This window comes from Pedobacter sp. R-06, assembly GCF_049913135.1.
GTDB lineage: Bacteria > Bacteroidota > Bacteroidia > Sphingobacteriales > Sphingobacteriaceae > Pedobacter.
This window is the reverse complement of record NZ_CP183977.1, coordinates 1,960,825-2,018,303: the sequence shown is the minus strand read 5'-3', so window position 1 is coordinate 2,018,303 and position 57,479 is coordinate 1,960,825. Positions and strand designations below refer to the sequence as shown.

General features: G+C 40.7%; 57 protein-coding genes (2 of these 57 only partly in view). 15 read left to right on the top strand and 42 right to left on the bottom strand.

The features are described from left to right. Nucleotides 1–249 carry the start of a PLP-dependent aminotransferase family protein gene (locus tag ACN9MR_RS08250; RefSeq protein ID WP_426329130.1) on the bottom strand. It extends 1,164 nt beyond the left edge of the window, so only the first 249 of its 1,413 coding nucleotides appear in the window; its start codon is at nt 247–249; its stop codon lies off the left edge, out of view. 91 nt (nt 250–340) lie between these two features. Between ACN9MR_RS08250 and ACN9MR_RS08245 the strand changes: the two genes are divergently transcribed. Genes ACN9MR_RS08245 through ACN9MR_RS08235 form a run of 3 tightly spaced genes read left to right on the top strand, consistent with a single transcriptional unit; the run spans nt 341 to nt 2,382 of the window. Beyond that, entirely contained in the window at nt 341–1,231 is an 891-nt protein-coding gene (locus tag ACN9MR_RS08245) for a DMT family transporter (RefSeq protein ID WP_426329129.1), read from the top strand. Nucleotides 1,232–1,261: 30 nt separating this feature from the next. Next, nucleotides 1,262–1,873 (top strand): FMN-binding negative transcriptional regulator, encoded by a 612-nt coding sequence (locus tag ACN9MR_RS08240; RefSeq protein ID WP_426329128.1) that lies wholly within the window; start codon nt 1,262–1,264, stop codon nt 1,871–1,873. A 2-nt stretch (nt 1,874–1,875) separates the two neighbouring features. Next, entirely contained in the window at nt 1,876–2,382 is a 507-nt protein-coding gene (locus tag ACN9MR_RS08235) for a GNAT family N-acetyltransferase (RefSeq protein WP_426329127.1), read from the top strand. Between the two features lie 143 nt (nt 2,383–2,525). Here the strand turns inward: ACN9MR_RS08235 and ACN9MR_RS08230 are convergent, their stop codons facing one another. From ACN9MR_RS08230 to ACN9MR_RS08190, 9 genes are all read right to left on the bottom strand, one after another. Then, on the bottom strand, nt 2,526–3,758 hold the full coding sequence (locus tag ACN9MR_RS08230; RefSeq protein ID WP_426329126.1) for an MFS transporter: 1,233 nt from the start codon (nt 3,756–3,758) through the stop codon (nt 2,526–2,528). 29 nt (nt 3,759–3,787) lie between these two features. After that, on the bottom strand, nt 3,788–4,912 hold the full coding sequence (locus tag ACN9MR_RS08225) for a galactose oxidase (protein ID WP_426329125.1): 1,125 nt from the start codon (nt 4,910–4,912) through the stop codon (nt 3,788–3,790). A gap of 34 nt (nt 4,913–4,946) precedes the next feature. Further along, nucleotides 4,947–5,858, bottom strand: coding sequence for a dihydrodipicolinate synthase family protein (locus tag ACN9MR_RS08220; RefSeq protein ID WP_426329124.1), 912 nt, complete (start codon nt 5,856–5,858; stop codon nt 4,947–4,949). 17 nt (nt 5,859–5,875) lie between these two features. Continuing rightward, the gene (locus tag ACN9MR_RS08215) at nt 5,876–6,805 is read right to left on the bottom strand and encodes a dihydrodipicolinate synthase family protein (RefSeq protein WP_426329123.1); all 930 of its coding nucleotides are present in this window, start codon (nt 6,803–6,805) and stop codon (nt 5,876–5,878) included. A 9-nt stretch (nt 6,806–6,814) separates the two neighbouring features. Further along, the gene (locus ACN9MR_RS08210; RefSeq protein ID WP_426329122.1) at nt 6,815–7,594 is read right to left on the bottom strand and encodes a phytanoyl-CoA dioxygenase family protein; all 780 of its coding nucleotides are present in this window, start codon (nt 7,592–7,594) and stop codon (nt 6,815–6,817) included. Between the two features lie 11 nt (nt 7,595–7,605). Beyond that, entirely contained in the window at nt 7,606–9,057 is a 1,452-nt protein-coding gene (locus ACN9MR_RS08205) for a RagB/SusD family nutrient uptake outer membrane protein (protein WP_426329121.1), read from the bottom strand. Between the two features lie 11 nt (nt 9,058–9,068). Continuing rightward, on the bottom strand, nt 9,069–12,416 hold the full coding sequence (locus ACN9MR_RS08200; RefSeq protein ID WP_426329120.1) for a SusC/RagA family TonB-linked outer membrane protein: 3,348 nt from the start codon (nt 12,414–12,416) through the stop codon (nt 9,069–9,071). Nucleotides 12,417–12,498: 82 nt separating this feature from the next. Further along, nucleotides 12,499–13,668, bottom strand: coding sequence for a sialidase family protein (locus tag ACN9MR_RS08195; protein ID WP_426329119.1), 1,170 nt, complete (start codon nt 13,666–13,668; stop codon nt 12,499–12,501). 91 nt (nt 13,669–13,759) lie between these two features. Continuing rightward, nucleotides 13,760–14,470 carry a FadR/GntR family transcriptional regulator gene (locus ACN9MR_RS08190; protein WP_057934299.1) on the bottom strand — a complete coding sequence of 237 codons (711 nt, stop codon included), beginning with the start codon at nt 14,468–14,470 and terminating at the stop codon, nt 13,760–13,762. Between the two features lie 155 nt (nt 14,471–14,625). Between ACN9MR_RS08190 and ACN9MR_RS08185 the strand changes: the two genes are divergently transcribed. Next, nucleotides 14,626–15,546 (top strand): alpha/beta hydrolase, encoded by a 921-nt coding sequence (locus ACN9MR_RS08185; RefSeq protein WP_426329118.1) that lies wholly within the window; start codon nt 14,626–14,628, stop codon nt 15,544–15,546. Nucleotides 15,547–15,591: 45 nt separating this feature from the next. On the opposite strand, the gene ACN9MR_RS08180 is transcribed toward ACN9MR_RS08185, so the two are convergent. Beyond that, a complete protein-coding gene (locus ACN9MR_RS08180) occupies nt 15,592–17,472 on the bottom strand; it encodes a gamma-glutamyltransferase family protein (RefSeq protein WP_426329117.1) in 1,881 nt (626 codons plus the stop codon). A gap of 176 nt (nt 17,473–17,648) precedes the next feature. After that, the gene (locus tag ACN9MR_RS08175; RefSeq protein WP_426329116.1) at nt 17,649–17,972 is read right to left on the bottom strand and encodes a TfoX/Sxy family protein; all 324 of its coding nucleotides are present in this window, start codon (nt 17,970–17,972) and stop codon (nt 17,649–17,651) included. A gap of 271 nt (nt 17,973–18,243) precedes the next feature. Here ACN9MR_RS08175 and ACN9MR_RS08170 point away from each other — a divergent pair, with 271 nt between their 5' ends. Next, entirely contained in the window at nt 18,244–18,525 is a 282-nt protein-coding gene (locus tag ACN9MR_RS08170) for a hypothetical protein (RefSeq protein WP_426329115.1), read from the top strand. Nucleotides 18,526–18,653: 128 nt separating this feature from the next. Here ACN9MR_RS08170 and ACN9MR_RS08165 read toward each other — a convergent pair whose 3' ends face one another. The 4 genes from ACN9MR_RS08165 to ACN9MR_RS08150 form a co-directional block, all read right to left on the bottom strand. Further along, complete coding sequence (locus ACN9MR_RS08165; protein ID WP_426329114.1) at nt 18,654–20,072, bottom strand: glycoside hydrolase family 28 protein; 1,419 nt, start codon at nt 20,070–20,072, stop codon at nt 18,654–18,656. Nucleotides 20,073–20,122: 50 nt separating this feature from the next. Then, on the bottom strand, nt 20,123–21,751 hold the full coding sequence (locus tag ACN9MR_RS08160; protein ID WP_426329113.1) for a sodium/sugar symporter: 1,629 nt from the start codon (nt 21,749–21,751) through the stop codon (nt 20,123–20,125). A gap of 125 nt (nt 21,752–21,876) precedes the next feature. Beyond that, on the bottom strand, nt 21,877–22,884 hold the full coding sequence (locus ACN9MR_RS08155) for a LacI family DNA-binding transcriptional regulator (protein WP_426329112.1): 1,008 nt from the start codon (nt 22,882–22,884) through the stop codon (nt 21,877–21,879). A 60-nt stretch (nt 22,885–22,944) separates the two neighbouring features. Further along, nucleotides 22,945–23,100: a hypothetical protein gene (locus ACN9MR_RS08150; RefSeq protein ID WP_426329111.1), complete on the bottom strand. Its 156-nt coding sequence runs from the start codon at nt 23,098–23,100 to the stop codon at nt 22,945–22,947. 286 nt (nt 23,101–23,386) lie between these two features. Between ACN9MR_RS08150 and ACN9MR_RS08145 the strand changes: the two genes are divergently transcribed. The 9 genes from ACN9MR_RS08145 (at nt 23,387) to ACN9MR_RS08105 (ending at nt 36,269) form a co-directional block, all read left to right on the top strand. Continuing rightward, the gene (locus tag ACN9MR_RS08145; protein WP_426329110.1) at nt 23,387–24,274 is read left to right on the top strand and encodes an inositol oxygenase family protein; all 888 of its coding nucleotides are present in this window, start codon (nt 23,387–23,389) and stop codon (nt 24,272–24,274) included. A gap of 64 nt (nt 24,275–24,338) precedes the next feature. Further along, complete coding sequence (locus ACN9MR_RS08140; RefSeq protein ID WP_426329109.1) at nt 24,339–27,383, top strand: SusC/RagA family TonB-linked outer membrane protein; 3,045 nt, start codon at nt 24,339–24,341, stop codon at nt 27,381–27,383. An 11-nt stretch (nt 27,384–27,394) separates the two neighbouring features. Next, on the top strand, nt 27,395–28,996 hold the full coding sequence (locus ACN9MR_RS08135) for a RagB/SusD family nutrient uptake outer membrane protein (RefSeq protein ID WP_426329108.1): 1,602 nt from the start codon (nt 27,395–27,397) through the stop codon (nt 28,994–28,996). Nucleotides 28,997–29,114: 118 nt separating this feature from the next. After that, the gene (locus ACN9MR_RS08130; protein WP_426329107.1) at nt 29,115–30,095 is read left to right on the top strand and encodes a purple acid phosphatase family protein; all 981 of its coding nucleotides are present in this window, start codon (nt 29,115–29,117) and stop codon (nt 30,093–30,095) included. Nucleotides 30,096–30,166: 71 nt separating this feature from the next. Beyond that, complete coding sequence (locus ACN9MR_RS08125) at nt 30,167–31,396, top strand: acyltransferase family protein (protein ID WP_426329106.1); 1,230 nt, start codon at nt 30,167–30,169, stop codon at nt 31,394–31,396. Nucleotides 31,397–31,567: 171 nt separating this feature from the next. Beyond that, a complete protein-coding gene (locus ACN9MR_RS08120) occupies nt 31,568–33,859 on the top strand; it encodes a GH92 family glycosyl hydrolase (protein WP_426329105.1) in 2,292 nt (763 codons plus the stop codon). A 609-nt stretch (nt 33,860–34,468) separates the two neighbouring features. Next, the gene (locus ACN9MR_RS08115; protein ID WP_426329104.1) at nt 34,469–34,747 is read left to right on the top strand and encodes a hypothetical protein; all 279 of its coding nucleotides are present in this window, start codon (nt 34,469–34,471) and stop codon (nt 34,745–34,747) included. A gap of 216 nt (nt 34,748–34,963) precedes the next feature. Further along, nucleotides 34,964–35,584, top strand: coding sequence for a Crp/Fnr family transcriptional regulator (locus ACN9MR_RS08110; protein WP_426329103.1), 621 nt, complete (start codon nt 34,964–34,966; stop codon nt 35,582–35,584). A 52-nt stretch (nt 35,585–35,636) separates the two neighbouring features. Then, the gene (locus tag ACN9MR_RS08105; protein WP_426329102.1) at nt 35,637–36,269 is read left to right on the top strand and encodes a class I SAM-dependent DNA methyltransferase; all 633 of its coding nucleotides are present in this window, start codon (nt 35,637–35,639) and stop codon (nt 36,267–36,269) included. Between the two features lie 503 nt (nt 36,270–36,772). Here the strand turns inward: ACN9MR_RS08105 and ACN9MR_RS08100 are convergent. The 5 genes from ACN9MR_RS08100 to ACN9MR_RS08080 all read right to left on the bottom strand — a co-directional run bounded on the left by ACN9MR_RS08100 (nt 36,773) and on the right by ACN9MR_RS08080 (nt 40,174). After that, nucleotides 36,773–37,768, bottom strand: a complete 996-nt coding sequence (locus ACN9MR_RS08100) for a type II toxin-antitoxin system HipA family toxin (protein ID WP_184471045.1) — start codon at nt 37,766–37,768, stop codon at nt 36,773–36,775. Continuing rightward, a complete protein-coding gene (locus ACN9MR_RS08095) occupies nt 37,765–38,091 on the bottom strand; it encodes a HipA N-terminal domain-containing protein (protein WP_184471043.1) in 327 nt (108 codons plus the stop codon). Before ACN9MR_RS08095 ends, ACN9MR_RS08100 begins: the two co-directional genes overlap by 4 nt. Further along, entirely contained in the window at nt 38,088–38,306 is a 219-nt protein-coding gene (locus ACN9MR_RS08090; protein ID WP_426329101.1) for a helix-turn-helix transcriptional regulator, read from the bottom strand. Before ACN9MR_RS08090 ends, ACN9MR_RS08095 begins: the two co-directional genes overlap by 4 nt. Nucleotides 38,307–38,566: 260 nt before the next feature. After that, complete coding sequence (locus ACN9MR_RS08085) at nt 38,567–38,833, bottom strand: helix-turn-helix domain-containing protein (protein ID WP_184471039.1); 267 nt, start codon at nt 38,831–38,833, stop codon at nt 38,567–38,569. Between the two features lie 771 nt (nt 38,834–39,604). Further along, nucleotides 39,605–40,174, bottom strand: coding sequence for a UPF0758 domain-containing protein (locus tag ACN9MR_RS08080; protein ID WP_184471037.1), 570 nt, complete (start codon nt 40,172–40,174; stop codon nt 39,605–39,607). Between the two features lie 120 nt (nt 40,175–40,294). Between ACN9MR_RS08080 and ACN9MR_RS08075 the strand changes: the two genes are divergently transcribed. Further along, nucleotides 40,295–40,696 (top strand): hypothetical protein, encoded by a 402-nt coding sequence (locus tag ACN9MR_RS08075; RefSeq protein WP_184471035.1) that lies wholly within the window; start codon nt 40,295–40,297, stop codon nt 40,694–40,696. A 296-nt stretch (nt 40,697–40,992) separates the two neighbouring features. Here the strand turns inward: ACN9MR_RS08075 and ACN9MR_RS08070 are convergent, their stop codons facing one another. The 21 genes from ACN9MR_RS08070 to ACN9MR_RS07970 form a co-directional block, all read right to left on the bottom strand. Beyond that, entirely contained in the window at nt 40,993–41,790 is a 798-nt protein-coding gene (locus ACN9MR_RS08070; RefSeq protein ID WP_426329100.1) for a hypothetical protein, read from the bottom strand. A 57-nt stretch (nt 41,791–41,847) separates the two neighbouring features. After that, entirely contained in the window at nt 41,848–42,657 is an 810-nt protein-coding gene (locus ACN9MR_RS08065) for a DUF4099 domain-containing protein (protein ID WP_426329099.1), read from the bottom strand. A 57-nt stretch (nt 42,658–42,714) separates the two neighbouring features. Next, nucleotides 42,715–43,218, bottom strand: a complete 504-nt coding sequence (locus ACN9MR_RS08060) for a M23 family metallopeptidase (RefSeq protein WP_426329098.1) — start codon at nt 43,216–43,218, stop codon at nt 42,715–42,717. Then, nucleotides 43,211–45,169, bottom strand: a complete 1,959-nt coding sequence (locus ACN9MR_RS08055) for a type IV secretion system DNA-binding domain-containing protein (RefSeq protein ID WP_426329097.1) — start codon at nt 45,167–45,169, stop codon at nt 43,211–43,213. Before ACN9MR_RS08055 ends, ACN9MR_RS08060 begins: the two co-directional genes overlap by 8 nt. Nucleotides 45,170–45,180: 11 nt before the next feature. Then, complete coding sequence (gene traN / locus ACN9MR_RS08050) at nt 45,181–46,020, bottom strand: conjugative transposon protein TraN (protein ID WP_426329096.1); 840 nt, start codon at nt 46,018–46,020, stop codon at nt 45,181–45,183. Nucleotides 46,021–46,027: 7 nt separating this feature from the next. Next, nucleotides 46,028–47,218: a conjugative transposon protein TraM gene (gene traM / locus ACN9MR_RS08045; protein ID WP_426329095.1), complete on the bottom strand. Its 1,191-nt coding sequence runs from the start codon at nt 47,216–47,218 to the stop codon at nt 46,028–46,030. Between the two features lie 10 nt (nt 47,219–47,228). Then, on the bottom strand, nt 47,229–47,657 hold the full coding sequence (locus ACN9MR_RS08040; protein WP_426329094.1) for a hypothetical protein: 429 nt from the start codon (nt 47,655–47,657) through the stop codon (nt 47,229–47,231). Next, entirely contained in the window at nt 47,635–48,249 is a 615-nt protein-coding gene (gene traK, locus ACN9MR_RS08035) for a conjugative transposon protein TraK (RefSeq protein WP_426329093.1), read from the bottom strand. The genes ACN9MR_RS08040 and traK overlap by 23 nt, the downstream gene beginning before the upstream one ends. A gap of 17 nt (nt 48,250–48,266) precedes the next feature. Next, a complete protein-coding gene (locus tag ACN9MR_RS08030) occupies nt 48,267–49,412 on the bottom strand; it encodes a plasmid transfer protein (protein WP_426329092.1) in 1,146 nt (381 codons plus the stop codon). 12 nt (nt 49,413–49,424) lie between these two features. Next, nucleotides 49,425–50,204: a hypothetical protein gene (locus ACN9MR_RS08025; RefSeq protein WP_426329091.1), complete on the bottom strand. Its 780-nt coding sequence runs from the start codon at nt 50,202–50,204 to the stop codon at nt 49,425–49,427. A 5-nt stretch (nt 50,205–50,209) separates the two neighbouring features. Further along, entirely contained in the window at nt 50,210–50,881 is a 672-nt protein-coding gene (locus ACN9MR_RS08020; RefSeq protein WP_426329090.1) for a hypothetical protein, read from the bottom strand. Then, the gene (locus ACN9MR_RS08015) at nt 50,878–51,543 is read right to left on the bottom strand and encodes a hypothetical protein (protein WP_426329089.1); all 666 of its coding nucleotides are present in this window, start codon (nt 51,541–51,543) and stop codon (nt 50,878–50,880) included. Before ACN9MR_RS08015 ends, ACN9MR_RS08020 begins: the two co-directional genes overlap by 4 nt. Further along, entirely contained in the window at nt 51,540–52,202 is a 663-nt protein-coding gene (locus ACN9MR_RS08010; protein ID WP_426329088.1) for a hypothetical protein, read from the bottom strand. Before ACN9MR_RS08010 ends, ACN9MR_RS08015 begins: the two co-directional genes overlap by 4 nt. 29 nt (nt 52,203–52,231) lie before the next feature. Further along, nucleotides 52,232–54,685 carry a TraG family conjugative transposon ATPase gene (locus ACN9MR_RS08005; protein ID WP_426329087.1) on the bottom strand — a complete coding sequence of 818 codons (2,454 nt, stop codon included), beginning with the start codon at nt 54,683–54,685 and terminating at the stop codon, nt 52,232–52,234. Then, nucleotides 54,663–54,971: a plasmid transfer protein gene (locus ACN9MR_RS08000; RefSeq protein ID WP_426329086.1), complete on the bottom strand. Its 309-nt coding sequence runs from the start codon at nt 54,969–54,971 to the stop codon at nt 54,663–54,665. The genes ACN9MR_RS08005 and ACN9MR_RS08000 overlap by 23 nt, the downstream gene beginning before the upstream one ends. A gap of 2 nt (nt 54,972–54,973) precedes the next feature. After that, the gene (locus ACN9MR_RS07995; protein WP_116250748.1) at nt 54,974–55,282 is read right to left on the bottom strand and encodes a DUF4134 domain-containing protein; all 309 of its coding nucleotides are present in this window, start codon (nt 55,280–55,282) and stop codon (nt 54,974–54,976) included. A 68-nt stretch (nt 55,283–55,350) separates the two neighbouring features. Then, nucleotides 55,351–55,647: a DUF4134 family protein gene (locus tag ACN9MR_RS07990; protein ID WP_426329085.1), complete on the bottom strand. Its 297-nt coding sequence runs from the start codon at nt 55,645–55,647 to the stop codon at nt 55,351–55,353. Between the two features lie 2 nt (nt 55,648–55,649). After that, nucleotides 55,650–55,967, bottom strand: a complete 318-nt coding sequence (locus ACN9MR_RS07985) for a hypothetical protein (RefSeq protein WP_426329084.1) — start codon at nt 55,965–55,967, stop codon at nt 55,650–55,652. Further along, nucleotides 55,964–56,320: a hypothetical protein gene (locus ACN9MR_RS07980; RefSeq protein ID WP_426329083.1), complete on the bottom strand. Its 357-nt coding sequence runs from the start codon at nt 56,318–56,320 to the stop codon at nt 55,964–55,966. Before ACN9MR_RS07980 ends, ACN9MR_RS07985 begins: the two co-directional genes overlap by 4 nt. A gap of 9 nt (nt 56,321–56,329) precedes the next feature. Then, nucleotides 56,330–56,968, bottom strand: coding sequence for a ParA family protein (locus ACN9MR_RS07975; RefSeq protein WP_426329081.1), 639 nt, complete (start codon nt 56,966–56,968; stop codon nt 56,330–56,332). A gap of 19 nt (nt 56,969–56,987) precedes the next feature. Beyond that, a protein-coding gene (locus ACN9MR_RS07970) for a relaxase/mobilization nuclease domain-containing protein (RefSeq protein WP_426329080.1) crosses the window boundary here: on the bottom strand, nt 56,988–57,479 show its 3' portion. Its footprint extends 636 nt past the window's final position; the window shows 492 of its 1,128 coding nt (coding positions 637–1,128); its start codon lies beyond the right edge, outside the window — the gene reads right to left on this strand; its stop codon occupies nt 56,988–56,990.

The following is a 57,479-nucleotide window of genomic DNA, read 5'->3' as shown; positions in this document are numbered from 1 at the left end:
ACTAACCGCAGGTAATGGAAGTCGTTCTACCCTACGGTTGCTTACAAAGAAACCCGATTGTGGCTTGGCCTCGACCAACGATTGTGCTTCCAGTTCCAAAAACACACGTTTTGCCGTATTCATGCCTACTGCATATTCCTTGCAGAGCATCCGAACGGAAGGAAGTTTATCTCCCGATCGCAGAATACCGTCTCTAATCTGTGCGGCAATTCCGCTTGCTATTTCATTGTACCTGTAAACCTTTTCCATAATCAACAAACTGTATCCATACAAACATACAAAACTGATACTGTATTTATCGCTTTTAGCTTTGCACCTTTGATTTAAGAAAAAATCAGACATGAAAGAAACAGGAACTGAACTGAACAAAGCGCATATTTCGAGTGGTTGGCTTAACGGATTTATCGCGGTACTTATCTTTAGTGGCTCTATGCCAGCCACAAGATTGGCTGTGATGGATATGAGCCCTATTTTTGTAACCGTTGCCCGTGCCACTATAGCTGCATTGCTCGCTCTTGGGGTATTAATTGCATTTAGAGAGAAACGACCGTCAAGCAAACATTTAATCTCGCTGGTAATTGTAGCGCTGGGTGTGGTAATCGGCTTTCCTTTATTAAGTGCCCTTGCTTTGCAACACATTACCTCGGCGCATTCTTTGGTATTTTTAGGCCTTTTGCCCATGGTTACAGCCGCTTTCGCAGTTTTACGGGGAGGCGAACGTCCTAAACCCATATTCTGGCTTTTCTCAATCGTAGGCAGCTTTCTGGTAATTGGATACGCCATTTATCAGGGAATTAACGCTGCACCAATAGGTGATATTTTAATGTTACTGGCAATTGTTCTTTGCGGACTTGGCTATGCTGAAGGTGCAAAGTTATCTAAAAAGTTGGGCGGCTGGCAGGTAATTTCATGGGCACTTGTGCTTTCACTCCCATTAATGTTACCCTTAATGTTCATTTATCAACCAGTTTCATTTGCTGAAGTAAGTACCGCTGCCTGGATGAGCCTTGCCTATATTTCGCTCTTTAGCATGTTCATCGGGTTTATTTTCTGGTATAGAGGGCTTGCACAAGGTGGAACTGCAGCAGTTGGACAGCTTCAGCTCCTACAGCCTTTTTTTGGATTGGCCCTTGCCACTACCCTGCTCCATGAAAAAGTAAGTATGGGTATGCTAGTCATTACCATGGGCGTAATCCTTTGCGTTGCGGGCTCAAAAAAGTTTGCTAAATAACCATAATCTATCCTTCAAAATCTAATAAAAATGCTGATATCCAATAGCTTTAAGTTTGATGATCAAAGTGAGCAAATTGCCTTTATGAAGAGATACAGCTTTGCCACGATCATTACCAGTTATGATAATTTACCCATAGCCACTCAATTACCTTTTGTTGTAAACGAGGTAAATGGAAAGGTCTTAATTAGTGGTCACTTTGCGCAAGCCAATGAGCAGGTAAAATATATTGAGCAGTACACGTCACTTATCATATTTACTGAGCCACATGCCTATATCTCTCCTAGCCATTACGAAAAACACGAAAGCGTACCCACATGGGATTATATTAGTGTGCATGCATATGGAAAAGCCAATATTATTAGCGATGAAAAAGCTAAAGAACAGGCATTGAAAGAAATGATTCTATATTATGAAAAAGAATATCTCGTGCAATGGGATAGTCTTTCAGAAAAGTTTAAACAGGGTATGATGCGGGGAATTGTAGCTTTCGAACTGGAAGTAAACGATCTTCAGGGAAAGAAAAAATTAAGCCAGAATAAATCGGAACAGGAGCGAAAAAACATTGTATCGCACCTCGAAAACAGCAAGAACGCTGTAGAAAGAGAACTCGCTCCATTCATTAAAAACCTAAAGCCATAACCATGCAGATAGAAAATAGTACGGCACATGATATACCAGAAATCTTCCGTTTATATGAAATCGCGACCGATTTCCAGAAAACGAAATATAGCGTTCATTGGCCCAAGTTTGAACTTTCTTTGATCGAAACAGAGATTAAGGAAAACAGGCAATGGAAAATAATTATTAATGGACATATAGCCTGTATTTGGGCAACTACTTTTAGCGATCCTCAGATATGGGAAGAAAAGAACCTCGACCCAGCTATTTACATTCACCGCATTGCTACAAATCCTGATTTCAGGGGGCAGAACCTGGTTGGCACAATTATAAACTGGGCAAAAGAATATGCCAAAGTAAATGGTAAACGCTTTGTTAGATTAGATACTGTTGGTGAAAATGAGGGACTGATTCAACATTATCAAAAATTTGGATTTAATTTTTTGGGATTATACGAACTGAGCAACACCGATCAGCTTCCGGAGCATTATCATCATAAGCCAGTTAGTTTATTCGAAATGAAAATTTAATACTGAATAGCACCAAGCCCAAAAACCTCCAAAATCGAGGTTTTTTGGGCTTCTTTGTTTCAATCATTCTAAGGGTATTTTTTAGCACTTGCTTTAGGCTTCAATTATAATGAAAATTATGCGCCCAATGATGTTATCCATTGTTAAGCGTCTTTTTTAATTTTTATTGCGAATAGCGACCATGTTGCCAATAACATCAGCACCGCCGAAACCTGATAAATAATAGATAAATCTACTTTGGCATCTTTTAATGCGCCACCAACATAAACCATTAAACCACCTATAATTGTACTCAGGAAATTAAGGAAACCATATCCGGTAGCTATATACCTGCTATCGGCAATCTGCCTGAGTACAGGCATTAAATTAGCGTCGTTTATTCCTCTGGCTATCCCAAAAAAGAACATAGCAATAATGGCTATTGCGAATACCGTGGTTGACGACATGAGGAATAAAAATGGTGCACCAACAGTAAAACCGATAATGATCATAAAAACCCTGCTTCTCTTATTCTTAAGAAACCATTTATCGGCAAAATAACCGCCCAAAATTACCCCAACAAAAGATCCGATCTGGATATAGCCTGTTGCCGAAATTCCTGCCTCGCCCAAGTTAAGGTGAAAATGTTCTTTTAAAAAGGTGGGTAACCAACCATACACCAACCAGTTTGCAGTACCCAAAACACTAAAATAAAATAATAACACCAGAAAAGACCGCTCTTTAAATAGTACCTTAATTGAACCTAATAAACTTATGGTTTCTTTTTCTGCTTCTTTTACCTCATTTTCTGTCGTTTCGTATTTAATATCTTTTAAATAATACAACAGTACTATCGAATAGAGAATTCCAAAGATTCCGAACACATGAAAACCATATCTCCAGCCCCATATTTCGGCAATATAACCACCTAAGCCGCCCAATGCTAAACCTGCATAAAGTCCGCTCATGTGCAAGCCTGTAGCAAGCGATCTTGTTTTTCCTTTATGGTAATCTGTAATCAGCGCCAATGCCGCAGGAATGTAACAAGCTTCGCTCAGACCCATAAAAAAACGCGAAACAAGCATTTCCTCAAATGAGGAGGTAAAGCCCGTCCACAAGGTTACTGCAGACCATACTGAAACACTGAATATAATTACTTTTTTTCTGCTGTATTTATCGGCCAAAAAACCTCCAAAAGGACTTAATATCCCATAAGACCAAAGAAAAACTGAAGTTAAAAGCCCAAACTGGGCGTCAGAAAGGGTAAACTCCTTCACAATAGGATCGCGCATAGAGGTAATCATGATCCTATCGAAATAATTTAAAAAGGCCACTATCCAAAGGAGTGCAACCAGGCCCCAGGCATAATATGATTGATTTGATTTTGTACCAGTCATTTCCAGATTTTCCTCTTATTAAAATAATTTTACTGTTTTGGTCTTGCCATGATCACTTTGGGTGTTCTTACTGCTGGCCTTACTTCTCCACCCGGAAAAACAAGGTTTCCCTGCCATACTACCATTGTGTTTGTTACCGCAGGCCAAGTACTGTTATTGGGATTTGATTGTGCATCTGCTTTGATATTCTTTAGCACCTTTCCTTCTACCGACCATTTGTTTTTCTCTACATCGTAAGCTAATATTTCATCTGAGAAACCAGGGTGTTTTTCTTTTAGCACAGCTGCTTTTGGAGCAAGCACGCCGTCATCACCGCCGAATATGAACAACGATTTATGATGAGCGTTATAGGCTGGATATGGGGCAGCTACAACGGCTTTTGGTAGAGAAGCTATTTTTTTCCACCCACCAGCAATGCTGTAACAAAAGGCGTCCGTTAGGTATTGTCTATCTACGCCTCCTTTATTATTTTTGATCAGATCGGTTCCGCTGAATAGGTAAAAAGTTTGATCGGCAACACCAGCCACGGCCAACATTCTAGGAGGACCAGGCCAGGTCTCTAATTTATGCCAAACCTGTTGTTTTCCTTTTGAAGATAGATCGAAAGACCAAAAAACATTGGCAGCATGATCGGCTTCAGGTGTAAAGAGTCCGCCTGCGAGGTAAATAACATTACCTATAACAGCTCCCGTGGTGTTTGCTATGGCTTGCGGCAGATCAGGCAACGTAGAGATGCTGATACTTTTATCCTTATAAAGAATAGCATAAACCTTTGCCGAATGGCCTTTCTCGTTACTTCCTCCGATGCAAATGAATTGTTTGCCCCAGGAAATGGAGAGCCCATAACCTAAAGATTCAGGAAGTTTGCCTGCTACTTTCCATTTTCCACTGGGTTTATCCAGGACAAATATTTTATCGCTCCACACTTTTTTGGAGCCTGACCATGGTGCACCACCATCTGGAAAATTTGCTCCTCCAGCAACAATTAATGCACCGCCAGATACTCCACTAAAAGAACCGGCAAAGCCGAAGTTATCCGGTATGGCTGGCAATTGTCCCCATGCAAATTGATTTGTTTTTTTGGTAATCTGCGCAGAACCTGCTGTTGATATCAACATAAAACTTAGAAAAAGTAAGGTATTAAAGTGTTTCATATGTGCCTATAGAAAATCTGCATGCTTTTAAGCATTACCTATATTTTTCGAGGAGCTCAAAAAAGCCAGCTTTAGTTAAATCGGCTTTAAGTTCGATAAATTTATCAGAAGAAAGTGGCACCAATGGTAAACGGGCATCTCCTAAATCATAACCCATCATTTTCATAATTGCCCTTTGTGCCGCAATTGACGGATGTTTGATAATACAGCGGATAAAATTGACCACTTTTAACTGTAATGCACCTGCCGCAGCTAAATCATTATTCCTGAAAAGTTTAATTATTTCGAGATATACCGGCGCGGCAAAGGTATAAGTACTACCGATGGCACCAACAGCACCTACTGCCAAAGCACTTAACAGCATCTCATCATAGCCTGATAATACTTCAAATTTCCCATCTTTGTAGTTTAAACAGGCCTGAAACTCGTGAAGTGTTGATGCAGTATATTTTATGCCGGCAAGATTTGGAATTTTTTGTTCTCCGAGTGCTAAAAACTCAACCATATCCATTCCAACGCCAGTTAAAGTTGGCATATGGTAATAATAAAATGGAAGTTCAGGAGCAGCAGAAGCGATTTCGGCCATACAATCGACCAGGTTTTGTACCGAGGTGGGTTTGAAATAAAATGCAGCTACTGAAGAAAATGCATCGGCACCAATCTGCGCAGCATGAGCTGCAAGCTTTTTACATTCTTGTATGGAAGTATGCCCTACATGCACCAATACTAAAATTCTTTTATTTGCAGCTTTCACGTACGCTTCGGCAATGGCCATCCGCTCTTCAACAGTCATGTTCGGTCCTTCTCCGTTGGTTCCGCAAATGTAAACCCCTGCCACACCATCAGCTACTAATTTATTTACTAGTTGCGGTATTATGGCGAGGTTTAAGGAGCCATCTGCCTGGTAAGCCGCAAATGTTGCAGCAACTATGCCGTTAATTTTCATATGTATTTTGTATTTGTCTAATTAAAAAATTCTGGTATTAATAATTTGGCCTGTTTGCGCACAGATGTAACATCGGATTCTGAAATCCATTTATAGGGCCATCTTAATCGTGTTGGAATCTGAATACAGCCACCAACTGCTGCTAAAAATTTATCTAATGCCGGATTGCTGTACTGTTGCTTTTGATAAGGAGAAATGCACATTTTAAAGAATTCGAGAATATTTTTTTCTATCCTCAAAGTCTCATCCAGATCTGTTTGCATCAGTTCCCATAAGTGCTGAGCTACCGATGGATTGATACAGGCAATATTTGAATAAGCCCCAGCTGCAATCCCCGCCCTTACACCACTCGCCAAAAAATGGCCTGGAACGAATATTGATAAATGACTTGCGTACATCTTCATTTCTTCAGTCCAACCCGCATCTTTACTTAAAACTTTAAGACCAATAAGTGATGGCACAGTTGTTTTAAATTTGAGGTAATCTTTTGGTTTTAACTCCAGCTTTGCATGTGGTGGATTATACAATACCAAAGGAATTCCGTTTGCGTAGTTTGCGATTCCCTGTAAAAAATCTATCTGTTCAGCATCGCAAGGAACTACCCAATCAGGCAAAATCACCTGAAAAGCACTTGGTTTTAGGCCTACTGATCGCTTAATCCTTTCTAATGAAATAACCGGCGAAGGATGACTGCAGCCTATCTGAAAAGGCATTGATGCTTTCTGGCATTTTTCTGCAAACAGCAGATTAATCTGATCAAACTCCGCTTCGGTCTGATTATGAAATTCGCCTGCTGTTCCGTTCGAATAAATACCATCTACTTTCGCATCAATCAAATAATCTATTTCATCAGCCAATAATCCGAAATCGATCGTTTGGTCAGTTTGGATGGGCAACAACAACGTTGCCCAATTTCCCTTTAATGTTTTTGCAGTTAACGTATTCATCAGTATTTTTTAGAGATTGGCTTCAAACTCTTCAACCTCCTTAAACTTCGTTTTGCCTTTTACCAATCTACCTAAGCGAGGTTTACCTCCGTTGTAAACTTCTATTGCATCGGCATCGGCATATCTCAAAAACAGGATTCTACGGTCTCTGCTATCAGAAATATTACCATCTGATTTATGGAGCATCCAACAGTTAAAAATCAAAACATCTCCTGCCTTCATTTCCATTGGTACAGCTAAACTATCGTCGGCTTCTACAATAATTTCAGCGCCACTTTTCTTTTGAGCTTCGCTCTGTTCTACCCTGATCTGGCCGCTCTTATGACTGCCTGGAATTAACCACAAACAGCCATTGCCCTGATCAGTATCATCAAGCGCAGTTAAAGTGGTTAAAGCGTTATAAGGCTCCAATTCGCCATAACCATTATCCTGATGCCAGCCAAAGGGTTTTGTATTGCCTTTCATTTTAAATGTTAGCTGTGAGGTAGCTCCTTTTATATTCGGACCGATAATTTCTGAGGCCATCTCAACCAGCGGACCGTTAAAATAGTATTCCTTTACTGTTGTAGCCTGATGGTGAATATTAATCAACAAGGAATTTTGCAGCCAGCTTTTATTCGGATCGAAGGTCTCTTTTTCTTTATCCCAGGCTTCCATACACTCTTTTTGCATCTGAGCCAAACCTTCGGGTTTTAATATAGATTTGATGATGAGATAGCCGTTTTCGCTAAAAAACATCAATTCTTCCCGGCTGAGCGTTTTATAATTAAATAACGATTCGTTTTTCATAAATGATCGCATTAATATCCTTGTGTTTGTACCAGGTTCGGATTTGCGGCTAAAACAGTTGTAGATAAAGGCCAGAATAAAGGCACCGTTTTATTTTTTAGATTAGGTACGTAAGTATAGGCGTTTATTGTACCTCCAAAATGAAAGCGTACAATATCGTACCAGCGCTTGTTTTCGAAGAAAAACTCTCGGCCACGTTCGTCAAAGATGGCGCGCTCTACAGTGGCTTTATCAGTTGCGCCCGTATAAACCCCGTTTCCGGCTCTATTTCTAACCTTATTTAAATATATAATGGCCTGTGCGGTATTATCAAGTGCGGCATAAGCCTCAGCTTCTATCATATAAATATCGGCCAGTCTGAACATGATAACATCGTTATCAGAAACCCGGTCATCAGCGTATTTGGTGCCTGGCATTTTGGTAATCCATGCGCTCTTTTGTACAGTCCCCTGCCTTTCGATTATAAAGGTATTTGGCACACGTTTATCAGCGGTTAGGCCGCTAAAAAGTGCCCTACTTTCTTTACTGATCTGGTAACCGCCCTGTCCGTTAACAGAAGTAAGCGCATAAGCAATACTATCAAGGTTGGATGCATTTGAAATCGCCGTTAAAAATGGTAAAGCATTTAAACCATAGTTTGCGCCATTCTCGTCACGGTTATAATAGGCAGACATGATTACTTCGGCATTTGCCCTCGTTGTGGTTACATCTTTAAAGTTGGTCAATAATGAAACGCCTGTGGCTTCTACTGCAGCAGCAGCTGTGATCGCATCATTAAAATCTGCTGTACCACCAGCCAATACTTTGGCACTCCATAATTTGGCTTCAGCTTTTAAGGCCAATGCAGCGCCATACGAAAACCTGTATTTGGATACGTAGGTTTTTTCAGGAAAAAGTGCTATTGCCTGATCTAAATCGGCAAAAACCTGTTTCATCACCTCAGTGGCTTTCGCTCTTGGCAAAAGAGGAACATTATCATCGGTAATGGTTTCGAGCATCAATGGCGTATCGCCAATAATTCTAACCAGATAAAAATAGGTATAAGCACGCTGGCAAAGTGTTTCGGCCTTTAACCTGTTCTTCGTAGCCGCATTAGAAAAAGGAAAAGGCTCTATTTTGCTGAGCAGGAGATTACAGTTGCCAATGGCTTTGTATTGCCCATTGTAGTTTAAAGCACCTACTGTTGGGCTTAATATCTGTGACCATACCGTTGTTAAACGGCTGTTAGTTCCATTTATGAGCTCCTCGCTCCGTTCGGTACCGTAAGTAATAGAATTGGCAAAGGCCCTGATGGAAGTATATGTTCCGGTAACATAGGGAAGAAAATCGCCTTCACTTTTAAAGTAAACCTGATCGGTAATCTGCGATTGCGGTTTAACTTCGAGTAATTTTTTGCAAGATGAAAAGGCCGCTGCTATTACAACAATAACAGAAAGCAGGGTGTATTTCTTGGTCATTTTCATGTTTTTAAATATTAAAATCTTAATGATGCGCCTAAGGTAAACTGCCTTGGACGAGGGTAACCTCCCGGATCGAATCCGGTATAAGTTTCAGGATTTAACCCTTTGTATTTAGTGAGGTAACCAATGTTAGTAACGCTCGCAAAAACACTCATTCCCGTTGAACCGATTTTCGACATAATGTTTTTAGGCAGATCGTAACTCAGGTAAATTTCGCGCAAGGCTAAAAAGTCTCCTTTCGAAATCATGGTAGAAACATCCGATGCATAACCGCTTCCGGTACCTACCGTACTGGCGCCCTGTCTAATAAAGTTTTTCTGTCCGAAATCAGCGTCCCCGAAGGAGAAACGGGCATATAATTTATCTACATCACCAGATTTCTGCCAGATATCATTCCCTAATGCTTGTGCCGGAGCACCTTCATTATAGGCCCTGCCCTGTCCTAAAGATCTGGCCAAAGCGCCATCAGAGATCACAAAGCCTAAAGCATAATCCATATTAACCCTAAGCGTAAAACTTTTATAGGTAAATGTATTTTGAAAACCTCCTATTTTATTTGGCGTTTTATAACCCATAAATACCATATCGCGGTTATCGATGATGTTATCATTGTTTAAATCTGCAAACTTGTAATCTCCCGCATGTTTACCTACTGTTATACCGGCGGCCGTAGCAATCTGATCTACTTTACCCCATGCAGCAGCTTCAGCTTCTGTAGAAAAAACCTTCTCTACCTGCCAGGCATAGTAACCAAACGGGCGTTCGCCTTCTGCATATCCGCCCACTTCAATTTCTTTACCGGTATTTGGATCGATGACAACGCCTCCATTCTGTCTATTTTTTAACCTGCCATTATTAGGTAAACTGATTACTTTTTGCGCGTTGTAGGCAAAAGAGAAATTGGCATTCCAGGCGAAGTCTTTCATTTTCAGCACAGTTGCCTGAAGTTCTATTTCTACCCCTTTGTTCTGGATTGTTCCGTTATTGAATGTAATGGTAGAAAATGGTGCCTCTGCTGGCAATGGTTTAGAATCGATACGGTTTTTGGTTAGTTTATCATATAAATCGACGGTCAGATTCACCCTATTCTTGAAAAAACCTGCCTCTACTGCAACATCAGTTGTTTGCGTAGTTTCCCAAACCAGGTTCGGATTGGATAAGTTTGCACGTTGGATACCTGAATTCTGCGCATATACTGCCGATGTATAACTTCCATAAGTATCGGTTAAATCTAAGTCGCTCGAACCTGCCTGTCCCCAGCTTCCCCTTAGTTTTAAGGTACTCACGATGTTCGATTTCCAGAAATCTTCTTTATGGATATTCCATCCCGCAGAAACCGACGGAAATAATGCCCACTTATTTTCGGGTGCGAAATTTGAAAAACCATCGTTCCGCAATACACCGCTTAATAAGTACTTACTTTTATAATCGTAACTCAACTGACCAAAAAAACTGGCAGATTTAGTTTGACTGATCCGTGTTCCGAAATTGGTAACATTGGTTACTGTTACACCGTTAATGGTGGTTACAGTTGGTTCATTTATCGTGGTAATGTAATCGTTGGTTCCACGTTGTGAACCTATATCGATACTGTTCCCATCATTTTTGGTATAATTAAAACCAGCCAATGCGGTAAAATGATGATTTTCTTTTAAGGTGTAATCGTATTGGAGGATCTGATCGATCATCAATTGCCGGGTGTTGTTGGTATTCTCCGTTTTTAACCGGGTGGTTGCAAACTGGATCGGATCAGGAAATGCTTTTCTCGAAAAAATAGTCTTATCGTCGCTAATTAAGTAAGATAAGGCTGGCCTGTAATGTAAGCCTTTAACAATAGTCCAGTCGGCATCTACCCTCGAAACCAATCGTTCAGTTGATGCTTTGGTATTATCGTAGGCCAACGTATGAAAGCGGTTTCTTGTCGTTAGGTTTTCGCCTGTAGTTGGTGTACCATCATCTTTAAAAATCCTGATCAAAGGCGTAATGCGTGTAGCGCGTACCAGGTCGTTGGTATAAGCATCTACGTAATTTGGCAGTACATTCTGGTAGTTAAGCATGGCATTAATCTGTAGCTTTTCGCTTGCTTTAAACCCAAAATTTCCAAGCGCGCTGTATCTTTTATAGCTTGTGCCCACAAAAGTACCTGCCTGATCAACATAGTTCATTGATATATTGTAAGTAGCAATCTGGCTACCTCCATCAATCCCAAAATTGTAGTTATTGCTTATGCCGGTATTCCAAAGCAGGTCCTGGTAATTATTGTCGGCAAATAACAGTTTAGTCCCCGGATTAATCGGATCATCCATCGTTTGCCAGCCATTGGCCAATAAATTATCTACATATCCCTGGCCTTCAACCGCTACAATGTTATCATATAAAGCGGTTAAATTTGTTCCAACACCATACTGGCCTTTGGCAGTGTACACCTTTGTTCCTGCAGAAAAACCACCATTATTTAAAAGTGTATTCTTATCAATTAAATCGAAAGTGCTTTTTGCTGTTGTTCTGGCAAGTGTGAGATAATCTTTGGCACTTAGATAATCATACATCCTTGATGGGGTTTCCCAGTTTGTACGGTAATTAAAAGTGATATTGGGTTTACCTGAGCCAAATTTTCCACTTTTGGTTTTGATCACAATTACACCATTTGCACCACGGGCACCATAAATTGCTGTTGAAGCCGCATCCTTCATTACCTGCAATGATTCGATATCATCCGGATTTAAATCTTTCATAGTCCTGAAAACACCGTCTACAATAACCAGCGGACTAGATGCATCAGAAGATAATACAGGATCTCCGCCACTATTACCCGTGCCTGTTCCGTAAACATTAAGTTTTGAACCACCACGGATAATGATATTGGTACCTGCCGAACCTGGTTGCCCGTTTGATAAGGGTACCGAAACCCCAGCAATTTTACCCTGTATGGCTGCTATTGGCCCTGCGTTGGCGGTATTAACCAGTTGTTTCGTATCCAGTTTAGATACGGCAGCTGTATTTTTCTCCCTCGATTGCTTAACATATCCCACTACCACCACATCGGTTAAAGACTGTGCATTTGGATTTAATTGTACATTTTTTGTACCGCCTATTCCAACCTTTACTTCTTGTTCGTTATAACCTACAGAACTAAAAATAAGGATTGAATTTTGGGGTGCCCGTAGAGCGTACTTTCCATTTGCATCTGTAACAGTCGCGGTCTGGCTGCCTTTTACTTTTACGCTTACTCCTGGCAATGTTTCATTTTTTGTCGCATCAGAAACAGTACCCGATACCTGTACATCGGTTGTTTGTGCAGCTCCTGTTAAACCACAGAGGTTAATTGAGGCCAACAGGAAAATAAATAGAATTTTTCTCATAATTATTATTTGTATTTATGTACTACATATTTGGTTGACATAGAAATGTGCTGCTAATCACCGTGTGACTAATCGGTATTAATTATTTTGTTAAATCTGAATAGTTTACAGTCTTAAATACAATGCCTTCATACGGCTTTGCATATCCTGCTTCGAAAAAGCAGCCGATTATTTGTTTGTCTATTACTGCAATATCTGAATAGGCCGATGGGCCAGGGTGTAAAACCATATTATATTTCCAGGTTTTACCGTCGTTTTCGCTTAAACGTAAAGTTAAATTTGCCCGTGATTTTGTATTTGCCGGATTACTGAAAAGCAATGTTGGTTTATTGTTACGGTAAAAATGACTCAGCAAACTTCCCTGGCAGATAGGCTCTATCAAGGTTGTATCTACCTGAACATTTGCCCAGTTTTGACCGCCATCTTTGCTTACAGCGGTATGCCTTGTTTTAATTGCCCGGTCACTATTCCGCATGTTCAACATCAATCGACCTTTCGAAATTTCGGCCAATGTAGTTTCGTTCATTTTATCCTGAGGCGTATTATTGCCTAAATTCCAGCTCTTACCATGGTCATCTGAATAAATAGTATGTGCAAAATTCTGATTAGTACCTATTTCTACATGGTTTATCGGCACAACCAATCGGCCGGCATATTTCCCCTTAAGTATCTGTAAGCCATGGCATGGACCGGTTGCGTACCAGGTCCAACCTGTTTTTTTCACTTGAGCAGTAATCTCTGTTGCAGACGACCAGGTCTTCCCATCATCACCGGAGGATAACATATATACATGCCTTCCGTCTTTCGATGAGCCATCTATAATCTGTTTTTCATGATCGGTACCCAAATTCCACGTAGAAATTAAAATAATATTGCCAGTAGCTTGATCCTGGATGGGAACAGGGTTACCACAGGTATTGGTAGAATCGCTCCACACCAATTGTAAGCCGGTCCAGGTTTTACCCTTATCCAATGAGCGTTTAACCACCAGGTCAATATCTCCAGAATCGCCGCAATTGTGTTTTCGCGCTTCGGCAAAAGCAAGCAAGCTTCCGTTTTGAGTATGAATTAAGGCCGGAATACGAAAACAGGAATAACCGTTTTCGCCAGCTTTAAAAATGAAATTCAGACTGTCTACCCTACTCGTCGCAATATTGGTTGCCGCATAAGTGACATTTATGCAGCACAAAATCAGTGCAGAAAAGCAACATAACCTGCCAATCCTTTTCAGATTTTTGATGGTGTAAAACATAGCTTAAAGAAATTAATTTGGTTAGCACAAGCCTAATCAGACTTGCATAAAACAAATGTAATTAATAAAATAATATGTAGTACATAAAAACTTAATTTATTTTCTTTAATGCCTCCAGTCGATCGAAATGAGGCTTTAGATGCTCGTACATTCCATTTCTGAAATCATTTTTATTTCCGGATTTAAGAATTTCTACTAAATCCTGATGGCTAACACTGCCGGAAAGAAACTCGTTTTCTACCTGGAGCACAAAACCAAAAACCGGTAAAAGCATATGCTGGAAACGTTTTAAGGTATCGTTACCCGCCATTTCGTATAATTTACCGTGAAACGCAATTTCATTGGCAATGCGGAATGCTTCTTTGTTCTTTTTCTTTTCGCTATTGGCAATTATTTCAAGCTCACGGATACTTTTATCATTTAAATTCAAAAAAAGCACATCAGCGAGACCCATTTCCAAAATCAACCTCAGCTCAAAAAGATCCTGTAGTGCATCTGGACTGATTATTAACGGATCGAGTACACGCTGAAAACCGCCCAATACATCAGGGCTTGATAAAATCATACCCCTCTTTTTCTTAGTCTCAATCATGCCAAGCATCCTCAAACGACTTAAAGCTTCCCTCAGAACGTTTCGGCTCACCCCCAGCGCTTCAGCCAGTTCCTGTTCTTTCGGTAGTGCATCACCAGGTTTAAATGATTTCTTTTTAAAATAATCTCTTAACCTCATTTCAACCACATCAGCCATTGTATCAGATGAGATTTTATCGATATCCAAACTTAAATCACTTTTTAATGCCATAGAAATACATATTTAGAAGCTTCAAATATACTGTTTTTATGTAGTACAAAAGCATTTGAAAAATAGGTCGTGCTATTGATTTAAAAACAATTTTTTAAAAAAATATGTAGTACATATTTACAAAATAATTTTATAATTTTGTTTGAACCAAGTATATGAAAAAAACAATTTTAGCATTTACATTAATGCTTAACATGAGCCAAACAGGGTTATTTGCACAAAATTCTGTGCCGCTTTACAAAAATGTACCGAACGCCATTAAGGCCGATTTAATAGAAAAAACAGATACTGCCAAAAATGGCAGAATATTGACGAGGTACGTTACAGAGCCGACCTTAACTGTTTTTCTTCCCGAAAAAAACAATGGTAAAAGTGCTGCTGTAATTATATGTCCCGGCGGGGGTTATTCTTATCTGGTGATGAATAATGAAGGCACTGATGTTGCAAAAGAATTAAATAAACAAGGTATAGCCGCCTTTGTTTTAAAATATAGGTTACCCAATGATCTGATCATGAAAGACCGTTCAATTGGACCATTACAGGATGCTGAGCAAGCCATAAAAACAGTGCGGGAACGGGCTAAAGAATGGAACATTGACACGACAAAAGTTGGGGTAATGGGTTTCTCGGCAGGAGGCCATGTTGCCTCTACGCTATCTACTCATTATAAAAATGTAGTAGTACCAAATAAGGAAAAAACAAATCTTCGACCAGATTTTTCAATACTCATTTATCCTGTGATTACCTTTCAGGATAGTATTTTGCACAAAGGATCTAAAAAAGCTTTAATCGGAGAAAATGCATCTACCGAAAAAATAGCTGAATATTCGAATGAGCTACAGGTAAATAAAGATACTCCTCCTGCTTTTTTGATTCATTGCAGTGATGATAAAGTAGTACCTGTTGCTAATACTATAAACTATTATCAGGCACTTAAAAACAACGGGGTAAAGACCGAAATGCACATTTACGCAACAGGCGGACATGGTTTTGGTTTAAAAAATGCTACGAGAGCCGATAAATGGCTTGAACAGTGTATGGCATGGATGACTGAAATAAAAATCAAAACGCCATAAGGTTTCTTTTTTTGTTCACAGATAATTTTTAAATGAGGATTGATACTACCACGCAATACCATAATCTTCACCATGATTACTCGAGCCACCTTGCAAACTATTGTGTTTCCAATCAAAATAAATGGCATTAATTGGCCCACTGGTCCGTTCTGAAAAACTGAGTGTATACCCCATTTTTTTCAGTTCATTACGCACCTCCTCTTTCGTATTGGTATTTAATAAGATCTGACCAGATTTTGGTTCTCTGTCGCTCGTTTTAGTACCACCAAGAGAAAGCCAAAGCTGATTCGTATTAAAGTTAGCCGCTTCGGTTGCCTTTTGCACATTCATACCAAACTCAGCCATGTTTAAAAAGAACTGCAACAAGTTCTGATCCTGGGTATCTCCACCCTGAACTGCGGCAGATACAAAAGGTTTACCGTCTTTGAGAAACAATGAGGGCGAAAGTGTTACCCTTGGCCGTTTGCCCGGTGCAACAACATTGAAGGGATTTAAGGTAGAATCGAGCACAAAACTTTGCATCCTTTGACTCATCCCAATACCTGTATTACCGGCAATACAGGCCGGAAGCCAGCCTCCGCTTGGGGTAACTGATACCACCCAGCCTTCTTTATCTGCAGCTTCTATCGATGTTGTTCCCCTCCACAAACGATCTTCATAAATTTCTTTTGGGGTATTATTACCTAAGTCGTGCTTTGGTGCAAAGTTACGCTTGGTTGTATCAGGGTTAAAGCCTCTACTTTTTAACAGATTTAGATAAGGGTTTTTCTTGCCTTCGTATGGGTAAGGATCACCAGGACCGGTGTTCGCATCATTTTTATCGGGCTGAATCAGTGAGGCCCGTTGTTTAGCATAATCTTTACTTAGCAAGCCTTTCATCGGTTCAGCAGGACTTTGGTTTGGGTCGCCATAATAAAAATCGCGATCTGCAAAAGAAAGGTTCATTGCCTGATAAACAGTATGGATATATTTTGAGCTATTGTAGCCCATTGCTTTTAGGTCGAAATTCTCTAATATATTCAAAGCTTGCAATAAAACGGGGCCTTGTGTCCACTGTTTTAATTTGTATACTTTAATGCCTTTATAATCGGTGCTTAGCGCTTCTTCTTCAACTGGTTTCCATTTAGCAAGATCATCCATTGTAATCAGTCCGCCTTGTTCCTTACTCCCACGTACAAATTCCTTGGCGATGTCTCCTTTATAGAAACGATCGTAAGCGGCCATCAATGCCTCTTGTCTGGAGCTGCCTTTCTTCAGTGCAGCTTGCTCTGCTTCAACCATTTTGGTTAGGGTAGCCAATAGATCTTTTTGAACAAAAACTTCGCCCGCTTCTGGCGCCTCACGTTTTTCGCTCAAATGTGGCAGCAGTACTTTTTTACTATAAGGCCAGGTTTTGATCAATTCCTTATCGCGCTCCATACTGTTTGCTGCCTGTGCTTCTATGGCGTAACCCGCGGCCATGTGTATGGCAGGTGCTAGAACCTGCCCCAGGCTCATGCTGCCATATTTACTCAACATATAAATCAGTCCGCCAGGTGTACCTGGCGTTGTTGCGGCCAAAGGGCCATACTCTGGCGGGAAACTATAACCTTTAGCTTTAAAAAAGGCTACGGTTGCTCCGGTTGGGGCTACTCCCATCGCATTAATCGCTATCACCTTTTTTGTATTTGGGTTATAGATTAGCGCCTGTGTTTCTCCTCCCCAGCTTAATGTATCCCACATGGTGCAGGTGGCAGCCAACATGGCACATGCTGCATCAACCGCATTTCCCCCTTGCTGAAAGATCATCGACCCTGCGGTTGCTGCCATCGGCTTTCCGGTAATGGCCATCCAGCTGTTGCCATAAAGCATTGGCTTTTGCGTTTGCTGTGCAAATAAAGAATTAAGAGATAATGAGAATAACAGAAACAAGGCTAAATTTTTCATAGTTCCAATATAGCTAAAATATGTACTGCGGCAGTCCAGCATCCGCACAACAACCCTTAATTCGGGGGAATAAAACAAGCTTGTTACAAATTTAACCGCCATAGAACAACTTTCCGTACTGCACATAGTTAGCTTCTTCTAAATTCATCCAACCAGAAGAATGTAAGGTTCTATTCTCACTTCTTTTTCTTGGGTTTGGGTTCAGGTAGTTCAGCTACAGTTATGTTTACCAGTTTTTTTAGCCAATCGCGATCTTCCATCTGCTCTTCGATTAGAAACTGATTTTTTGCGCCCGGGTAAGGCGGTGCTTCAAAAATATCTTTTATATATGCTCTTCCAGATAAAGTTGGCTTAACAAACAGCTTGTTATCACACACCAGCGCAAACAACTTATCATCAAAATACAACCCATATTCACCAAACATTTTTTTATAGGTAACATGTCCTGAATAATCAATCTGATCTATTATAAAGTCTACGAATTTCTGTTCTGATGCCATTGTAAATTGATCTAATTTGAACGTTGTAACATGAGTAGGGCTAAAAAATTAATCAAAAAGTTTTAACTGTATTTAAGATCATGATCGCCTACAGCGCTAAGATAAGCACAATCATCCGTTAAACTAAACCTACACTAGAGCTGATTATCGATTTATTGCGCTTGTTTTGATTGTGCTTTGCAATAATGCACTTAATCATTAAATTTGCCGCCCAAATGAACAATTGATGGTTAAAGCACACTGTTGTTCTAAACGGTAAAAAAAGAATAAAATGGAAGAAAACGATTTTGTTTCTATCTGGCTGGAAGAAACAGGAAATCCTGCAATTGAGAAATTAGCACAGCTAAATCTTGAAGTTGCCAATAAAATTACAAAAGTACTTGCAGAAAAGGGCGCAACAGAAAACGATCTTGCTTCCATACTGGATATTAATCCTGATGAAATTAAAAGGTGGTTAACTGGCAGGCATGTCTTCAGCATCAAAACCATTAACGAAATTGTTATTGCAATGGCTGAAATTACACAGAGAAAACAACAACCTGAATTTCAATAATTTATTCACTTGTACTTTTAGTTTTGATTAAGCGCTAATTTAAATCCATACGATTTTCCTTTAGAGGGATAAAACGGGTCATTAATTGGATTTGGGCGTAATCATTTAAATATTAGGGTAACTCTAAATTATTTATCTACTGTAGTTTTGTTAAAGTTAACCGTTTTGAGCTTACTTACATTCTTTTTTTCAATGGCTTTTCCTGCATAACCAGGTTTATTTACACCCCATACCACATTGCTGTTAAGTAGGCTGATGTATCCAGTATTTTCAAAATAAAACCCTGCAATTGCGCTTTTAACAAGACCTTCTACATTACTCGGCCTACGGTCGTATACACCTCCTTCTTCCTTGGTCGTTTTATCAAGATAAACACTAACCTGATCAAAATAGATCTCTGAAATTTTATCGGGACTTTCGCCACTGATGTAAACACCACTTTCTCCCGTGCAGCGGATATTATTGAAATAAATATGCTTAACCGCCCCTACCTTTCCCTTGGTTTGTCCTTTTGGTAAACGCCAACCAGCATCTTTATTATTGCTGGTTGCTCTTGGGTAAGCAGTAATATAAATCGGCTCTGCCTTGCCCCACCATACATCCGAAAAAAGTTTCGACTCGATAAACAGGTTAGAAAAAATCACGTTGTTTACCGTACCCTCATCACGGTTTTGGATGCCAATGCCGCGGTTGCTTTTCCTGATATTACAATTATTGATGAGCACATTACTGATCCGATCCATATTTTCAGAACCTATTTTAATGGCGCATGAGCTAGAGGTCATGGTACAATTACTAATCACAATATTTTCGCAGGCACCATATTCTTCAAATTCACGTCTGTTTTTTAAGCAGATACAATCATCACCTGATTCGATAAAACAATTGGTAATCCTCACATTTTTGCTGTGATCCAGATCAATCCCATCGCTGTTGCGGATTTTAATACTGTTCAACAGCGTAATATTTGATATCGATACATCATTACACCCTACTAAATGAACTGTCCAATAGGCTGAATTTTGAAAAGTTACTCCATCTATGTTCACTTTATTACAGCCGATCAAAGTAAGCAAATGCGGCCTTGGGTCTACAACATTGAAGGGTTTTAATACATACGAGTCGCTAAGTTCCTCGCCCATAAACGAAATCCCATTTCCATCAATTACACCTGTTCCGCTGATGCTTACCTGTTCGAGTTTTTCGCCTCCAATCCAGATGGTGCCCTCACCTTTATTTTCTCTAAAGGCACTTTGTGTGTAGAGTTTTTCATCTGGACTAGCCAAAAGCTTAGCTCCACCTTCCACTCTTAAATCAACGAAAGATTTTAAATTAAAAGGACCAGTTAAAAACACATTACCAGCGGGTACAACCACCTGTCCCCCGCCTGCTGCTGCACAGGCGTCGATGGTTTTCTGGATAGCTGCTGCATTGTTGGTTTTTCCATCGCCTACCGCTCCGTAGCTTTTAATATTGTATAATTTATTTTGAGCCATTGCGCCGAAAGAAATCAGCAGGGCAAAAAAGAGTAAGGTTTTAATCTTCATTTTTAACATGTTAGAAATAAATACATTAGCTATTTTACATAAAGCTTCGCTTACCAAAAAACAGTATAAAGTGCTGCAAGGATACCACAGATAATAACCGAGGCAATGGTAAAGGCCGGAGTAACCTTAAACATACTGCGATCTATTTCAAGACCCTGTGGATTATCTTTACTTTTCGGATCGGTTAGTGTTACCACAATCATTAATCCTATTATAATCATAAACACCCACGACATTCTGTTTAAGAAAGGAATCGGTGCGATAGCGCCATTGGTAACTGTAGGCAAGAATTTAAATAAAGTAGATAAGGGGATGGTTAATAAAGCAGCAGTAAGCGCTGCACGCGACGTAGTTTTCTTCCAAAAAAAGCCCAGTAAAAAGATGGCAAAAACACCGGGCGAAATAAAGCCGACATATTCTTGAATGAACTGATAAACCTGATCAAAACTACGTAACGCCGGAGCAATAACGATAGCGATTAATGATGCGACAACCACAGACCAGCGACCAACCGAAACCAAGCGCGTTTCGGAAGCTTCGGGTTTGATAAACTTTTTGTAAATATCCAGCGTAAAAATGGTGGCTATGCTGTTACATTTCCCAGCAAGGGAAGCTACGATAGCAGCAGTGAGCGCGGCGAAAGCCAAACCTTTTATCCCTGCAGGCAGTAAATTCATGAGCACCGGGTAGGCATGATCGGGTTTAACCGTTCCGGCAGCATCGAGCATTTCGGAATGAAAATAACCACGTTGATAAAGCACATAGGCTGCAATACCAGGAATAACAACAATAACTGGGATTAGTAATTTTAAAAATGCAGCAAATATTAGTCCGTTGCGTCCAGTCTTTAAATCGGCTCCCAATGCCCTTTGAACGATATACTGGTTACAACCCCAGTAATTTAAATTATTGATCCACAAACCACCTACCAGTACTGCAATACCCGGCAGTTCGTTGTAGAATTTATCGCCTTTCGAAAATATCATATGAAAATGATCAGATGCCTCACTGCGTAATAATGGAAGCGAGGCTAAAACACTTGGTGCATCTAATTTTTCGGATACGAGTTTAAGTGCCATATAACAAGTAATCAATCCGCCTGCAACTAGAACAAAAACCTGTATTACATCGGTATAACCAATTACCTTCATCCCTCCTAACGTAATGATAGCAGAAAAAATGGCCAGAAAAATGATGCATATATTAAAAGGAACGCCTGTAATGGTTTCAATAGCAATAGCACCAAGAAAGAAAATAGACGTTAAGTTTACAAATACATAAACGAGTAACCAAAAAACAGCCATCAGCGTACTTACCGTATTATTATAGCGGTTAGACAGAAACTGTGGCATGGTGTAAATTTTGTTCTTGATATAAATGGGTAAAAAGAATATGGCTACAATAATTAGCGTGGCAGCTGCCATCCATTCGTAACTTGCAATGGCGAGCCCCATAGCAAAACCCGATCCTGACATGCCAATAAAGTGCTCGGCAGAAATATTAGAAGCAATGATCGATGCACCAATTGCCCACCAGGTGAGCGAGCCTTCTGCCAGAAAATAATCCTTGGTATCGGTACGTTTTTTTTTCTTGCTCCGATAAACCCAATAGCCATATGCCGAAACAATAATAAAATACATCAAAAAAACAGCATAATCGAATGCAGACAAGTTGTTCATATGGACTTTTTATATTTGGTTTTTTTTAAAAATCAGAAAAAATTCCAATGTTGAAGGTTTAATTCGATTATTTAATTACGTAAACGTTTTCGCGTTGCAGTTAGCAATAACATAGATTTACCCTGTTAACAACCTGTAGATTCGCGCTTAGTGAGCACCGACTTCAATATAATATTCTGTTCATCATCCAGTTGTTTATTGTTGAGAATTTTGAACAGGCATTTTGCTGCTTCACGCCCAATTTCGAAGGCCGGTTGTGAGATTGTGGTAAGTGAGGGGTTCAAAAGTTTTGCGGTACTCAGGTTCGAAAAGCTCAGTATTTTCACATCATTCGGAATCTTTAGGTCCATTTCTCTGCAGGCGCAATAAGCAGGAATAATAAATTCTTCAATCGAAGAAAAAAGTGCATCTGGCTTATACTTCTTGAGTAACTCCTTTATATGTTGCAGATTAAGTTCTTCGTCATCCTGATATTTAACAACGGGCTGCTCACCAGCAGTTATTCCATGCGTTTTCAGTGCATCAAGATAACCTGTAAACCTGGCTTTACCAGCAGGAAGATTTTCCAACCCATACAAATAAGCAATTTTGGTACAACCGCATTCAATCAAATGTTCAGTCGCCTGAAAAGCAATTTCGTAATCGTCGGTAGTTACTTTAACTGCGTCTAGATTTTCATAAACGCGATCAAAAAACACCAATGGAATTTTCTTAACCAGGTTAGTATAATATTCGCTGTTATACTCACTGCTCGATACGGAAGTAAGAATACCATCTACCCGGCCATTTAATAAACTATTGGTAAAGGCAACTTCTGCTTCTATATTTTCGTGGGTTTGATAAATGAGCACATGGTAACCATACTGTCTGGCAATTTCTTCAATTCCCTTTATGGACAAAGAGAAAAAATTATTGGCTACACAGGGGATAACTACAGCAATAGTTTTGGTTTTGTTGCTGCGGAGGTTACTGGCCGCTGGATTTGGTGTATAATTCAGCTCCTTAGCCAAGGTCCATACCCTATTTTTTGTTTTTAAACTGATTTCGTAACTGTCATTGAGGGCCTTAGAAACGGTTGCGATGGAAATATTTAATTCCTGAGCCAACCGCTTAATGTTCACTGCTTCCGCCATGTCTTAAAAATTTGTTTAGTTAGTTTTTTTCAGAAGAAAATGTCCCGTATAACACTTTAGTTAGCAATACAATAGGCCAAAAGCTTCTTTTTCACCAGCATCTTCATCAAAAATAATCCAGCTTGTCTCAATTTTTAGAGCGGGTTTGCCGAATTTATGTTCATAATATTTGTTGGCTACAGCAATAAGATACTTCTTTTGACTAAGAAAAAGCATCTGCTACAAACGAAAATATGAAATAATCGTAATAACAACGTTTATTTCTTTTCTTTTATACATTTCACTAATCGGCATTCAGGCAGAAAAGGACGCCCATTAGTGTAACACAAACCGTAACCTATTAAATATAAACAAATTAAAGTTGATTACACAGTATAGAATTAAAATTTACTTAATCGTTTACGTAAATAAAATCGGCGAAATATAAAAGTTTAAGCTTCTAAAAACTCAACTTTAACTTATAAAATCAAAGAAAATCTTTAACCAATCCATTTCTAGCCTTATGAGAAACCAAAGCGAAGCTTCAAAGGATAATCAAAATCCATTGCAAAATCTTGATCAATGGGAAGAGGATATATTAATCCGCTATCCTGATCCAAAAAACATCAACGCTGAAAAAAAAGAAGAGCAGTTCAGAAATTATGATGAAACGGAAAAAGACAGCGTAAAAGAATTTTACAGACTTAACCATACCTACCAAACATATGATTTCGTAAAACAGAAAAAAGCAGATTATTTAAAGTTCGACAAACAGGAAATGCCAATCTGGAGTGCTTTTGATTTTCTGAATAAGTTGGTGGATGATTCTGATCCTGATACCGATCTTGACCAGATGCAGCACCTGCTACAAACATCAGAAGCCATTAGAAACGACGGCCATCCCGATTGGATGGTGCTGGTAGGTTTAATACACGATATGGGTAAAGTACTGTGCCTGTTCGGAGAGCCACAATGGGCGGTAGTGGGCGATACTTTTCCGGTAGGTTGTGCCTACTCAGATAAAATTGTTTATCCAGAATTTTTCAGTCAGAATCCAGATTTTAAAAACGAAACCTATCAAACCAAATTGGGTGTTTATACCCAAAATTGCGGCTTGGATAAGGTAGACATGTCATGGGGTCATGATGAATATGTATACCACATGATGAAACCCTATATTCCGGAGCCAGGTTTATACATGCTCCGTTACCACTCATTTTACTCGCAGCACAGGGAAAATGCCTACGATCACCTGATGAATGAAAAAGATCATGAAATGTTTAAATGGGTTAACCTGTTTAATCCTTACGATCTGTATTCTAAAAACCCAAATCAGAAAAGCTGGGCAGAGCTTGAGCCTTATTACAAAGCGCTTGTGGCCAAATATCTACCGGCTACTATTAAATTTTAACATTCTATCTCAAAACAATAACTAAACAAAACAACCAATTTATGAACCTAAATCTACAAAAATCATGAGATTTAAATGTACGAGCTTAAAGCATGCCAGCATCTTTTTGCTACTTTTACTGATCAGCCAGTCGTTCAACACTGCTTTTGCGCAAACTGAACGAAAAATTACCGGAAATTTAATAGATGACGCTAAACTGCCTATTGTAGGCGCTTCAGTTACCGTTAAAGGAACCACTAAAGTGACCTCAACAGGTGCAGGCGGATCCTTTACCATTTCAGCTAAAACAGGTGACAAAATCCTCTTCAGTTTTTTGGGCTACCAAACAAAAGAACTTACGGTAACTAACGCATCCACCTATCAGGTAGTCATCAACGAGGCGAGTTCATCGCTTACTGATGTAGTAGTTGTTGGTTACGGAAAAAGCTCAAGAAAAGCATTAACCAGCTCTATCTCTACTGTTAAAGGTGATGATTTAAATAAAGGTGCCATTAGCGATGTTGGTCAGATGCTGCAAGGTAAAGTACCGGGATTAAACATTACCAGAAGTGGCGACCCGAACCGTAATGCTGCAATCATTATGCGTGGAGCATCTACCCTGCGTGACGGTGCGCAATCGCCATTATTTGTAATTGATGGTGTAGTTGGTGCTGACATTTCTATTCTTGCGCCAGATGATATCGCCTCTATCGATGTATTAAAAGATGCTGCCGCTGCCGCTATTTATGGTAACAGGGCCGCAAATGGTGTAATTATGGTGACCACCAAAAGAGGTGTAGCGGGTGCAACACAAATTGCTTACAATGGTTACTTTGGTGTAGAAAACGTATCTAACCGATATGACATGATGGATGCTGATCAGCTTAAGGCATTTTTGGCCAAAAATAATTCTGCACTCACCCCCGCAAATGATAAAGGTGCAAATACCAATTGGCAGAATGAGGTACAGCGTAGTGATGCTTTATCATACAACCACAATATATCTTTAAGTGGTGGTACAGAAAAGACTACTTATAATGCTAGTTTAAATTATTTTAAACAAGATGGAATTATTAAAACCAGTGATTTAAATAGGTTTATCGGTCGCATCGGAATTGAACAAAAAGCTTTAAACGATAAGTTGAAGATTGGATTGAACATCAGCAACTCGGTCACGAATGCTAATCTGGTTCCATATCGCAATACGGTATTGTCGCAGATGCTTACTTATCTGCCAACATCGCCAGTTAAGAACCCAGATGGGTCCTATTTCGATAACCTAATCCAGACCAGCTACTATAATCCGGTTTCTATGCTCGAAAACGGTACAGAGAACCTTAAGAATAAAAACATACTAGGCAATTTAACGATTAACTTAAAATTACCATTCGGCTTCTCTTACGATGTTTCTGCATCTTATCAGAATAGCCAAAACGTTTACGGTGCATTTTATAACAGCATTTATACTTCCAGGTATAACAATGTTCGAAATACGCCAGAGCCACCCGCAACGCCAAGCTTCGTAACCCTGGTAGGTAAAGATGGTTTGGCTGTAAGAAATGCCTATCAGAACACCAATAAGATTTTAGAGACCTACTTAACTTGGAATAAAAAATTTGGCGACCATGATATCAATGCCGTGGTGGGTTATTCTTATCAGCAATCGCTAAATAATGATGGCTTTCAGGCTACCTCTACAAATTTCCCGATTAACCAGGTTAGTTATAACAACTTAAGTTTAGGAAACCCCTATGCGGTAACCGACTTCAGGGTCGATTTTAATCCAAATGTAACTTATCAGGAAATTTTGATGATCTCCGATTTTGCCAGGGTAAATTATAATTATAAAAACAAATACCTGATCCAGGGATCGATCAGAAAAGATGGGTCTAATGTATTCGGGGCTAACGAAAAATGGGGTTATTTCCCATCTGTAGGTGCAGCATGGAACATTGACCAGGAAAATTTCTTTAAAAATGCAGGCGTTCTTAAAACCCTTAAATTAAGAGGCAGTTATGGTATTGCAGGGAACTCACTTGGCTTTGCCCCGCTAACAACTAAACTCATTTATGGACAGGTTGGACAGTTTTATTATAACGGTTCACCAAGAGAAGGTGCTTATGGTGCAATCCAGAATGAAAACCCGGATTTAAGATGGGAGAAAACAGCTACAACGAATATTGGTTTAGATTTCGGACTATTTAATGGCAGATTAACAGGATCTGTAGACCTATATGATAAAAAAACAACTGATCTGATTTTGACATTTGGCGTTGACAATAACTTATACCCAGCAGGTTCTTATACGGCAAATGTTGGTAGCCTGAGCAACAAAGGCATTGAGGTGGTTTTAAATGGTACGCCAGTAAGCAAGGATAACTTCAGCTGGACTACCGGATTTAACCTGGCACATAACCAAAATAAGGTTATTAGCTTATCAGATGATAGCAGATTCAATATTGAGGATCGCCTTACCGTTTCTCCTGATGGTGCCGGACAAAGTGGTGCAACACTACAGATCCTTAAGCCAGGTGAGCCAATCGGAACTTTCTTTACGTATAAATATGCTGGAAAAGATGCCAATGGCGTGTCGCAGTATTATGATGCAACAGGTAATATCAAAACACAGGGCTTGCTTAATAAAACCGATTATTATATCCTTGGAAATGCACAACCGAAAGCGTTGTTAGGTTGGACAAACAACATCAGATATAAGAATTTTGATTTAAGCATATTTATGAGAGCGGTATTAGGTGTTAAAATTATGAACGTTACACGTGCTGATTTATTCAGGCCGAGCACCGCCCAGTTCACCAATATCCCTGTAGAGGTTGAAAATGAGTCAGTAGCTGATTTCAACTCCTATAAATATTCGAGCAGGTTCCTGGAAAATGGCAGTTACCTGCGTTTAGATAATGCTACGCTTGGGTATACTTTCAAAAAAGGCCTTATTCCTGGTGTAAATTCTATTCGATTGTATACCACAGCGAATAACCTGTTTGTAATTACCGGTTATAAAGGAATAGACCCAGAGATAAATCAGGGTGGTACTGCTCCAGGTGTAGATACCAATAACTTTTATCCTAAAACCAGAACATTTTTATTCGGGTTAAACGTATCATTTAACTAAAATTTAAAAAGATGAAAAATCTTATCAAATATTATATTACAGGAGCTGCGTTATCATTAGGCGTATTGACTTCCTGCCATAAATTGGATTTAAAAGTGGAAACACAGCTAACTCCTGAAACGTTTCCCCAAACAGATCAACACTTTATACAGCTAACTGGTCAGGTATATGTGCAGCTTCGCCAAAACTGGAGTACCGATTATTTCTTTATGCAATCTTTAAGTACCGATGAATCCATTATGCCGGCCAGAGGCGGTAACTGGTATGATGGTGGCGTATTTGAAAACCATCATAAGCATACCTGGAATAAGGATAATGGACATGTTAATAGTGGTTGGGGATGGCTTTCTGCAACAATTAGTAAAGCAAATCAAACCTTATTTTTACTGAAAGATGCTCCCGAATCTCCAGGAAAAACAGTGGCGGTAGCCGAGGTTAGGGCAACAAGAGCCTTAGCATTTTTTATGATGATGGATTTGTGGGGGAACATTCCTATTGTAACCACTTTCGGACAAACAACACCACCTGAAACCAAATCGCGCCAGGAAGTTTTTAATTTTATTGAAGCAGAACTTAAAGAAGTATTGCCAAATTTAAGCAGTGCTACAGGAACAGCGACCTATGGCCGCCCAAATAAATATACAGCCTATGCTATTCTGGCTAAAATGTACCTGAATGCAGAAGTTTATATTAATACACCAAAATACAATGAAGCGGTAGCGATGTGTGATGCCATTATTGGCGCCTCGGGTTCCCCTTATAGTTTAGAAAGCGATTATAGAAAAATGTTCTTCATTGATAATGGGCCTCAAATCAAAGAATTTATCTTTGCTATCCCTTTCGATCCTGGATTTAGTAATGGTACCATGATCTATTCGCGTTACTCATTACCACGTTCTTTACAGGCAAAATACAGTTTAAAATTTACACCAAGTGCCCCGATGAGTACATTACCAGAATTTTATGCAAATTTCAACGATCCTAATGATAAAAGAAATGCACAATGGATTAAGGGACTACAATTTTTGAATGATGGCAGACCAGTAACAGTAAGTACTACAAAAAAAGGATACGATCAATTCTATGCAGGTTCTGATGGTTCAGCTGCACTCACTTACCAGGTTGATATTACACCAAATGTTACCCTTAGAGATGCATCCAGACCTTTTGATGCCGGAAATGATGAAATAGCCTGGAATATGGGATATAGAAACAATAAATTTTATTGCGACAGCACATCATCCAGCAGAAATCAAAATAATGATGTGCCAATATTCAGGTATTCTGACATCTTGTTGATGAAAGCTGAAGCTATACTTAGAGGTGCAACGCCTACACAAGGGCAAACTGCTCTATCATTAGTGAATCAGTTACGTGCTGTTCGTACTACTTCACCTGCATGGACATCAATTACTTTAGAGGACTTATATAAAGAACGGTGTAGAGAAATGGCCTGGGAATGCTGGCACCGCAACGATATGATTCGCTTTGGTAAATATGAAGGAACATGGGGCTTTAAAACAGATGCACAAACTTTTCATAGACTCATGCCGATTCCAGCATCAGCTATTATATTAAATCCCAAGCTAAAGCAAAACCCTGGTTACAATTAATCGGTGGTAAACAATACAAAAATTTCTCTGGGGTAAAAGCCAGAGAAATTTCTTATTTCCCATTGTGTTCAAGGCCGATAGCCCATCAAAATTTCTCAAGCATCTTAAATTTATCTCCATGAGGAAACACTTACTTTTACTGATTTTCCTATTCACCTATTGCTCATTACAAGCTCAGGTTTTGCTAAAAACACCATCTGAAGCCACTTCTCCAACCAAAACTTTAACTAAAGATGTCTCATCCCTTAATTTTATTGCCATGGGCGATTGGGGAAGGAACGGCGCCGATCATCAGAAACAGGTAGCACAACAAATGGGTATTACCGCAACTGATGTTAAGGCACAGTTTATCATTTCTACGGGCGATAACTTCTACCCTAGCGGTGTAATCAGTGAGCACGATCCGCTTTTTAAATATTCATTTGAAGATATTTATACTGCATTTTCTTTGCAATGGGATTGGTATCCGGTATTGGGTAACCACGATTATAAATCCAATCCAGATGCTCAGGTAGCCTATTCAAAAATTAGCAGAAGATGGAAAATGCCTGCCCGTTATTATGCAAAGAAATTCCCCATTAACGGAGACCTGAATAATCAGGTATTGATTGCTTTTATTGATACCAACCCTTTAATTCCAGAATTTTACAAAAATTCAGAATACGGTCCAAACGTAAAAGGCCAGGATACTACTCAACAAAAACGATGGTTGGCTAAAGTATTAAGTGATAAAGATCCAAGCATCAGATGGAAAATTGTTGTGGGTCATCATCCTATGTATACTGGAGGAAGCAGGACAGACGGATATGATACCAAAGCAATCCGCAGTTCTCTTAAACCAGTTTTTGATCGTTATGGCGTAGATGTATACCTCACCGGGCACGAGCACAGTTTGCAGTATATTAAACCTGAAGGCAAAACACATCATTTCATTTCAGGCGCAGCATCAGAAAAAACACCTGTAAAACTCATTGATAATGCCCAGATGGTGGCCTCTGTTTATGGTTTCATGCTTTTTTCGGTCGGCAAAGATTTAATACGAATACAAACCATTAACGATGAAGGAGAAATTATTTATAATACCATTATTAAAAAATAAATACTGCTTTTCTCCGAACAGCGCTTATTTTTAGAAAACAAAAATCGCCCATCATTAGCTTTAAAAATATTATGGCCATTACCGAGTCTGTCCCACAGGATTTACTTTTAACGAAAAAGAAAAGATTACTTTCTTTAGATGCCTTACGCGGTTTTGACATGTTCTGGATTATTAGTGGAGAAGGTATTTTCCACGGTCTGGCCAACGGTGTGATGAAAGCACACCATTTAATCAGAAATCCCAATGATTGGACCATCGCCAGCAATGGCCATTTATCATTTTTCGAAAGGTTTTTGGTTGGCCTCAGTAATCAGCTGCATCACTCCGTTTGGAATGGTTTTACTTTTTACGACCTGATTTTCCCGCTTTTTATTTTTATCTCTGGTGTTTCGATGCCATTTTCTTACGAAAAACATTTAAATGCCGGAAATGATAAAAAAAAATCGGCAAAAGGTATTTATTATGCGCTGATCAAGAGAACACTGATTTTAATCTTGCTCGGAATGGTGGTAAACGGCCTGCTCAAATGGGAAGGCTACGAAAATACGCGTTTCGCGAGCGTGCTTGGCCGTATTGCCCTATCCACTTTTTTTGCTGCTTTAATTTACCTCAATTTTTCGTTACGCAAGCAGCTAATTTGGCTGCTGGGCATTTTATTGGGCTACTACATTATTATTATGACAGCCATACCTGTTCCAGGTTTCGGAAGTGGTGTTTTAACACCAGAAGGTAACCTGGCAGCTTATGTAGACCGCTTATGGTTGCCTGGCAAACTCCATCGCACAGTTTACGATCCAGAAGGTTTATTAAGCACTATACCTGCCATTGCAACAGCACTTTTAGGAGTATTTACAGGAACATTTCTAAACACTAAAAACAACCGTTTCAGTCTGGTTCTAAAAGCTTTCTACCTCCTTATGGCGGGCATAATATTGGTTTCGCTTGGATTACTATGGAACATACTTTTTCCGGTCAATAAAAATATGTGGACAAGTTCTTTTGTGTTGGTTGCCGGTGGATTCAGTCTGGTGCTGTTCTCCTTTTTCTATTACATTATTGATGTTAAAGCTTATCAAAAATGGAGCTTGCCCTTCATCTGGATTGGTACAAATTCTATTTTAATTTACGTTTGTGCTCATGGGCTTTTCAATTTCGAATCTACTTCACAATTCCTCTTTGGTGGAGTTATCGCTAAAATACCTTTAGCCTGGCAGCAGGCAGGTTTATGGTTAGGTGTTCTACTAATACAGCTTGGGATATTGAAATTTCTTTATGATAGAAAATGGTTTTTAAAAATTTAAGGCAAAGCCAGTAGGCTCCATAAGCTAAGTAATACTAGAAAGATCCTGAAACGAGTTCAGGATGACGAAACGAGCGATATTAAAAACACCAAATTACCCTTTAAGAACAAAGAAACAATAAAAGAACTTCCTTTAATATCAAATCCTGGCCCACTATACTTTACATAACATATGTTGTTAACTGATTTAAAAAATAGAGCATCAAAATTCAAAAAAGGAATACAGTTTCTGTTCCTTTCGGCTATAGCGATCACTTATACAAACGTTGCTTATGCACAAAAACAGCCTTTAATTCCTTACGTTCAACCATTTTCGGGTACTTCTGCAAGCACCACATTGGCCAGCCAACATATTGAAGATAAAACCGAACGCCTGGCCAATACCATTCCGGCAGTAGCACCACCTTTTAGTATGACGCAATGGACGCCACAGACGCAACTGACTGAAAAAAAATGTCTGGCACCTTATTATTACAACAATAAAAAGTTTTACGGATTTAGGGCAAGCCATTGGATCAGCGGTTCTTGCACCCAAGATTACGGAAGCTTTACCATTATGCCCATTTCAGGCCAACTTAAAACCAATGCAGCTCAATATGCAGAAAATTATGTCCACGAAAACGAAGTTTCTACCCCATCCTATTATAAGTTGAAATTACCCCAACATCAACTGTTGACAGAAATTACAGCCAGCCTTAGAAGCGGTGTAATGCGGATCACCACGCTAAAAACAGACAGCGTTTATATTTTAGTTACCCCTAATAGCGATCAAAAAAAGGGTTTTATTCAAGTTGATGCAGAAAGAGGTGAAATTTCCGGATATAATCCCGTTCACCGGATTTATCAGGGATGGGGAGAACCTGCAGGCTTTAGAGGTTATTTTTTCATCCGGTTCAAAAAAACCTTTACTTCGGCAGGGGTTTATAGCGAAGGTCATCTTTTCAATCAGCAAAACATCAGCAATAAAAAGGATATTGGTGCCTATGCAGGCTTTAAACTGCAAAAAGGAGAGCAGTTAGTGATTTATTCTGGCACCTCTTTTACAAGTATCGCAGCCGCCAAGGCCAACCTGGAAAGTGAAATTAAAAATGATGATTTCGAGACTGTTTTAGCACGTACCAATCAGGCTTGGGAAAAATCCCTATCGCAGGTCCATATTTCAGACACAAATGAAAAAGAGAAAAAAATCTTTTACACGGCCCTCTATCATGCTATGCAACATCCCAGGTTATATAATGATGTAGACGGGAAATATCCACAGTTTGATGGAAAATATCAGAACCAAACAATAAATAAAGGCAATTATTACGATGATTTTTCGATGTGGGATATTTACCGTGCGCAATTACCTTTAATTGAGTTATTGAATCCCAACTTAGCCAATAGCCTTGTTAATTCGATGGTATTAAAAGGTCAGCAAGGTGGTTGGATGCCTATTTTCCCTTGCTGGAATAGTTATACTGCTGCCATGATTGGCGATCATGCTACTGCTTTCATTGCTTCAGCATATAATAAAGGGATCCGCAATTATGATATTAATGAAGCTTACCGCTTGATGAGGCAAAATGCCTTTCAAATGCCCGATTCTGTCGATTATCTGAATGGAAAAGGCCGACGTGGAATTAACAGTTATCTACAGTACGGCTATATTCCGTTAGAAGATAGTATCCCAAACGCTTTTCATAAGAAGGAACAGGTAAGTAGAACCTTAGAGTATGCATACGATGATTATGCACTCGCAAGTATTGCAAAAGATTTGGGCAAAGAAACCGATTACCAGGAGCTATCAAAACGATCGCTTAATTACCAACATATTTTTGATCCTAATGTTGGAATGGTTAGAGGACGTTTTGCTAAAGGCAACTGGTACAAGCCTTTTTATCCCGATCACCGCGAACCTTATATTACAGAAGGGACCCCAAGACAATATACTTTTTACGTTCCGCATGATATGCCCGGACTGATGAAGTTGATGGGTGGGCGTAAAAATCTCGAAAACGAACTGGATTCGCTTTTTAAGAAAAAAGAATATTGGCATGGGAATGAACCTGGTCACCAGATTCCATTTTTATACAACTACACCCCTTCTCCATGGAAAACCCAGATGCAAGTATCACGCATTTTGGCAGAAGAGTACGGGGAAGGCGCTGGTGGTTTAAGTGGCAACGATGATGCGGGGCAAATGTCGGCATGGTATGTATTTGCAGCACTCGGCTTTTATCCGGTAGATCCTGTTTCAGGAGACTATCAACTCACCAGCCCTTTATTTAAACAGGCTACAATATCTTTCAAAAATGGCAAAAAATTAGTCATAACAGCCATTAAAAAGAACAAAAATTCTATTTACATCTCAAAAATCAGTTTAAATGGAAAGCCTTTTACCAAATACCAAATTAAACACCAATTGCTGGTTCAGGGCGGAAAATTGATCTTTTATCTGCAAGATCAACCAGCCATGCTTTAATTATGAAAATCTAAACATAAAGTAAATCTTAGATTAATAACCGTACACAGAATGCGTTAGATAACAGAAAAACTTTCAACACAGGTTAATCTTTATACAAAATCAAGATCATTAGTATTGCACTTAGCGCAAGGATAAAAAATATCATGCCTTTGGGAAAGACACTTTCACACACCTCATTCCCGGTTTTATCTGATGTTTTTAAAGTTTTCTTTTCAACTTTCATTGTTAGAATGGTATATAAGATTTGACTATGCTTGAGCTAAAAAGATTAAGCGCGAAAAAAATATCTTTATTCATTGACCATATCGCTCAAAACATCATTATTAAAAACACCATCTTACCATCGTTCTCCTGTTCATTATGCTACATCTAAAAGCTAGACAGCAGCTTTCTCTTAGAAAATGATCCGGGCAAATGAGAAACTCCTAATCTTAAGAAAAAGCAGACCAGATATTTTTTCACCCAAACATATTTCCACCAAACAGTTAACAAACAAACAATAACCTGCTAACCTTGAGGAAACATTGATTGACTAATTTACAATTGCATTTGCTTACCCTAAGCAGAAAACAGGTAAACAAAAAAGTTTCAATAAAATAGCAAGCTATGAAACAGCAGGCCAGAACGATCCCAGGAAAACTGATAGATTTTGATTATAATAGATACAGGTTACCAACATTTGTAATGCAGTTTAAACCCTCCGTTTATCAAGACGGTGATTGCTACTACGCTGTTTTATCTTTTGAAGAGGAACACGATGTTTCAGGTCTTGGAACATCGCCTGAAGATGCACTGATAGACTGGAATGATAAAGTATGTGAGATGCTTGCTTTATCGGGCGCTTTACGTACATCGTTAAGCGCCAAAACAAATAATCTGCTATAAAATAGGCCAATTAACCTTCATCTAAATTATTCGGCTGAGCCAGGATATAGCTTATCGGCTCGGTATTTGATCAGGACTATTATGATTGGCCGAATTTACCCGCTATTGGATATTTAAGATTGAAATGTGATCCCATTAATCCAGAATAACGAAACTTTGAAAAGTTTGGTCTTTTAATTACTTTTATCACTATCTGAAAAGCTAAACTAAAGAATCATGGCCGGTGCGCAGGAAAACAGCAAATGGGACTCCTATAACGGTGCTTCACCACTTATAGCCTTATACAATAGCTTTCATCCTCTAACTGTTGAAATGGAGGCACTTATTGATAGCCTCACCTTTCCGGTGAGTTTCCGCAAGAACAGATATATTATCTCCCCGATAGACCGCAATAGATATCTTTATCTGATTTTAAAAGGGGTAGTAAGGGGATTCTACAAGGACTCAGGGACGGAAATCACTTCCTGGATCTGTCAGGAAAATGAAATTGTAGGAACCATCCGCAATCTATGGACTGCAGAAGAATCAGATGAATACCTTCAGGCAATTGAGGATGTAGAACTGATTGCTATACCTCATGAACTCACCATTATGCTTTATAAAAATTTTGCAGAGGCAAACATTATTGGTAGAAAGATCATGGAACTTCATTATAGAGGAGCGAATGACAGAGGCTTTATCTGCCAGATTCCCTCTGCTACGGGCCGCTACAAACACCTGCTCCGGGCTTTCCCCTGGATGATTAACCGTGTACCGCTCCGGTATATTGCTTCGTTCCTTGGACTAAGACTGGAAACGTTAAGCAGGATCAGATCAGGAGAAAACAAAAGAATATAAAACCAGCGTGTACTTTATTTTTAATTTTATTGTTTAAAATCTTGCCGAGGGTATGAAAATATTAAAGGCTGCTGATGCATTTGACAAATCAGCAAAAATATACCAGGAAAAATTTATGGATGTCAGTTTATATGCTGAACCATTTAAGGTCTTTTTCGATCATATAAGGGCGGGTGATGCCCGTGTTTTGGATATTGCCTGCGGCCCAGGAAACATCACCAAATACCTATTGGATAAGAGACCTGATTACCAAATTTTGGGAATCGATCTGTCCTCAAAGATGCTCAGCCTTGCAAGGGCCAATAATCCCAAGGCTCAATTTCAACTTATGGACTGTCGTGATATTGATATTATCAAAGAAAAATTTAATGCGATTACCTGCGGCTTTTGTCTACCCTATCTAACACAACAAGAAGCTGTTAAACTAATTTCAAATGTTTCGAAATTATTAAAACCAAATGGTGTTTTTTATTTGAGTACTATGGAGGAGGACGAAAATAATAAATCGAGGTATCAAATATCCAGCACAGGCGATCAGGTATATGTAAATTACCATAAGGAAGATTATTTAGTTACGGCCTTGAAGGAAAACAACTTTGAAACCCTCATTCTAAAACGCTATAGTTCTCCTGATCAGGATGGATTAATGATTACAGATCTAGTATTGGTCTGTAAAATTAAATAATGACTCCAACTTTTCCGCTTGATTCTACTTAATCCCTAAAATATCAATGTTAAAAAACAAAAAAGCCTTTAAATCTAACGATCTAAAGGCTTTCTGTTTTGTGTCGGGATGGCAGGAAGCGAAACAAACTCCTAACAAACTATATATCAAATACTTAAAACACTCTATTTTTATATGGTTACGATTTGGGCAACTATTTTTTTATCGCTTTTCACCCTAGATTTTTGTTTAATTTTTATCTCGATAACTAACCGAAAATCTGTTTTTGTGACTGCAATTTACGTAGAAATAATGAAATTCTTAAAAAAGAAAGCGGCGCCCGCTAGAGACTGTGGTATGGTCGCGAAATTAAAGAAGGCGTCCCATCCAGGTATGTAATTTGGTAACTATTGAGGGGGATTATGCCCCATATCAAAGATGACAGGTGAAAGGAGATTTTAACCATAAAGCATCCATCTTATATGGTTTGTTTAAGGGTTAGGAAATGGAACACCCTTAAATTGTTATTTGTTCAGAAGCTTTCGCTTGCGATTATAACCAAAAAGATACGTTTTTTTCTGGCTGCTCTCAAGGAAAGAACGATCAGTCAGGCTCTCGACCAGCTCACTGCGCTCCCTGAAAGGAGCGAGTAATTTCTCAATACGCTTTTCTTGAATACCGATCCGTCTGCCAAATTCAATAAAGTCGGACCCAGCCACATGGCCTTGTGTCCTTTGATAGGCTGATTTGTAACCATCCGCGAACAGGCCGCCATTGAGGCCAAAATCCGAATCGTTGACATGGATTTTGGTATTTAGCAGATCATAAGCCGGACTTAAGACGAAATCACCCTGACTGGTCTCAATAATTGAAAAATTCTTGAGATGGGCATCGCCGTTGGAAAAAAGATAATTGAATACTACTAACCGGAAGAACTTTTCGATCTCTACCCGCCATGCCGGAACGAATTGACGGATAAGCGCGGCTAAAGATTCATAATTATAGTCATACTTATAATCAGCATTTCCATCATTACCTACCTTCCCCGCCAGGCTTGCAAAATCCTCCATCCGCCATTTAGTTCCATCTGGCTTTACATCAAACCTCAGGGTAATGTATGCCGGCTCACCGCCTTTAAAGAAAATAAGGGCGTTCTCCGCGGTGGCAATACCATAGACCTGTTTTGCAATCTGCATGGTCAAATGTTCATTCGCAGGTACCTGTGCAGGCATTTTAATGTCCCTGGGAATTGGCTTTAAGATATATGTTCCCTGTTCACCCTGCCTGGTCAACCTGAGCTCCTTACCAAAGCGGAGCACCGAGAGTTTTTCCTGTACCCCTGAAATAGAGATCCGCTTACGGTTTTCCAGAAAAATCTCTTCGTCCCTATCATCTTTACCGGGGGCAGCGTAAGGCAGAATGTGACTTACCTCTCTTCCACCGAAGAGCCTGCGTCTGGCAAGTGGGCTATAAGTATCAAAACCTCCGGCGAGCGTCCCAGGATCATTTATGATCTTCATTCTATTATTTCTTTAACGGTAACTGCACCAATTGTATCCTCCCCAGCTGTTTTCAAAAGCAGTCCAAATGCATCGTTTTCATCAAGCCGAAACTGCCTGGCCTGCATTTTCTTGTTTACCCCTTCTGAAAGCATATTATAGAAAAAAGGGAACAGAGAACTGCTTCTAAACTCCTGTTTCTCCTTCGGCAGAGTTAAGCTGATTGCAGGCAGTGCACTATCAATAAAGTATTCATCCTCATACCTGAAAACATAATCATTCCTATTGTATTCAGATAAATACCCTGCCAATCTGTTATTCAAAAATACACCTGCCTTTCTCATAGATTATCTTCGTTTGATTCCGCCAGTTTGAAGGTCACCTCTAGGCCCAAAATGAGTCCGATACGCCTTAAAACTTCTAAAGTTGGATTTCCTTCATTGCGTTCAATCTTATAAAGCGTATTGATACTAACGCCAGCAAGTTCGGCTAGGTAAGGCTGTGTCATTTTCAGCTCCTTACGCCGCTCCAATAAAAGATCGCCAACCGTTTTTCCCATTATAATATGATTTTCAATAAAAGTAGAAAACATTTCACTTAAAAACAACAAAAATCACACTATAATAAGATTTTTAAAGAAAACGATCCAATCCACTGGTTTTTTGACCATAAAATCATATTATAATATGATTTTAGTCAACTGAATGCCTCAATTGCAGTTATTATCCGGTGTTTGATTACTACATCGCCTAGCACTGTTGATCGATTAACTCTGAATAGTTTTGTCTTTACCTAATAGGTTTATCAAGATAAGCACTGTTACTTCTTTAGTAACAAGGCCTCTATGTCTTCATATTTGTAGTACATAAGTCCACCGATCTTAGAATACCTTACAATCCCCCTTCGTCTATAGCTGCTTAAAGTTCCCTTTGAAATGGAGAGTAGACCACAGACCTCATAACTTTTCAGCCATTCTTTTTTAGAAGGCGCTTTTGCGCCAAAAAACCTATTCCGTCGTAATTCCTCAAAAATATCTTCCTTGAGCTGTTTTATATCTGCTTTTGTAACGATTTCAGAAATCTCCATGTTGTCGATGATAAGATTGTACAATAATTATTTATCGCAAATGCTTACTAAAATCTGAAATTTATTATATATTAATATCAATCTATCAAAGAGTTATATCATTCATATAATACCCAACTTAAAATAAGCATTCATTTTGCCACCCAAACGTATCAGAATAAATAGAAGCAGCAAATTTTTGAGCCAAAATGGCTCGAATTAATCCAAATATGAGCTAATTATGAGCCGCGATGAGTGTCGAATTAATGAACTATCAAAGGGCCTCTGTTAAATTATTTATTTAGTTAAATGAAGTATCGTCTTGAACAAGAACCTTGAATAGTTTAATATCTATTTAAGTTCCTATAATTTTTCTAAAGATCAGCACCCTTAGCCCCATAGGCTCGATGGGTTTTGAAATCCGGCAGAATCGGAAATATCGGATTATGATAAAAAGCCCCTATCCTGTTCACCCACCAGACTCTTGTAAACGATATAACCAAGCCAGCTACATCTTTCTGTCACAAGATACTCAATATCTGCAGGGACATCGTTTATGATCGGGTAAAAGATCTTGTATTTCTGGTTAAAAGCTAAGTAGATGATCAGGCAATGTGCAGTGGATCTTTTCAGTGAAGACTGGCAAGATGGAAGTCCTAATAGATCCCTTCCTGCATCCTGGCTCCTTCTCCTCGACCCGGCAGCTTACATTGCCTCGTAGCTCAGGAGCCTTATCAAACGCCCGTCTATTATTTAAAGCATTGGCACTATTACAATTGTCGATATTAGTCACTAAACCGCGCACATCCTCCTCCCCAGTTCAAGTGCAGCCAGAATAGCACTGGACTTTGCCAGTCCTATCCCTTTAAATTTGCTCAGCGTTTTATGATCCAGACCGCCCAGCAAATCAAGCCTGCCCCCAACCGCTTTTAGAATATTTTTCGCGATATCCACCGCGCTCACATCTATTTGCCCAGAACCGATTAGCATCGCCATTAGCTCAGCATCACTCATCCGTTCCGCTCCAAGTGAAACAAATTTTTCCCTGGGCCTTAGCGCTACATCCCATGATTTAATCCCGCTATGGCTACTGGCTCTCTTAAGACAGGTCATATCCGCAATACCATAATTATCCTGATGCAGATATGCCGCTGAATGGAACAGGGATGACATTGCGGAAATAAGAAAATGAAAATCTTCCTCAAAGACCACAACAGTTGAACGTTTATAGTTACCATTTTTTTGCTGATCGCTTCTGGTAATGCACAGATAACGGTTATCATTTACCGCTCTCTTAAAATCGAGAAAGTAATTTTTCTTCCCAGAGGAAAAGTTTTCGGTTGCAAGATTAGTATTTTCCATGTTCATCATTTTAAGTTTAGACAAAATTGGAAATTTGATTTCAAGCTAATCGGTTGTATATTAGCGTATCCGATCCGATCGGATAAAAACCGGATCGAAAAACCCTGATACTTATTCGAGATGCAACAACTCAGAGAAACCCAACGGCTCTGCAGTTACAAATACTGCGGCAATACATTCGAGGGAAGAAGCGATAAAATCTTTTGCAGCGACCAGTGCCGCAACAGGGCCAGGCGTGATCAGTTAAAGACCGAAAAATGGAATGCACCCCTTTTCCTGCACAAAATAATAGACATCCTGCAGAACAACCATAAGGTATTAAAAGCACAATATGGTGAAAATAGGGAGCCAAAGGTTGTCAGCGAATTCTTGTTAAGGGACAACGGTTTCAATTTTGAGTTCCAGACCAGGATTCTCATTACATCGAAAGGCATCTATAAATTTTGCTTCGATTATGGCTGGCTTGAGCTTGAGAACGGTAAAATCCTTGTGGTCCAGAACGACAAGATGGTCATTCTTTAATTTACCGGACTTCAAGCGTTTATTTTCCTTTCGTTTAAGAACAAACTCACCTACTTGGAAAAGAAACATCAGTTTGAAGATCAATTTTAGGTTACCAGATTAACCGTCACTACATTATGTGTTAGCCTCGTCTAGAAAGAATCGTTTGTAATCTTGTATTACCAAATCAGTTTATCATATAAAGACCTTAATTACAATCAATTACAGACATCCAACCAAAGAAATTATCCACGCAAAAGCACGGGGGCAAAGCCCCCATGTACAGGACAACTTGTATCCTCAAATTCCGGGCAGATCTACCTGCCCCTCCCCGTTTTTTCTTCCACAGATGCCGCCTGATCCTGTGCAACTTCCTGCTCGCTATTCCTTCCTACCGCAACCAGAGGCTCTCTTCGGTCAACAGCTTTGCTGTAAACCTGGCTTAAATCCTTATCATAAAAGTCTAACGTTTTAAATTGAGGATTCGCTGTTACAAAGCCCGTTGTTTCCTTGCCGTTCTTCGTGAAGGATACCTCATGAAGATTTCCACGTTCAAGACTCTTCAACAACTGATCCCTAAAACCAGGCTTCTCCATATTCAGTATGTTATATTTATCTACTGTCTCTTTAAGGTTAAAGCCATAATTTTCTCCATAGGGATTCATAGCGTAACCTTTCTCCGGGGTATGTTTAGCAAAATCGAGCGTTAGCCAAAGATTTGCTTTTTCGCCACTTTTCAAAACCACATCCTTGTTTACTGCACGTCCTGAAAGCAGGTTATAACTTTCCTTAGCGGTCACTCCTTTTCCTTTGTTGATATAAAAAGTCTGTGAGATAAGATCATGTGTCTCAGCCTTCTTCAACATCGCCTGATAACTGTTAAAAAAATACATGTCGGTTTCCTTACTTTTTGAAAAATTAAGTAAGTATGAAATCTTATCTCCAAACCCCTGCTCATATCTTTTGGCCGGATCTGACATCTCCATAGCTGGGGACTGGAGGTTAAAGCCTTGGGGTCCATGTGCAATTGATTCCTTCAGACCTGCATTTAGAGAATCTCCAAAGCCTAAGTACTTTAAAGTATTCTGTAAGTACTCTAAATTATTCTCATTCATAACTTAAAAAATTAAAGATTTACAAATTAGTTGATTAATGTTTTTTATCTAAAAAATTTATCTAGATAGCCCTGATCTGCCGTATCCACGCGAGTACTCAGTATTGTTCGTTACCTGAGAGATTCTTTCCTCAGTACTTTTGTTTGCCGACTTTTGGACGGCCGCTGCCTTAAGCGCTTTCTGATAATTTTCATTCCGCTCATCTTTCTGCGGCAAAAGTCCCCTGTCACCAACCATAGCTTTTAGCCCTGTTAACAGGAGATAGGATATCCCACCGTCCATCAAAAGGGAGACAACCAATGCCAACCTATTGGAACGAATGCCATCCGGAGTAGTACTACTGGCCTGAAAGGTAGTCCCGTCAGGCATTTCGATCTGCCGCCCGTTGCCGAACCGTTCTTTCTGGTAAGGGGTAAGTGGCATACCATTGATCATATCCGGTACCTTGAGCCTTGAAGTATCGGTGACAATAAATTCGCGCGTGTCCCAGTCATATTCCACCATCAGCTTCTTTTGCTGTCCATTCTCAGAAGTCTCTTTAATGAGGTTGGCTTTCAGGCCTGTCAGCAGGTCATCTCCTTCCTCCCGGGAAATAATGGAAGGAAGGTTACTCTGTTTGTAAACTGGGTGCACCAACAGTTCAGCTTTTCCATATGCACTTTTGGCCATGGAGAGCTTTACACTCATCTCCTTTATTTCAATGCCGCCATGATTGATATCATTTAGCTTTATGAGCCCTGTCCGCATCCCGGCCAATAGCGCATCTGTATCTTTTTTGGAAAGTGTGATTTCTCCTTCCCTAAACAGTCCGAGTTCGCGTAGATCTTCAAGGGGAAGATCCCGCACATTCAAGTTTGCAGTCTGCATATTGATTCATTTAAAAATTTGGATTAAAATCTGATGGGGGGCAATGTGTAATTTTGCTTATCCGCCATATAAATAATGCTTGAGTTCACCGCCTGACTTTGATAGGATCATCAAAAGAAAGTAAAGTGGATTAATGCTCACTCTGCCCCGAAACACAGATAGATGCAGGTGTTCGCCCGTTGTCCTGCCCGTTGATCCGGTAAGCCCTATGGGATACCCCGTAGAAACAACCTGGGCAACAGAACAATATATTTTGGATAAGTGGGCATAATAGACGGTATAGCCACCGTATCTTATGGCAACATAATTGCCCATTATGGACGTATAGCCAATTTTATCAATTATTCCTGGAAGCAAAGAAACAACAATCTCGTTTTTACCTGCTATGTCTATTCCTTTGTGAAAAGAATGCAGCTCTCCGTTAACGGGGTGGGTTCTGATCCCATAAGGAGAATTCAGTTTAAATACTTTGAGCGGAAGTGTTGCGTAGCAGTTCTTAGAAGAAACCGTATCCTGATCCGCCCCATATCCTTTAACACCGATCAATAAAGTACTAACCAAAACCGGCCACCAGCATTTCGATCTCCTTATTGATCCGCAAAAAATTCCTCCTGAGGATTTCTTCCTTCTTTCCCCCAAAGTCGTAAAATTTAGGTAGTTCAACATATCCTTCTTCCTCCTTTTTAATTTCTTTTAAATCCAGGTTAATTTTGCAGTTTATAGCTGAAGTTTCATACCCGCCAGTAAATTTATCACGCGCATCCGTGGCAAGTATCCCTACCAGTTCGCCGGCTCCCAAGGAAGCAATCTTGCCTGCTGGTATCAGCACCTCCATCTTTTCACTGATTGATTTGGATACTTTGCTCCTATCGATGGAAATGCTTTCTCCGATCTGTTTTGATTTACCGAAGATCCTTTCCAACCAGTCTAAAGTTTCTTTGTTCCTTACCGAGCCAGATAGGACGTTACCAACAACAGAAGTAATCGTGGTGGCCGTATCCTTCCCATATTGCTGTTTGAACTGAGGCAATTCCTGTAGTCCCATTAAAACCGCCACCTTGTTGGACCTTGCAGTTGCAATGAGGTTCTCAATCCGGTGAACGAAAAGTGTTGGAACCTCATCCAGTATTAGGGCCGATGGAAGGTTTCCTTTTGAATTGATCAGCCTGGTAAGGCGATTGAGTACTACAGAATAACAGGCAGAATTAATGTTCTGGGTATTGGGATCATTAGCCAGCACCAATAATCCAGGCGAGGATGGATCAGAAATTTTCAGGTTGAAATCATCCTCTGAAAACACCCAAAATGTTTCGACAGTTGCCATCCTACTGATAAAGATTTTCAGTGTGCCGATCTGCCCCTCAAGCTGATCAAAAGCCTTAGCCATAAATACTGAGCGGAACGGTGACAGTAAGGAAACCAGTTCCGGCTCGGTGAAGAGTACAGAAAATATCTCATCATATGACCTATTAAGGAAAGAGAGTATATGCGGAAGAGTCGAAAACACACCCCTATTGTACCTGCTCATAAAATAAATACAGGAGGCCAGGAAATTGATGGCCGATTGGGTAAAAAAAGCGTCACTACCACTGGCTTTATCACCCTTTTTAAGCGCTTCTACCAATGCTTCAGCAGTTTCCGATGCGTCAGCCAGTGTTTTGATATAGTCAGATCTTAAAGGATTGATCCTCCTGCTTTTTTCCACCTGATTCAGGTTGATTACATGAAAACTAAATGCTTTCAGTTTTCCTTCAGCCTTATTTTTATTAAAATGATAGTAGGCAATCTTTCCAAGGTCTGGAAACTTAAAATCGTACAGACAGACTGCAAAAGACTTGGCAATCAGCTGCCTGATAAAAGGGTTCACGACCGAAAAGGATTTCCCCGAGCCAGGTGTCCCGATCAAAATCGTTGCACGAAAAACATTGACCAGATTCGCCCAGCCCTTTCTAACCTTTTTCTTGTAATAGAAAAGCATCGGTATATTTACCGAATAAGGATTTTCTATTTTTTTGACCTGCTGCATAAAACTTTCCGCTTCAACATTCCATTTATCCTTGCCCAGTCCCGACCTGATGATCTTGGAAACATTATCCATAGAAATACTGATCAGTATAGCGCCGACAAAGGAAAATACAATGTAGGTCAGATCCATTGTTGTGGTGTAAGCAAACAAAAGCCGGCCAGGTTTTCCATAAAGAAACAGGCTACCGAAATAAAGGAGCAGACCAAGACTCAAAGGATAAACTACTTTTGTCTTTGGGTCAAAGTCCAACTGCTTTTTTGATAATGTTCCAATGCTGACCAGGCAGATCAACAACAGCACAGAAAGCTTGCTATAAACCAGTTCTTCGTATATGATGATTGTTTTGATCTTTACCAGCCCTATATTGAAGATACCCCAGAATGGTGCACCCAGATAGACAAAAACACTTACCTCCAGCGCAATCGCAAAGTAGATCAGACACTGCAGAAAACCGTGGAGTTTTTGGATTTCCCTTGTCTCTTCCATAGGAATCTCATTTACATGATAATCTTTTTAGCCTTAAGGATATCTGAATAGCGGATATCAAAAGTAATTGAACGTCCTGAGATCTGCTTTTCGGAAAGTTCTACCTTGAGCAGTTTATGATCCGGGAAGGTCAGCTTTCGAAGTACAAAAATATTCCTGTACCTTTTTTCAAAGACCTGGATATTTTGTAGGCTTGATATCGGAAGAATCTCCAGTGACTGTACCGTTGTCGCCTTATGCTGTTTCTGGTCTTCAATGCGGAACTTCAATCCATCTATCTCGTAAGGGATATGGGTCGTATTTTCAAAACCGATATCCAGCAGAATATATTCTCCAAGTGTACCAATGCCATTTAACATCGCACGGATTCCATTTTTACTTTTCCTTACATCCGTATTCAATGGTCTATGTTCCAGCATTAACCTTGAAATGCTGTCAAGTTCAGTACTGGATATCGATGAAGCTTTTGATTCAATTACCCTCATCCCACCAATACCAATATCAATTAGCGGACTGAAAGCAGTTTCCGGCCTGTCATCATAGATCACCGCATACTGTTTGATCCGTTTTTCCCCAAGGATGGTGAGTACGCCCATAAACGCATCTTTGATTTTGGCGGAATCAGGAATTTTGACCCTCAGCAGGTTTTTATCCGGCAGATCGCCAACGAGTCCTTTGGGAATATCGACATAGGCAATCTTTTCCGGAGCAAGAAAATGCAGCGTAAGGGAACGCTTGATAAAAATCTTTGGGATTTCTGGGGATGATCCAACTGTATTAGCCGAAACTTGCGCAAAAAGGTTCCCCGCCATATTAAGAACTAAAATGGCTGTTAAAATTATATTTTTCATATCGTTTTTATTTTTGGCCCTGAAGATCCTGGGGATCAACAAGGAACACTTGATTGTTGTATTTTAATTTTGCCCTGTTTTTCCTGACCATATTGGCAATGGCAGCAGAAGATGATTGGAACAGCCGGTCAACAGTACTCATTACAAATTCATTCTGGGTCTGTGCACTTCCCATCGTATTGAATCCCTGGACAGGGCTTGAGCCAAGGCCTTTAGAAAACTCCCTAAAAGCAGACGCAGGGACATATAATCCAGGTAGGCCGTCCGTGTCATAGACTAAAAGTTTTATCGGCAGAATTTTACCTGCACAAAGAACAGAACTAATCTCTAACTGAACACGTTGATCTGAAAAACCACTGATCCTAGCATACATGGATGTTCCTTTTGGCAACTGCAGTTTCCCTGCATAAACCTGCTCAAGCAACCGAAGCCTGATCCTTGATCCTGAATATCCGGTAACATCTTCGTCGATGATCGCGGTGATCATCTCCCTGCTTTCATCTGCTAAAAGGGTATTAAATTCAGATTGAACCGCAGATTTTCTGGATACGGGAAGAACTTTTTCTTCCCGGATAAGTTCCTCTGCCTTTCTCTTTTTTTCCTTCTGCAGATCGATGTAAGCCGGATCATTAACTTTCTGCAGACTATCCATATAGGCCATCTGCTTTTTAAAAAGATCCATGGGGTCAGTTTCTTTCGTCGTACCAATAGATGGTGGCCTTTCTCTGTTTCTTGCCTCCGCCAGGCTTGCCAGTGCCTGTGCCACAGCCCGCTCTTCCGGCCTATTGCCAATACTGCTTTCGGTTCGAGAATATATAGATAAAGGTTTCCTAATCTGAGGCATAGCTACGTAGGCCTGCCTTTTGATAGATTCTTCAATGGAATCAAGTCTGTTTTTCTCCAAATCAGAATATGAACTTGCCATCGTCGCCTGTGGCAACTTATCGTCGCTTACGGTTTTGATTGCCGAATAACCATCAGATTCCTTGTAACTGTTCTTGTAGGCTTCCAGCTTATCGGAAAGTCCTCGCTCGCGGACCTGGTCCGATATTTCTGCAAGGTTTCCGCTGATATCCTTCTCAGCCCTTATCATCTGTTTTTTCGATGTGCTCTGCCGGTACACAAAAAAGAAAAGACATAGAAAGGGAACGGCAATCAATGGTATGATGTACCTTGGATTTTTAAAATCTATTTTCATAACATTTTGGTTAACGGAGCTTTCTAAGCTCCTCTAGTTTAGCTTCCAGAAAAGCAGAATCAGCTCTATTCAGTGTTTCCCTGTCCAACACCGAATCTACCTGTTTTCTGATCTCCAGCGTTTTCCTAAGTTTTGCCCCTGTTGTACTGATCCGGGATAACCCATCATTAATGTAATAAGTCGGTTTACTACTCTTTTCCCGATTACTAAAAACGACCGCCTTAACTTTCTTTTTATCATTCAAAGACATTACGTCAAATGAATACAGTACCGAAAAAATGATCAGTATGACCATCAGCACAAATACCTGTTTTGGATATGTCTTTAATTGCCGCAACATTCTTCTGCGCAACAGAATCAGATAAGGACGGAATTCATGATAGAGCTCGACAGGAACCGTCCTGTCAGGTGCCCTGTTAGATCGGATTTTTCTGAACATTTTCGATATCTTTATTTTCAAGTGTTTTCCAGGAAATGATCAGTACCCCGTAAAGATTATTATCACTTTTCGGGATATCCCTTAAGTAACCTTCTGTAATCATTGAACGGGTAACAATAGAACTTCTGCGTTCAATCCGCTGCTTTCCATAATAGCGGAAGTATTTCTTTTTAACATCGATATAGATCGAATCGGTCTGAAGGGTCAGCACCGAACTACTGGAAAGAATAGAACTGAAATAGCCTTTTTCCTTCAGGTTCAGGTATTGTTGCATCCCAGACTCATCGATGAGGTACATTGCCTTTTTCATCTGGTAGTCGATATACCTGTCATCCGGGGTAAGGGAAAAGAAAAGTGAATGAAAAAGCTCCACATGTCCGCGGTATACTGCCGGGCGGATCAGTTGCTCGTCGGTCTGTCTGGCCAACACAGGAACATTGTTTTCAAAAATGTAAATACTGCGCCTGGCAATCTCTATTTGCTTATAAGCAAAAAAACCAGTCGAAATCGAGATCAGAAAGGCACAGACCAGACTGCCAATAGAAACAATGGTAGCCAAACGTATCTTGGACTCAATATTTTTAATGATCATGATGATTGGATTATGGTTTAAAAGAATTTACCCGTAGCCTTTCTGGCTATACCGATAACGGTCTGAGATCCACGGCCAAAATTGGAGGCAGCTGAACTGATACCTGATGTAGATATAATCCAGGTGGAAATACTCGGCACAGTAAACATACAAATGGCACCAATCAGAAAGCTTACGATTACCGTTCCAAAAGAAAGGATACCGTTGCCTGCAAACCAGGCCATTTTTTCCAGATTGGCAGCTTCTCCATTTTCACCGATAAGTTCTTTATACCTACTGATCTCAGTGGTCATGGCATATTTCTGTAACAGCGCCACCAGGTACATAATCAGATAGGCAATTCCCAGATAAAGGTTGACCGATACAAAACGCGCTATCCAGGTGCTTAAAGAATCGCGGAAAGCCGGCAGTATACTCACAGCGACAGCAAAGGGTCCCAAGATGATCAGGATGGTGGAATAGATAATCTGGATCATAAAAATCACATAGGTTGCCAGCCGAAGTATCCAGATCCCAAGTAATTCCAGCAATTGGGTCAGCAGAAGCTGCATGCCGATCTTCATACGGTTCTTCAGTTCTATCACAGGACTGACCACAGTAGACATTCCTTCTTTCACCGTGCTGGTCACAGAATCCCAGGCCCTTCCCATCCAGGTATCGGACTCCTTTTCCGCCATTTCAGTTTCCGCCTGAAAACTGTAAAGGGAATTGGCGACCTTCTGCATATAATCGGCGCGGATAAGCCTAAGCGTATTAACCTCTGCCTGCTCACTATCGAACATCGTTTCTGTCCTGGCGGCCACAAGGTCCGTTGGAAAAGCGACCATTTTAACAAATGCACCCCACCATAGTATGATCATGACCAGACCAAAAGGTCTTAAAAGCGGCATAATCTCCAGCTTTTTATCCCCAGCTATCATCTCGTAGGATTTGATCGCAAAAAAGATAATCATAAAGACCGCGGCCAATGCCTTGGCGTCAGCAATAAACGACCCAGAATGTACCCATACTGAATCCTTTAATCCCTCTAAAATAGTCATCATGCCTTCTTCATACACCCTGTTTCCCTGCAGGAACTCAAAGGACCTGCGATAATCGGTGGTCTGCCCAAATGCTAAACCAACGGTCAGCATGACCACGCCTAACAATAAAATCTTTTTCATTTCCCTTTTGGTTTAATATTTTCTCTTATTAAGGATTTCTTTTGCCGTCCTGACATCTGATTCCGGTGTCCAGCCATCTATCTTCATTTCCTCACTGCTCAGCTCCTGCCTTACCTCGACCCTTGCAGGTTCACGGGCAGCCGCAATCACCTTATCACCCCATAGTGCCGATATCTTTCGGTATTCCGCAAGCAGCCTATGATAGGATAAAATCCTCGCTCCCCTTTCCAGAATTGTTGTCCGCGCCGCTTCCAGTCTTTCCGAAAGGATAGCGATCTCACGGGTGTACCAGTCTAAGCTACCGTCAGCAATAACCTGCTCCCTTGCAATCTGGGGAACAGCCGCAAGCGCTCGCCCGGGATCAAAATCCGTTACGCCCTTAAGCTGCCGGGAATAATACAGTATCCATAAGGGATCAGTGGCTGAAAGCACACCGGACATTCCTGCAACCTGTAAAAGCGAAGTCTGCGCCAAGGTATCAGACTGCAGCTCATAATTTTTATCTGTTTGCTGCATTCCTGTCACTGCGCTCAGGCGTTGGGTCTGAGTACCTGCCGGCCCCAATGGACGCAGATCTGTTTTGGGATAGTTGGGATGAAGGCCCCAGGTCAACCAGTAATATGGATTAAGGCCCAGAAAGCCGGAAGTGGGTGTAAACTTTTTTCTGTCCCACTGTTTAAACACCATGCGTTCCTGCTGGTTGACAATACTTTCATCCCTGATCTGTTTTTGTGCCTGCGCTGTAGTAATTATACACAGCAGCATCATACTTATAAATAATAAATTCTTCATGTGCTTTATTGTTGTTTCTTTAAATACCTGGTTTTGGTAACAATATCAGATACGATCTGTACATCACGGTTGATAAAACCTTGAAATGGGTTGAGCAACTTGATTACTCCCCTCACCTTTGCCCAGTACATTGCCTTCCATGCGCCGTAAGCCAGGCCACGTATGATCTGAAGATCAGCCCTGATCCCTGCCAGCAATTTATCCCTACTGTTATAGTCCATCAGAATATCCTGACCTTCTTTGAGCACAAAGCCTGATATTTCGGTCATCATCTGGGCACTCCGCCTTGTAATGTCCTTGACGATCTGCTCACTGAACAGTAACAGATAAGGTTCATTCAGACCGAGTTTTCCCATTTCCCTACTATAACCGATAATATCTTCACATACTGCATACATATCGCGTAAAGCCATCCCATTTTTAAGCGCTGAATTTACATTGGACAGCGAGGAATAGATCATGCTCTGGGCCATAACCACACTGGAAGTATTTAGATTGATGTTGTCCAGTGATTTATTGATCTTGCCCAGCAGTTCGTTATGGCTGATCTCTGCTGCATTTCTCACCACCGCATTTTCATTTACAGTGGCCAGGTGCCTGGCATCAAAAACTATCCGTTGTGCCAGGAGGAAAAACGGACACATACAAAAAACCATCACATAAAATATCAGTTTCATTTTTTCAGGTATTTAGCGTTTTCAAGAATATCTTTCACAATGGCTCGGTCGATATCAATATACCCCGAGAAGGGATTGGCCCTTTTGATCATACCCGAAAGGCTTCCGTATTCAAGGCTCCGAACCAGGGCGGCTGCCAGGTTCCTCAAAACGGACAGCTCTGTGAGCACATGGTCAAACAATATCCGCCTGTCCGAAGCTTTCATCTGATTCACCGCACCAAGACTGGCAGTAAGCCCAGCCAGAAAATAGACCAGGTCACGGGATCTCTCCAACAGATCAATCTCACTTTGGAGTACCAACGGCAACAGGTAACGATTTTTCCCCGTCAGTTCATATAACCTATGTTGGTCTCGCGTGATCTGGCTGACCATTGGCACTGCCTGACTTCCGATATTCAGCGCATCGATTGCGGTACCGACAATACCGAAACGAGACTGCAATTCCCGGAAACTGTTTTTAAACTTTGCCAGCAATGTTCTGTTCGCCTCTTCGTTAACCGTATTGACCGCCTGCCTGTCCCTCGCCTCTGACTGCCGCTCATGCTCATTTTTGGAATCCGAAACAAGCTGATGGATTGTCGGAATGTTGAGCGCTTTTTGCTGGGCTCGCGCTGTGTGCAAACACAGAACAAAAGCCAAAAGTAGAACCAGCCCCCTCATCTCTTTAAGTATTTTGCGCCCGACAAAATATCGTTTGCGATACGGACATCCATATTGACCCAGCCGGACCAGGGATTGAGCGAAGCGAAAATCCCCCGCATCTTTGCCCAGTACATAGCCCGGTGCATTCCATAAGAAGTCCCCCGGAGGATACGCATTTCAGCAGCGATATGGTTCAGCAATTTCGAGCGTTCTCCGGCATCCATCAGGTTATCCCTTCCGCCCTTGAGGACAAAGGCCCCAACCTCTGAACCCAGTCTCACCGCCCTCGACCTAAACTCTTGGGCATTCTGCTCTGCAAAGAGCAACAGCACCGGATTGGACTTCCCAAGTTCCACAGCCTTTTCTACATCAGAAATGATATCGAGACCGATATCGGTAATCTCCTTAACAGACATCAGGTTGTTGAGTATTGCCGATACCTTGGTCAGCCCCCGATATATCCTATCCTGCATATCGTTCACGACAACAAGCTGTCCGGTTACCAATAGCTGTCCCTTTGAAATCAGGCTTAGATTGTCATTGGTACGGTCTAACTGCCTGTTGATAATTCCCGAATGGCCTGCAATAGCTGCAGAGGTCACCGGATCCACATACAGGGTCTGTGCCTTTATGCCACCGCATAACAGTGCACAAAAAATCATTAATAATGCTTTCATGATCATCAGTTTTTTAAAAAAATATTTCTTTATTGCCCAGACGAGGACGAATTGACCTGTTTAACGAAATCCCCGAGGGAAAGCCCGGAACTTTTAAAATCGCCTATAAACGCTTCGAGCGCATCAGAATAGGAACCGAACCTTGAAAGATAGTTTTCCACCGCTAGTTTTTCAGGTTTCTCGGTGGTATAGGTCAGGTATTGGGGAAGCGAAGCCTCTACACCATAAACTTCGCCAACGCCCCCCCTTCTGATATATACTTCCTTGAAAGGGCTTCTACCCTCATGGTTGTCCAGCTGATTAACACTAAAAATCTTGTTCCTTTCACTCATGGAAATAGAGAGCATTGCTGCAATCTCATCGTAATTATCCCGGAATTTGGCCTGATCGAGCAGTATCACCGTATCTGAACTGCTTATAATCGTATCTTTTACTATCGCATTCCCTACCACATCTGCAAGATCCTGGGTCACCAGTATCAGTTCCCCCCAGAACTTTCTGACCGTTTTATCGACATAGATCAGAAAACCTACCATCAAGGGCGATGAGATCGCTTTCCATGCTTCTTCGATGACCAATGATTTCCGCTGAAAATTGCGGTATCTCATTTTCTGGATGAAAATATCCATTATATTGAGCGTGACGATCGCAAAAAGCAAGGCATTCTCCTTAATACTGTCAATTTCAAACACGATCAACCGCTCATTTAACAGGGATTTATCCGCATCTTCATTAAGTATGGTCCCAAATTCTCCACCAGTGCAGAATTTGCGCATGATAAAACGGAAACCTTCAAAATCAAAAGGAACATTATCCTCCTTCATGATCATTGGGATCTTTTCCATTGCATAAGCATAGAAAGAATCAAATTTGAGTTTTTTGATCCCTGAAGATTCTCCCATCGAAAACCATTTTGCATAGTAAGAAGTAATCACTTCAGAGATCACATCCCTTTCCAGCTGGCTCGCATCACCTTCCGGCCCTTTTAGACAGACGAGGATCAGAACCAGTATAAATTCCTTCTTTTCAATATTGTACTCTTCCTCACTAATAACAAAAGGATTCATCGTTATGGGACTGTTATCGCTATAAGTGATATACCTGCCACCAGCATATTGGCTCAGCCCTGAATAAGAATGACCTGTATCAATAATCACGATATCCATATTGTACAATAGATACTGCTCTAGTAGTGAATTCATAAAAAAAGACTTACCGGTACCGGACGAACCGAGCACGAATTTATTCCGGTTGGTAGTCCTTCCGGAAGACATTAACAGATCCGCGGGATCCATCGCTATCGGTATACCCATCCTATCGGTAAAACGGACAAGAAAACCAGACTGCTCACTCTTGGGAAGGCTCTCCTTTAAAAACAGACATATCGCCGCCTCAGCAGTCGTCAGAAACCAGTCATACTTCCGCAGTTCGGTTGCATTACCCGGCAGCGCCGTCCTAAATAGCTCCAGTTGGTTATAGGCATTCCTGCTCGGAATGATCCCGGCACGGAACAGCGCGCTTTCAATATAATTGTAAGCCCTGTTCAGCAACGGTTTTTCAGCGCATACAATAATATTAAAATGTGCATTGATCAGTAACCTGCCGTCCCTGGCCACCTCATTCAGTAGCAAAGAGATATCCTCCACACAGAGATTATTCGCAGGATCGGGAATCCCACTGTGCCGTTTCCGCTTAAGCTCCATCTGCCGTACCGTCATTGCCTGCGATGGAACTTCGAGGATCTGGTTGTACAGAATAGCGGAACAATCTGGCACTTTAAAAAGAAATGAAAGGATATCTGTAGGAAATCCCTTAAGGCTTTCTTTATCCGATAGCTTTCCAAACGTCGGTAGCAGTGCAGGCAGATCGACCTGATCGATATTGATCAGCGGCACAGACCTGAAAGAACGTGCTCCGATATTTACTTCGGTATCCGTAGGATGATAATTGTCCAATGAAACGCTTTCCTCACCGAACTGCATGGACATAATCCTCATGATAAATAGGTTGATTTCTCTTTCCCTTAGTACCCTGGGCTCCATTCCGGATGTGTCCAGCATCCCGATAACCTTGGCAACCGTGATCTTAAACTCAGCCAGCGACTTTTTATCGTGCACAAAAAACGCCCCTTTTTTCACCTGCCTGGTAATGGTCAGAACCGTTTGGAGCTTTACATATGCCCTTCCTTCAAAATGCCTGTTATAACTGTCCTGGAGATAATCATCTGCAACTTTATATTCATATTCGGCCCTATAGATAATATCCTGCTTTTGGATCACGTGGCCTTCCCCAATAATCCTTGCCAGGCTGGTGAAAATCTCATGAAAATTATTGTAAGCCCCGGGATCGCCACTAAACCTGAGTACAGGATTGGTAATATCGATCAGCACAGAAAACTCCCCGTTAAGCCCATATAAAATATCGAGTTCCGCACCAATATCAATACCCAGATAGGGCACCCTAAATTCTTTTTGTCTTACCATAAAGATTGATTTTTGAAAGATGGTTGGTCTGGAGATAAACCCCATTTGAACGGGTCTTGCTGTGCAGGCCTCTTTTCTGGCAGATACCGATGTAGAAAAAACCGCCTATGATCAGGGTAAGCATAATTACCGCTCCCACATACATATTAACAAGTGCCATGATCAGCGCACCTATCACCAACGAAAGCAGCAGGATTCCCACACCCCAATAAATAAAACGTCCCTTAAAACCTTTATAAGTCAGCGGCCGCTGTAGCCCCCTGTAGACCGGAAAAAGCCTTTCCATTGTTACAGCCCGAAAAAAGCCTTAACGATAAGGGAAGATAGTACAAGAAAGAGACAGGAACCTCCCCAGCCCATCAGCTCCTTGTTGATATCCTGATCTCCGCTGTTCCACTTGGAATACACACGTATACCACCTACGATGCCGACCAGTCCACCGATCACCAGTGCAATATTGGTCGCCGGATCTACATAGGTCTTAAGCGTACTGGTAGCGGTGTTCAGGCCGTTCACCCCACTCTGCGCCATAACATATCCGTTGATCGTACACAGATATAAAAAAATAATAAACCTTAAATTTTTGATCTTTTTCATTTGATTGGGAATTAATTGAATGGTTAAGAAATAAAAAAACCGCCATCAGCGGTCAGAACTAATTCGGCTCAAAGTCCGAAGACGTGCACCAGCACGATATGGATGACGATAATGAACAGCGCGGAAAAGAACCATGCCGGAATATCCGCACTCACATCCTTGCCCATCTGCATCTTGTGGTATACATGGACTGCGCCAATGATCGAGATGAGCGCGGCCAACACGAATGAGAGGTCCATCATGGAAAAAAACGACTCCCTGATAAAGCTCCTCGCTTCTCCCATTTCTGCGATTCCGGGCTGGGCATAGGCCGCCGTCCAGGTCAACGTACAGATGACCATGAACATCAAACATCTTGTTTTCATCGCTAGAAGGATACCGAAGATGTATACTCTATAGATTCGGAACGCGCCAGGGCAAAAAGTTCCTTGATGGAAACCCCTCCGGAAAATACGATCGGAGATTCTTCCAGTTCCTCATCATCCAGGAAATAATCAATCTCTTCATCTTCGATCTCTTTGAGCGATACCTTTTCAGGCTCGGGAAGATCAATGACCACTGTAGTCTCATTTCCGATTTCTGTATCAGTCAGCTTCCTATTCCTTGACAGATCGAAAGCGATAAGCCCTGAATAATAAAATGCATAGATGCACAGCATCCAGGACAAGAATTGTATCCAGCTCATAGTTCAAAATTTTCTAATGATGTTTTAATAAATTTTTTGATCTCCGGATGCTGCTCAAATAACCGGTGCAGGGCAAAGGCAATTACCCTGTTCATATCCAGGCCCGAAGCCAGCTTTAACCTGTTGAGCAGCTGCACCGTCCTTTTGTTCAGCCTGGGATGCAGCATATGGGTATTACCCGAACAGTCAAACGCCCTGATCAGGTTGATGATCTCCAGCTCCTTCCTGATCCCCTTCCCCTCTTTGCCCGCACCTTTAGCACCCGCAACAGGGTCTTTATTCGTAGGCATAATTTCAGGCGGCCTGATGCTTTTCCTGATTTCATCGGCCAAAGTTTTGATTCCTGCTTTCATAAACTGATTTTAAGGTGTAACTGCGCTTGCTTCGATATGATCTGCATAGATCTGATCAAATACAGGAACAATGACCGGAAAAAGGGATAAAGGGGTCTGAGCGGTGTCGGTCCGCTGGAAATCCACACGGTCTGAAATGGGAGCAGTTATTTTTCCAAACCTGGAAAGCTGCTCTTCTACTTCAGTAGCCGTATCATACCTGACATTTCCCTTGACGCGGTTTGGGATAAAGACCAGGTGTCCTGAAGGATTGATTTTCTTCAGCACTACCGAAAAAAGAACGGTTGAATCGAAACTGAACTCGTCATAAGAAAACGGGCACAGTACCAGATCCGCGGAGCTGAATACCGGAATAAGCCCGTCATCATCTAATTTCCCGGGCAGGTCAATGATCACGATATGTTCCCTGCTCTGGCTGAGCACGGTATACATGGAAGGAAAATGTTCCAGTCCAGCGGCAATGATCTCATAGTGTTCAGGCGTTTCAGCCAGTTTGGCCTTTTCATATTTCTGCGCAAGCGACTGCTGATAGTCCATATCGATAACGGTCACCTTCCGCTTTTTGACCAGCGTTAAAAAGTTGGCCAGTAAAAGGGTGAGCGTACTTTTCCCTGCCCCTCCCTTTTGGTTTCCAATAATAATTAGCATAATAAAAAAGGTTTAAAATTTAACGGGTATTTGTACGGGCCTTGCCCTTACGCTGACGGTTGCGGCCAAGAATGGCCTCATCATCGATGTCCTCCTGGAGATCGAGCGTCCTGATTGACTCTTCATAGAAACCAGCACCCTCCAAGCCGGAAAGAATATAATTGACTTCAACTGAAGGATCCGTAAGAGATATCCTGTACTCCGGAGGCCTTAGATCACTTTGATGATCAAAATTCGACAGCGCAATAATATCACGAAGATGCATGACCTCCGAACCCTTCATCACCGTTTTATTGGAATGATCGATGATGCTGTAACCGTAAGGGATTTTATCATCCTTGCTGTGAAAGATCAGTTCAGCGCCTGTTTTATTTTTGACCATCCTTGAAAATTCTTGCAGTTCTGATCTGACATCGGTTTTTGGAGAACGAAGATCAGGATTGGACAAACGTTCGGTCAGGATTTTTGAAAAGATAGCTTTTAGCTGCCTGCACCTGTTTTTATCCTTGCC

What these genes read in the sequence shown, in the direction of transcription:
- ACN9MR_RS08245 (WP_426329129.1), top strand. Translation starts at nt 341, where the DNA reads ATGAAAGAAACAGGAACTGAACTGAACAAAGCGCATATTTCGAGTGGT.
- ACN9MR_RS08240 (WP_426329128.1), top strand. Translation starts at nt 1,262, where the DNA reads ATGCTGATATCCAATAGCTTTAAGTTTGATGATCAAAGTGAGCAAATT.
- ACN9MR_RS08235 (WP_426329127.1), top strand. Translation starts at nt 1,876, where the DNA reads ATGCAGATAGAAAATAGTACGGCACATGATATACCAGAAATCTTCCGT.
- ACN9MR_RS08230 (WP_426329126.1), bottom strand. Translation starts at nt 3,758, where the DNA reads ATGACTGGTACAAAATCAAATCAATCATATTATGCCTGGGGCCTGGTT.
- ACN9MR_RS08225 (WP_426329125.1), bottom strand. Translation starts at nt 4,912, where the DNA reads ATGAAACACTTTAATACCTTACTTTTTCTAAGTTTTATGTTGATATCA.
- ACN9MR_RS08220 (WP_426329124.1), bottom strand. Translation starts at nt 5,858, where the DNA reads ATGAAAATTAACGGCATAGTTGCTGCAACATTTGCGGCTTACCAGGCA.
- ACN9MR_RS08215 (WP_426329123.1), bottom strand. Translation starts at nt 6,805, where the DNA reads ATGAATACGTTAACTGCAAAAACATTAAAGGGAAATTGGGCAACGTTG.
- ACN9MR_RS08210 (WP_426329122.1), bottom strand. Translation starts at nt 7,594, where the DNA reads ATGAAAAACGAATCGTTATTTAATTATAAAACGCTCAGCCGGGAAGAA.
- ACN9MR_RS08205 (WP_426329121.1), bottom strand. Translation starts at nt 9,057, where the DNA reads ATGAAAATGACCAAGAAATACACCCTGCTTTCTGTTATTGTTGTAATA.
- ACN9MR_RS08200 (WP_426329120.1), bottom strand. Translation starts at nt 12,416, where the DNA reads ATGAGAAAAATTCTATTTATTTTCCTGTTGGCCTCAATTAACCTCTGT.
- ACN9MR_RS08195 (WP_426329119.1), bottom strand. Translation starts at nt 13,668, where the DNA reads ATGTTTTACACCATCAAAAATCTGAAAAGGATTGGCAGGTTATGTTGC.
- ACN9MR_RS08190 (WP_057934299.1), bottom strand. Translation starts at nt 14,470, where the DNA reads ATGGCATTAAAAAGTGATTTAAGTTTGGATATCGATAAAATCTCATCT.
- ACN9MR_RS08185 (WP_426329118.1), top strand. Translation starts at nt 14,626, where the DNA reads ATGAAAAAAACAATTTTAGCATTTACATTAATGCTTAACATGAGCCAA.
- ACN9MR_RS08180 (WP_426329117.1), bottom strand. Translation starts at nt 17,472, where the DNA reads ATGAAAAATTTAGCCTTGTTTCTGTTATTCTCATTATCTCTTAATTCT.
- ACN9MR_RS08175 (WP_426329116.1), bottom strand. Translation starts at nt 17,972, where the DNA reads ATGGCATCAGAACAGAAATTCGTAGACTTTATAATAGATCAGATTGAT.
- ACN9MR_RS08170 (WP_426329115.1), top strand. Translation starts at nt 18,244, where the DNA reads ATGGAAGAAAACGATTTTGTTTCTATCTGGCTGGAAGAAACAGGAAAT.
- ACN9MR_RS08165 (WP_426329114.1), bottom strand. Translation starts at nt 20,072, where the DNA reads ATGAAGATTAAAACCTTACTCTTTTTTGCCCTGCTGATTTCTTTCGGC.
- ACN9MR_RS08160 (WP_426329113.1), bottom strand. Translation starts at nt 21,751, where the DNA reads ATGAACAACTTGTCTGCATTCGATTATGCTGTTTTTTTGATGTATTTT.
- ACN9MR_RS08155 (WP_426329112.1), bottom strand. Translation starts at nt 22,884, where the DNA reads ATGGCGGAAGCAGTGAACATTAAGCGGTTGGCTCAGGAATTAAATATT.
- ACN9MR_RS08150 (WP_426329111.1), bottom strand. Translation starts at nt 23,100, where the DNA reads ATGCTTTTTCTTAGTCAAAAGAAGTATCTTATTGCTGTAGCCAACAAA.
- ACN9MR_RS08145 (WP_426329110.1), top strand. Translation starts at nt 23,387, where the DNA reads ATGAGAAACCAAAGCGAAGCTTCAAAGGATAATCAAAATCCATTGCAA.
- ACN9MR_RS08140 (WP_426329109.1), top strand. Translation starts at nt 24,339, where the DNA reads ATGAGATTTAAATGTACGAGCTTAAAGCATGCCAGCATCTTTTTGCTA.
- ACN9MR_RS08135 (WP_426329108.1), top strand. Translation starts at nt 27,395, where the DNA reads ATGAAAAATCTTATCAAATATTATATTACAGGAGCTGCGTTATCATTA.
- ACN9MR_RS08130 (WP_426329107.1), top strand. Translation starts at nt 29,115, where the DNA reads ATGAGGAAACACTTACTTTTACTGATTTTCCTATTCACCTATTGCTCA.
- ACN9MR_RS08125 (WP_426329106.1), top strand. Translation starts at nt 30,167, where the DNA reads ATGGCCATTACCGAGTCTGTCCCACAGGATTTACTTTTAACGAAAAAG.
- ACN9MR_RS08120 (WP_426329105.1), top strand. Translation starts at nt 31,568, where the DNA reads ATGTTGTTAACTGATTTAAAAAATAGAGCATCAAAATTCAAAAAAGGA.
- ACN9MR_RS08115 (WP_426329104.1), top strand. Translation starts at nt 34,469, where the DNA reads ATGAAACAGCAGGCCAGAACGATCCCAGGAAAACTGATAGATTTTGAT.
- ACN9MR_RS08110 (WP_426329103.1), top strand. Translation starts at nt 34,964, where the DNA reads ATGGCCGGTGCGCAGGAAAACAGCAAATGGGACTCCTATAACGGTGCT.
- ACN9MR_RS08105 (WP_426329102.1), top strand. Translation starts at nt 35,637, where the DNA reads ATGAAAATATTAAAGGCTGCTGATGCATTTGACAAATCAGCAAAAATA.
- ACN9MR_RS08100 (WP_184471045.1), bottom strand. Translation starts at nt 37,768, where the DNA reads ATGAAGATCATAAATGATCCTGGGACGCTCGCCGGAGGTTTTGATACT.
- ACN9MR_RS08095 (WP_184471043.1), bottom strand. Translation starts at nt 38,091, where the DNA reads ATGAGAAAGGCAGGTGTATTTTTGAATAACAGATTGGCAGGGTATTTA.
- ACN9MR_RS08090 (WP_426329101.1), bottom strand. Translation starts at nt 38,306, where the DNA reads ATGGGAAAAACGGTTGGCGATCTTTTATTGGAGCGGCGTAAGGAGCTG.
- ACN9MR_RS08085 (WP_184471039.1), bottom strand. Translation starts at nt 38,833, where the DNA reads ATGGAGATTTCTGAAATCGTTACAAAAGCAGATATAAAACAGCTCAAG.
- ACN9MR_RS08080 (WP_184471037.1), bottom strand. Translation starts at nt 40,174, where the DNA reads ATGGAAAATACTAATCTTGCAACCGAAAACTTTTCCTCTGGGAAGAAA.
- ACN9MR_RS08075 (WP_184471035.1), top strand. Translation starts at nt 40,295, where the DNA reads ATGCAACAACTCAGAGAAACCCAACGGCTCTGCAGTTACAAATACTGC.
- ACN9MR_RS08070 (WP_426329100.1), bottom strand. Translation starts at nt 41,790, where the DNA reads ATGAATGAGAATAATTTAGAGTACTTACAGAATACTTTAAAGTACTTA.
- ACN9MR_RS08065 (WP_426329099.1), bottom strand. Translation starts at nt 42,657, where the DNA reads ATGCAGACTGCAAACTTGAATGTGCGGGATCTTCCCCTTGAAGATCTA.
- ACN9MR_RS08055 (WP_426329097.1), bottom strand. Translation starts at nt 45,169, where the DNA reads ATGGAAGAGACAAGGGAAATCCAAAAACTCCACGGTTTTCTGCAGTGT.
- traN (WP_426329096.1), bottom strand. Translation starts at nt 46,020, where the DNA reads ATGAAAAATATAATTTTAACAGCCATTTTAGTTCTTAATATGGCGGGG.
- traM (WP_426329095.1), bottom strand. Translation starts at nt 47,218, where the DNA reads ATGAAAATAGATTTTAAAAATCCAAGGTACATCATACCATTGATTGCC.
- ACN9MR_RS08040 (WP_426329094.1), bottom strand. Translation starts at nt 47,657, where the DNA reads ATGTTCAGAAAAATCCGATCTAACAGGGCACCTGACAGGACGGTTCCT.
- traK (WP_426329093.1), bottom strand. Translation starts at nt 48,249, where the DNA reads ATGATCATTAAAAATATTGAGTCCAAGATACGTTTGGCTACCATTGTT.
- ACN9MR_RS08030 (WP_426329092.1), bottom strand. Translation starts at nt 49,412, where the DNA reads ATGAAAAAGATTTTATTGTTAGGCGTGGTCATGCTGACCGTTGGTTTA.
- ACN9MR_RS08025 (WP_426329091.1), bottom strand. Translation starts at nt 50,204, where the DNA reads ATGAAGAATTTATTATTTATAAGTATGATGCTGCTGTGTATAATTACT.
- ACN9MR_RS08020 (WP_426329090.1), bottom strand. Translation starts at nt 50,881, where the DNA reads ATGAAACTGATATTTTATGTGATGGTTTTTTGTATGTGTCCGTTTTTC.
- ACN9MR_RS08015 (WP_426329089.1), bottom strand. Translation starts at nt 51,543, where the DNA reads ATGAGGGGGCTGGTTCTACTTTTGGCTTTTGTTCTGTGTTTGCACACA.
- ACN9MR_RS08010 (WP_426329088.1), bottom strand. Translation starts at nt 52,202, where the DNA reads ATGAAAGCATTATTAATGATTTTTTGTGCACTGTTATGCGGTGGCATA.
- ACN9MR_RS08005 (WP_426329087.1), bottom strand. Translation starts at nt 54,685, where the DNA reads ATGGTAAGACAAAAAGAATTTAGGGTGCCCTATCTGGGTATTGATATT.
- ACN9MR_RS08000 (WP_426329086.1), bottom strand. Translation starts at nt 54,971, where the DNA reads ATGGAAAGGCTTTTTCCGGTCTACAGGGGGCTACAGCGGCCGCTGACT.
- ACN9MR_RS07995 (WP_116250748.1), bottom strand. Translation starts at nt 55,282, where the DNA reads ATGAAAAAGATCAAAAATTTAAGGTTTATTATTTTTTTATATCTGTGT.
- ACN9MR_RS07990 (WP_426329085.1), bottom strand. Translation starts at nt 55,647, where the DNA reads ATGAAAACAAGATGTTTGATGTTCATGGTCATCTGTACGTTGACCTGG.
- ACN9MR_RS07985 (WP_426329084.1), bottom strand. Translation starts at nt 55,967, where the DNA reads ATGAGCTGGATACAATTCTTGTCCTGGATGCTGTGCATCTATGCATTT.
- ACN9MR_RS07980 (WP_426329083.1), bottom strand. Translation starts at nt 56,320, where the DNA reads ATGAAAGCAGGAATCAAAACTTTGGCCGATGAAATCAGGAAAAGCATC.
- ACN9MR_RS07975 (WP_426329081.1), bottom strand. Translation starts at nt 56,968, where the DNA reads ATGCTAATTATTATTGGAAACCAAAAGGGAGGGGCAGGGAAAAGTACG.